The organism is Dokdonella immobilis (assembly GCF_900115085.1).
Taxonomy (GTDB): Bacteria; Pseudomonadota; Gammaproteobacteria; order Xanthomonadales; family Rhodanobacteraceae; genus Dokdonella; species Dokdonella immobilis.
Genome location: NZ_FOVF01000033.1, coordinates 1 through 51,738, shown reverse-complemented (window position 1 = coordinate 51,738; position 51,738 = coordinate 1). Strand labels below are relative to the sequence as shown.

Genomic DNA, 51,738 nt, shown 5'->3' with positions numbered 1-51,738 from the left:
TCGCCGTTGAAGGAAAGTCTGCGCCGTATCCGCGCGCGCTCATTGATACAGATCAAGTCCGACTATGGCTTCGTGGCTGCCCGGAGTTGTCTGGTGTTGGTGCGCGGGCGTCTGGCGCCCGGCGATTCACGAATGGCCGTAACGTGGATCGCTATTGATAGCCGCGCGCCTGCAGCGAGAACAGATGAGCGTAGTGTCCTTCACGCTCGAGCAACTCGGCATGGTTGCCGTGCTCGATGATGCGGCCGTCCTGGATGACGATGATCTGGTCGGCCATGCGCACGGTCGAGAAGCGGTGCGAGATCAGGATGACGATGCGGTTGGTCGAGAGCGCGCGGAAGTGTTCGAATACGGTGGCCTCGGCTTCGGCGTCCATGGCCGCGGTCGGCTCGTCGAGAACGAGGATGTCGGCCTTCGAGCGCATGAAGGCGCGGGCCAGGGCGATCTTCTGCCACTGCCCACCCGAGAGTTCGCGACCGTCGTTGAACCACTTGCCGAGCTGGGTCTCGTAGCCGGCCGGCAGGTTCTCGATGAATTCGGCGGCCATGCCCTTTTCGCTGGCCTCGCGCCAGCGCGCTTCGTCGTCGAAATGGTGGACGTCGCCGGCGCCGACGTTTTCGCCGACGCGCAATTGGTAACGGGCGAAGTCCTGGAAGATCACGCCGATGCGTTCGCGCAGGGCGGTTTCATCCCATTCGGCGAGGTCGATGCCATCGAGCACAACGCGCCCACTGTCCGGCGAGTACAGCCGTGTCAGCAGCTTGATCAGGGTGGTCTTGCCCGAGCCGTTCTGGCCGACCAGGGCCAGCGATTCGCCAGGCCGGATGTGCAGGTTGATGTCGTGCAGGGCCGGCGACTCCGCGCTCGGGTAGGTGAAGGTGACATGCTCGAAACGGATGCCGTCGCTCGGGTCGGTGCCCTTGACCGCAGTGCCGGTCGATACGCGGGTCGGCGTTTCGAGATACTCGTAAAGCGTGGACAGGTACAGGTTGTCCTCGTACATCCCGCCGACCGAGGACAGGATCGCCGAAACCGCGGACTGGCCCTGGCGGAACAGCATGAAGTACATGGTCATCTGGCCGAGCGTGATGCGGCCCATGACCGTGGTGAAGGCGATCCAGGCATAGGCGCCGTACAGGGTCAGGGTGCCGATCAGGCCGAGGCCGAGCCCCCAGCTGTCGCGACGCAGGGTCAGCGAGCGATCGGCCTTGTAGAGCTTGTGGAAGATCGCCTTGTAGCGATCGAGCAGGAGCGGGCCGAGGCCGAACAGCTTGACCTCCTTGGCGCCATCCTCGCGGGCGAGCACGGTCTCCAGGTAGATCTGCATGCGCGTTTCCGGCGAACGCCAGCGGAACAGGGTGAAGGCCTCTCCGGAAAACTTAGTCTCGGCGATGAAGGCCGGCAGGCCGGCCAGCAGCAGTACGGCCATGGCCCAGGGCGAGAAGCTGATCAGCAGGCCGCCGTAGCTGGCCAGCGCGATCAGGTTCTGGGCCAGGCCGAAGGTGCGGTTGACCAGCGACAGTGGCCGGCTCGAGGCCTCGCGCCGGGCCCGGGTCAGCTTGTCGTAGAACTCCGAATCCTCGAACTGGGTCAGGTCGAGGGTCAGCGCCTTGTCGAGGATCATCTCGTTGACGCGCTGGCCGAGCTGGGCGCGCAGCAGCGACTGGCAGAACGAGATGCCACGCTGGGCCGCGGCCATGGCGGTGACGAGCCCGCCTTCGAGGGCGACGAGCCAGAACATGCGCGCGATGTCGGCCTCGTTGCCGGCGCGAACGGCGGTCGTGGCCGCGACCACCGCGTCGACGATCTGCGCGCCGACCCAGGCAATCGCGGCCGGCAGCAGACCGGCGACAAGGGTGAGCAGGGCCAGGGCGATGGTCAGCGGGCGGCTCGTGCTCCAGACCAGGTCGACCGCGCGACGGCTGTAACGAAAGGTACCGCGGAAGCCGCGGGCGATGTCGCCGTTACCGGTTCCGGCTTGGGATTTATGCGCCATCATGCCCGCAGTGGGTTCGCTTCAACGCCTCGGAAGCCGCCGAGATGGGGACGAATTGCGCGGTCGAAAGGTGCAGCGTTCGATCGGGAGGCCGTTCCGGACCAGCGCTGCCATCGCTTCCATGGCGTTCCTCCGCATGCGCTCAGGGGCCATCGCAGTCGTCGAGCAGCGGATCCGATGCGAGCGCGCCATGGAACGTCTCCACGCGAGACCCGTCCGGAGTCATCCGCGTCCGCGCGTCCGCGTGCTGACCTTGCCCGGCGTCGCGTGGCGCTCGATGAAGTCGATGATCAGTCCGGCGACGTTGATCCCGGTGGCTTTTTCGACGCCTTCCAGGCCCGGCGAGGAATTGACCTCCATGACCACCGGTCCGTGATTCGAACGCAGCATGTCGACGCCGCACACGTTCAACCCCATGGCCTTGGCCGCGCGCACTGCGGTCGAACGCTCCTCGGCCGTGATCTTGATCGGTTTCGCACTGCCGCCGCGATGCAGGTTCGAGCGGAATTCGCCCTCGGCGCCGGTTCGCCGCATGGCCGCGACCACCTTGCCGCCGACGACGAAGGCGCGGATGTCTTCGCCGCCGGCCTCCTTGATGAACTCCTGGACGAGGATGTTGACGTGCGCCCCCCGAAACGCCTCGACCACGGACTTGGCCGAGCGCTGCGTATCGGCCAGCACGACGCCGATGCCCTGGGTGCCCTCGAGCAACTTGATCACGACCGGCGGGCCACCGACCACCTTGAGCACTTCCTCGGTCTGCTTCGGATCGTGGGCGAACGCCGTGACCGGCAGACCGATGCCGTCACGTGCCAGCAGTTGCATCGAACGCAGCTTGTCGCGCGAACGGCCGATGCCGACCGACTCATTGAGCGGATAGACGCCCATCATCTCGAACTGGCGAAGTACCGCGAGTCCGTAGAACGTGATCGATGCGCCGATACGCGGGATGACCGCGTCGTAGCCGGTCAGTTTCTGCGTGTTGTAGTAGACCTCGGGCCGATGCGAGGTGATGTTCATGAAGCAGCGCAAGGTGTTGACGATGTCGAGGCTGTGTCCTTTCGCGGTGGCGGCCTCGACCAGGCGCTTGTGCGAATACAGATTGGGATTGCGCGCGAGCATCAGGATCTTCATGTCGACTCCGTGGACATCATTGCTTGCGCGGTCGCTGCTTCGTGGACTTTTTCGCCGCCTGTACCGTTTGCGTTTCACCTGCATCGCCCGCAAGCCGCGTCCGCGCCGGATCGACGACGAATCGCCCCTTCAGCGCCGAACGCCCGATCAGCATCGGCAATTCCATGTCGGAGCGATCGGTCAGGGTCACTTCGGTCGACCAGCGCTGGCCTGCCATGCACAGCTCCAGAACGACCATGGGGCGGATCTGGCTGGTCCCGATCGAACTCTTGACCGAGCGGTGCTCGGCCAGCGGCAGGCGGAAGCGATGCCGCTTCGACTGGTCGATGTCGGGCAGGTCGAATTCGACCCAGATCGCCGAACGGTGCCTGATGTAGAGGATGTCGACGGCATGCAGTGCCGAGGTGCGCGCGCCGGTATCGAGCTTGGCGATGAGGCGGATGCCGCCGAGACCGGACAGTACGACCGACTCCTTCCAGCCGAGCACCTGTTTCCTGCCGACCGTGCGTAGTGGCTTGACCTGCTCGGCAGCCGACGACGCGCCGCGGCGCGACGGCTTCTCCGCGTTCGGCCTGGTCCTCGCTGGAATTCGCAGCATGGTCGCCACTATACCGGGCTGTCGTGATCCGTTGCTGGCGGAGGGCGGGTCCAGGCGAAGCTGACAGCCTATTCCGCCCGGGCGTCGGCGCCGTGTTCGGAGAGCTGCGCACCGAACCAGCGATGCAGGGCCGTGAGCAGATGCAGATCCCGAGTCTCGAAGGTGATGGATGCACCGAGCGGGAGCGCTTCGTAGGCGACCTTGATCGACGCTGCGCCGGCCTGGATTTCCTTCAGGCCCGGCATGCCGGCGCCATGCAGGGTTGCCGGGTCGGCGTAGCTGCCAGCCTGGAACTGCATTGCTTCGTGGCGCAGGTGCTGACGGATCAGGGCAATCTGTTCGCTGGCCTGGTCGTCCCTGGCCACGACCCGCATGACCCCACCGGTCTCGGTCATGCGGAACACATGCAGCGTCTTCGACATGTCGAACGGCATGACCTCGTGCGCCATCGAATGCACATGCTGCTGGGGGGTCTGCGCGGCCACGCCCAGGCAAGCCCCCAGCAGCAGTGCTGCGACGAAGGCCCGCGATGCCTGTCGAAACGGCAAGGGTCGGCGCATGGGAGTCACTCCTGATTTGGTTCCGGACTCCGACAGTGACGAACCCGGCAAGGTTCACCCGGATCGCGTGCAGGGCTTGTACCTCCACCTGCCAACGCACCGCCAGCAGCGCCACCGGGTTCGACGTTCCCGACAAGGCTACTTCCAACTGGCGCGCAGCGGGTGTGCTTCGGTGTTGAAGGTCACCGCGTCGAAATCGAGCGCGGCCGGATTGAACAGCAGGTAGAAGTATTTGAAGGTCTCGGCGAGCACGAAGCTCTCCATGCGGTCCTTCTTCTCCTTCGTGATCACGCTCGTGAGGGCCGCATAGCCGACGTCATTGCGGCAATGGGCGACGAAGTCGCGGAACAGGCTGCGGCCCATGGCCAGATACTCGGGATCGCGGGTGAAATGGCTCAGGGTATAGGTCGATTCGACGATCTCGGGTCGCAGCGCGTAGCCCGGGTAGGGAATCGCGCCGCTGCGATAATCGTAGACCTCGGGCTCGATACCGTGGATGCGCCACATGCGGAACGAGGAGGCCTGCAGGCGGGCCGCGCGCCCGGTATCGCCCGACAAGGCCAGCAAGGCCGGGAAGAACGCATCGAGCGCGCCATAGGTCGTTTGCGTGCGCTTGCCAGTGTGCATGTCGGCGGCGCCGTACCAGAGTGCCCCGTCGACCTCGTCGGCCAGATGCGCGTTGACCGCGGCAATGCCCGATTTCCACATGGCCAGGCAGTCGGCATCACCGAACAGGCGCCAGCACTTCCACAGGTACTCATAGTACGAATCGATGCCGCCCGAGATGTGCGATGTCGTATCGAGCCACTGGCCTGTTTCGACGTCGATCTCCGCGCCGACCAGACCGAGCTTCGAGCGCCGCTTGAAGGTTTCGACCAGGGCGCGCTTGGCTCTGGCGTAGAAGACCGGGTTGCCGGTCAGTTTCGACAGGGTGCCGAACTCGAGCAACAGGGTGCCGGTCTCGGCGGGATTGGTCTTCGGGTTGCGCGTCTTGCCGGTGCGCAGGTTGATCTCGACCCAGGGCAGCCCGGTCGGCGAGTCGAAGACCGGCAGCAAGCGCTTGCCGAGATCCTCGGCCTTGGCCAGCAGGCGATCGTCGCCGGTCAGCTGGTAGCCGGATAGCAGTCCACCGAGCAGGCGGATCGTGATTTCGAAGTTCTTGACGTAGATATCCTGGTCGAACTCGAGCTTCGTTGCGATCAGCTCGCGCGCGGCATCGGCCTCATCGGTCAAGCCCATCAGCACGAGCGTGTCGAGGGCGTCGACCGGCGTCATCAGCAACGGCTTCGCGTACCAGTCGTGCGCCCTGTGCGCCCTGTGGCTCAGCGGCGCGAGATCGTCGTGGCCCCAGGCGTACTTGCGGTAGTCCTTCCATGCATGCAGGAACTCGGCTTTGACCTCGCTGGCCAGTTGCGCCGATGCGGCGGAATCCACGGGCTTCGAGGCCGAAGCCAGGGGCGGTTCGCTGGACCACGCGCAGGTTGCGGCGAGCAGCAACGAGAGCATTACGAAAGCTTTGTTCATCAGGAGATCCCTGGAGACGAATTTGATTTGGTTTTCGGCAGCATTCCGGCATGCCGATCGACACCCGAGCGCGCAGCCTTCCATTGAATCCCCGTGGGAAGCGGCTTCAGCCGCGATGCCTTTCTCCTTGCCGCATCGCTATGGAAGAAGCATCGCGGCTGAAGCCGCTTCCTACATGGGGCTGGTCTGCGCGGATCTTCGCCGCAGCAAGGCCAGCACTTCGTGGCAAGCGCCCATGGTGTGGTAGTCGGTCTTGCCGGCCGGGCTCTTCTCGCGCGAATACTTGCGGTTCTCGCGATCGAGGATGCGGTACCAGGCGCCGTACTCGTGATCGACGAAGTGTCGCCATGCGTAGGCCCAGAGCTTGTCGTAGTCGTCGACGTGGCGAAGATCGCCGGTACGCTCGCCGAGCAGCGCCGCCGCCGCCAGCGATTCGGCCTGGACCCAGAAATACTTGTCACTGTCGCAGATCGATCCGTCCGGTGCGAAGCCATAGCAGAGCCCGCCGTAGACATCGTCCCAGGCCCGCTCGATCGCGGTCTCGAACAGCCGGGTCGCGGTCGGCAACAACCAGTCCTGCGGCGCATGGCGATCGAGGATCAGCAGCAGCTTGGCCCACTCGGTCTGGTGGCCGGGCTGGAATCCCCAGGGTCGGAACAGATGCTTCGGGTCGTCGCGGTGGTAGTCCCAGTCGATGCGCCACGCCGCATCGTAGTGCTCCCAGACCAGGCCGCCGGCCTGGGCGGCCTGGCGCCGTGTCATCGCATCGGCGACCGCGAGGGCGCGATCGAGGTAGCGACGCTCGGCCGTGGCCTCGAACGCCGCCAGCAAGGCCTCGGTCAGATGCATGTTGGCGTTCTGGCCGCGATACCCGGAGAAGACCCAGTTCGTGTCGGCCTCGTCGCGATAGAGCCCGTATCCAGCATCCCAGTATCGTGCTTCGAGCAATTGCCAGGTCTCCTCGATCCACGGCGCCGCGTCGTCGATGCCGGCTTTCAGCGCAGTCGCATAGGCCAGCAGGACGAAGGCCATGCCATAGGCGTGGCGAGTGGCATCGAGCACCTTGCGGTCGCGGATCGTCCAGGCATAGGCGCCGCTGACCGGATCGCGGTGCGCGTCGCGCAGGTAGGCCAGGCCGTGGCGCGCGGCCTCGAGATAGTCGCCGCGACCGAACTCGCGCGCCGCCATGGCGTAGTTGTAGACAAAGCGCGCGCTGCTGACCAGGTGACGGCTGCTGTGGTCGTAGATCGAACCGTCGTCCATGAAGTAGTGGAAAAAACCGCCGCTCGGATCGATACAGCGCGGATGATAGAAGTCCATGGTCTGCGCGATGTGCGCACGCAGGAAGTCGGCCGACCAGAAATCCGGCAGCGTGCTCATTCGGCGAGGACCTCCGCTGGGACAGGGCTCTGCGAATGCAGCAGGGTCTCGACCTCGACACGAGTGGGCATTGCAGCGAAAGCGCCGCGTCGGGTAACCGCCAGGGCGCCACAGGCCGCGGCAAAGCGCAGGACTTCCCCGAATCGATCCGAATCGGCAACCAGGGCTGGCAGGGATTCGCGGCCGATGCCGCGCTTTGCCAACGCAAACAGCAGGCCACCGGTAAAGGCGTCTCCGGCCGCCGTACTGTCGACGGCGCGAACGCGGAATGACTCAAGACTGCCGTGCGCGCGCGGTGTAAGCCAGCGCAACGGCCGCGCGCCATCGGTGACGATCAGCAGCGCGGCCTGGCTTTTCCAGAGTGTTTCGAGCATTGCGGCTTCGCCATCCACCGATGCAGCCAGGAAGCCGAGTTCCTCGCGGCTCAGCTTGACCACGTCAGCCACGGCCAATGCGCTCCAGATGCGCGGCGCCGGATTGGCCTCGCGTGGCCACAGCGCCGGCCGCAGGTTGACGTCGAATGCAACCATGACGCCAGCCTGCCGGGCACGCCGCATGCAAGCCAGGGTGGCCTGGGCGATGCCCTCCTCCGTCAGCGAATTCGAACAGGCGTGGAAGACCGCCGCCTCCTCGAACACGGTCGGCGAGAGCTTGCATTCGCGAAACAGGAGGTCGGCGGCCGGTTGCCGATAGAAGCTGAAGCTGCGCTCACCGTGCGCGTCGAGCGTGACGAAGGCGAGCGCGGTCGGCGCGGCACTGGTGCGCTGGACATGACCCACTTCGACACCAGCCTTGCCCAGGCTCTCGAACAGGAAGTCGCCGAACGCATCGGTGCCGAGCATGCCGACGAAGCCGGATCGGCCGCCGAGGGTGGCCACGGCCACGGCGACATTGGCCGGCGCACCGCCGGCGTGCTGCTGGTAGGTCCTTGGCTCGGCAGGATCGGAGCCGGACAGCGGTTGAAAGTCGATCAGCGCTTCACCGAAACAGACGACGGATTTCATGTCAGTGCCCCGCCACGCGCGACGCGCCTGCCGGTCCGACATCACCGGGCACCCTCGACATGTCGAGGATGCGCGCGCCGGCGAATCCGTAGTAGACGATGAAGAAATAGCAGACCAGCGGCAGCACGAAGGCATGCTGGATACCGATCCGGTCGGCCAGCGCGCCCTGCAGGACCGGCACGATCGCACCGCCGACGATGGCCATGATCAGCAGGCTTGAGGCCTTGTCGGTCATCGCCCCCATCCTGGCGATGCCGAGGGTGAAGATGTTCGGGAACATGATCGAATTGAACAGGCCGATGGCGACCACGCTCCAGAGCGCGATCCGGCCCTCGCTGAGGATCGTGGTGGCGACCAGCAGCACCGAGAACATGGCAAAGATGCCGAGCAGACGGCCTGGTTCGATCCTGCGCAACAGCATGAAGCCGACGAAGCGCCCGACCATCGCGCCACCCCAGTAGAGCGAGACGTAACGCGCGGCCTCGGCCTCGCTGATGTTGCCGATATCGGGCAATGACAGATAGTTGATCAGGAAGCTGCCGATCGAAACTTCGGCACCGACGTAGAGAAAGATGGCGACGACGCCGAGTCGCACGTGGCGGAATCCGAGCACGTCGGCGAAACGATGGCGTTGCGCATCGGCACGCTCGGTGGCCTCGCTCAGCGTGGGCAGGCGGAACAGCCAGACGACCACCGCCAGAACGAACAAGGTCGCCGCGAGCGCGAGGTAGGGTCCGGTAACGAGTGCCGCCTGGCCGCTGCGATAGGCCAGCAGCTCGGGCGGTGACAGCGCCGCCAGTTCGCCCGCACCGAGTACCGCGCCGGAGAGGATCAAGGCGCCGCCGAGCGCCGGTGCGATCGTCGTTCCGAGCGAATTGAGGGCCTGGGCCAGATTGAGCCGGCTCGAGGCCAGGCGCGGGTCACCGAGCAGGCAGACATACGGATTGGCCGCGACCTGGAGCAGGGTGATGCCGCTGGCCAGCACGAAAAACGCCGACAGGAACAGCGGATAGGAGACCCAGCGCGCAGCCGGGATGAAAAGCAGCGCGCCGATGCCGGTGGCGACGAGGCCGAGGATGATGCCGCCGCGATAGCCCACCTGGGCAATGACCTTGCCGGCCGGCAGCGACATGATGAAGTACGCGCCAAAGAAGATGAACTGGACGAGCATGACCTCGGTGTAGTTCAGCGTGAACACCGACTTGAGGTGCGGAATCAGCACGTCGTTGAGCACGGTGATGAAGCCCCACATGAAGAACAACGTGGTGGCGACGACCAGCGCGGTACGCGGACTGGCGGTGCGTTCATTCATGGCGGCGATTTCCGCTGGCGTCAGGAGGTGGACAACTGCTTTCGCGCGCGATCAGTTGCACCGGGATGGTCTGCCGCGCAATCGCGATCGAGGGATCACGCATGCGTGCGAGGATGCGCTCGGCAGCCTGGCGGCCGCGCGCGCGCGGCGCGGTCGCCACCGTGGTCAAGGGCGGCACGCTCATGGCCGCCTCCGGGATGTCGTCGAAGCCGACCACGGCGAAATCCACACCGGCCTGGCGGCCGCGCGCCACGAGGCCCAGTTGCAGGCCGAGCGCCACCGCATCGTTGTAGCAGACGGCCGCAGTCGGCACGGGCTCGGTTGCGAGCAAGGCACCGACCTGTCGTGCCGCTTCGAGCCGGGTCGGTGCGGTTTCGATGCGCCAGCGCGGCGCCGCCTCGAGACCGGCCACGGCGAGCGCCTGCAGGTAACCGTCACGTCGCTCGCGGCAGGAACTCGAATCGCGGTGCCCGCCGTAGAAGGCGATGCGTCGATGACCGAGTCCGATCAGATGCTCGGTGGCCAGCCGTGCACCGGTGCGGTTGTCCATGACGAGGTAATCCCACGCGCCATCAAGCTCGCGGTTGAACACGAGCACGGGAACGTGAGGGCCGACCGCACGGGCCACCGATGCCCCATCGCTGCCCTCGGCCGGCGAGAGGATGATCCCGGCCGGGGCATGTTCGACCAGGGACGCGAGCACGGCCTGCTGGCGCTGCACCGACTCGCCGGTACTTCCGAGCAGCGTGACGAAGCCGATCGCCGCGAGCGCTTCGTCGACACCAGCAGCGAATTCGGCGAAGTACGGGTTCGAGAGATCGTTGACGACCAGGGCGACGCTGGAAGACGACTGCGCGCGCAGATTGGCCGCCGCGCGGTTGTAGATGTAGCCGACGCGGCGGATTTCGGCCTCGACGCGCGCGCGTGTTTCCGCATGCACGAGCGGGCTGCCGCGCAGCACCAGCGACACGGTTGCACGCGACACGCCGCAGCCGCGCGCCACGTCGTTGAGGGTCAGTCTTGCCCGGGGCTTGTCCGCCGTCATGCTGGTGTTTGGATCGATCCAATTTTTCCGAGTGTGCACCTGGCTGCCCGTTGCTGGCACGGTGCGGCGCAGCACGACCATCCGGATTTCGTATGTTAGATTCCGAATTTGGATCGTTCCAAGTCGCTTCGGTCACGCTTGTGTCGGGGCGCCAATGGCGAAACGCGGGAGCGATTGTCGAGGGCCATAGACACGGACCGGCGCCTCGCGTGGTAACGCAGGCGCAGGGTTCGATGGGGGATATGGACGCAGCAGCGTCGCGCCGATCCGGGCGGTCGTAGCTGCGGGGCGCGCCGGGAAACCCTCCCCTTCCCATGGCGTCGCCACCTTCGGCAATCGCTCCATGCAGGGATCCGGGCGCATTTGCTGGCGCAGGCCCCTGCGATGCAGGCACGCCGCACAATCGTTCCGTTCGCTTGACCTTTGCCTCTCGAGGAAGCCCATGCGCCCCGCCCTGCACACCGTTCCACTGGCACCCGCGCTGGCTCGGGCAACCTTTCTCGGCCTCGTCGCAGTGTGCTGCGCGGGTGTCCATGCGGCCCCGCACGAGGCAGCCGAACGCGCATTCGCCGCGGTCGACCCATTCATCGGCACGGGCGGCAATGGCCACACCTTTCCGGGCGCGGTGGTGCCGTTCGGCATGGTCCAGCTCAGCCCCGACACGCAGCTGAAGACACGCAAGGAAGGCTACGGCTGGGCCGCCGGCTACCGCCACGACGATTCGACGATCTTCGGTTTCTCGCACACGCACTTCTCCGGCACCGGCCACTCCGACCTCGGCGACGTGCTGGTCATGCCGATCGCCGGCGCCGTGCACCTCGAGCCCGGTTCGATCGACCAGCCCGGCAGCGGCTACTTTTCGCGCTTCAGCCACAACGACGAGAAGGCCGAACCGGGCTACTACGCGGTCACGCTTTCCGACTACGGGATCCGCGCCGAGCTGACGGCCGGGGAGCGCGTCGGCGTGCACCGCTACACATTCCCGCGGGGGAAACCCGCACACGTGCTGGTCGATCTGCGCCCGAGCATGTACGACTACCCGGGCAAGGTGTCATGGTCGCGCCTGCGCCTGCGCGAGGACGGCACCGTCACCGGTGTCCGTGAAACGCGGGGCTGGGCGCCGGGGCGGCAACTGTATTTCGCCATGCGCTTCTCGAAAGGCCCGAGCGGCCATGCGTGGCACAATAGCGAGCAGGACATCCCCTACAAGGGCTTCGCGCCACCGGCCGAGAACGACCCCACCGCCCGCGCCCAGATCGAAGGGCGCGCCCTGGTCGGGGTCCTCGACTTCCCGGCCGAAACGCGCGAACTGATCGTCACGGTCGCGCTCTCGCCGGTCAGCGAAGAAGGCGCCATCGCCAATCTCGAAGCGGAGATGCCCGGTTTCGATTTCGATGCCGTGCGTAGCGCGGCGCATGCCGCGTGGCGCGATGCACTGGGCGTGTTCGAGGTCGACGCGACCGAACCGATGCGCCGCGGCTTTTACACGGCGGTCTATCACGCGCTGATGGCGCCGAGCCTGTTCATGGACAGCGACGGGCGCTATCGCGGACCCGACAACGCCGTGCACCAGGCCGAAGGCTACCGGCACGTCTCGACGTTTTCGCTCTGGGACACCTATCGCGCGCTGCATCCGCTGCTGACGATCATCCAGCCCGAGGCGCGGACCAACGATGTCGTCAACTCGCTGCTCGCCTCACGCCGCGAAAGTCCCTACGGCATCCTGCCGGTCTGGGCGTTCCACGGCCTCGAGACCTGGTGCATGATCGGCTACCACGCCGTGCCGGTGATCGCGGACGCGTACATGAAGGGCATCCGCGGCTACGACGCGAATGCCGCGCTCGATGCGATGGTCGCCAGCGCGAGTTATGCGCCCTACGACGGCATCGGCGACTATATGAAGCTCGGCTACGTGCCGATCGACAAGGAGGGCGAAGCGGCCTCGAAGACGGTCGAGTACGCGTTCGATGACTGGACCATCGCGCGCATGGCCGCCGACATGGGCAAGCCCGACGTCACGCGTCGCTTCGAGCAGCGCGCCGCGAACTGGAAGAACGCCTACGATCCGAAGACCGGTTTCCTGCGTGCGAAACGCTCGGACGGCACGTTCCGCGAACCGTTTGATCCGAGTGCGAGCGGCTATGGCACCGACTACACCGAAGGCAATGCCTGGCAGTACTCGTGGTACGTACCGCAGGACATCGCCGGCCTGATCGCCGCGCACGGCGGCGATGCGAAGTTCGTCGCCCGCCTCGACGCCGTGTTCGATGCATCGGTCGACCCGAAATTGTTCGAACACATGGAAGACATCACCGGCCTGATCGGCTGGTATGCACATGGCAACGAGCCGAGTCACCACGTCGCCTATCTCTACGATTACGCCGGCCAGCCGTGGCGCACGCAGGAACGCCTCAAGCAGATCATGGATTCGCAATACGCCGCGCGCGTCGACGGCCTCGCCGGCAACGACGACCTCGGCCAGATGTCGGCCTGGTACGTGTTCACCGCGCTCGGCTTCTATCCGGTCGCTCCGGGCAGCAACGATTACGTGATCGGCCGCCCGTTCCTCGACCGCGTCGCGATGAACCTGCCGAATGGCAAGCGCTTCACGATCACGGCTGATCATCTCGACGACGCCAATCGCTACATCGGCAGTGTCACCCTCAACGGCAAGCCGCTCGATCGGAGCTTCATCCGCCATGCCGAAATCATGGCCGGCGGCAAGCTGCACTTCACGATGCAGGCGCAGCCGAATACGCACTGGGCGATCGAAGCAAAAGCGCGCCCCTACTCCATGAGTTCGCGCTGACCCATCCCTGCGGATCCTCCGCCCCGCCCATGCCGGCCAGGTAACCACCCGACACTTCAGCCGCGGTGAGCGACCGATGGGTGCAGGCGCACACTTTTCCTTCTCCCGCCCCTGGGGGATCGACGCTGCAGGACTGCCATTTTGCGCAGCGGATGCTGCCCGCAGTGCGAGCGCCATGGAGGGTGCGAGTTCTGGTGCCCGGAGCGCGGATGAGGGGCTCTCGAGATCGTTGCCGAGGCAGCGCCGGAGAATCGGGGGCGAGGGTATGTTCCGCTTGAGCCGAGCGATCCCTTCATGTCGTTCCGGTTTGGACTACCTGGCGGGCTTCGCTTCGAGATCGGCGATCAGGGCCTTCATCTCGCCGATCTCGCGCACTTGCGCCTCCATGATGCCGTCGGCGAGCTTGCGCACGCGGGGATCGGTGATCTGTGCGCGCTTGCTGGTCAGGATTGCGATCGAATGATGCGGGATCATCGCCTTCATGTAAGACACGTCGTCGACCGTCTCCTGGCTGCGCACCAGCCACAACGACAGCGAGAAGATCGCGGCGCACCCAAGCACGATGCCCAGGTTGACGGCCGGCTTGCGGTAGATGCCTAGCATGAAGGCGAGCATGACGACCGCCATGGAGGCGCCCATCACGAGCGCCATCCATGCTCGCGTCTCACTGAAGAAGACATGGTCGAACGCATACGTGTTGAGGTACATCAGGACGAACATCACGAGGGTCGAGGTCGCGACCATCGCGCCGAATCGGGAATAGGACATGCTGCGCCTCCTGTCTCACGGCCTAACCGCGTTTGTTGAGGGTTTCGGCCCATCATGCAGAAGCGTGCTGTATTGCGGGTGAGTCGGCCGGGAAACCGACACACCTGTCGGCTGCTTTAACCAGGCCTTCACGAGCCTCCCCAATCACCGAACGTCCTCGGGCTGGCGGATGCCAGCCTGCTGGCGAATCTTTGCAATTGCATCAGCTCTCGTTCACATGCCTGAAGACGATACTTGCAACGGTCGTAGCGCCCTGAACTTCCATGGCGACCGACTCGCGTCAAGCTCGACGATCCTGGAGACCCTGATGAAACGCATGGCATGGCTCGGCCTCGCCCTGTTGCTGCTCGCCGCACCTCTGTACGCGCAAGCCCAGGATGGCTACGTGACGGTCAACCTCAACATGCGCGCCGGGCCGGATAGCGACTATCCGCTGATCACGACGCTACGCGCCGGCACGCTCATCTCCGTGCAGGGCTGCATCGACGACTACGAGTGGTGTGACGTGATCGCCTACGGCGAACGCGGCTGGGTCTACGGCGACTACATCGAATACAGCTGGCACAACCGGCGCGTTCCGGTCTACAGCTATGGCGCCGAGATCGGAATCCCGATCATCAGCTTCGTTTTCGGCGACTACTGGGGACGCCACTACAATCATCGCTCGTTCTATCGCGATCGCGACCGCTGGTCCCGCCACACCTATGACCACCGCGGTCCATCCAGGCATCACGACAGTCGCCGCAATGACTGGCGCGACAATCGCCATGATCGCCGTGACGACCGGCGCGATGATCGCCATGATCGCCGCGACGACCGCCGCGACGACCGCCACGATCGCCGTGACGACCGGCGCGACGACCGCCACGATCGCCGTGACGACCGGCGCGACGACCGCCGTGATCGACGGGACGACCGCCGTGATGATCGCAACGACAACCGCGCCCCCCGCACATCGTATGATCGTGCAAGCTCGGAACCCTCGCGCCAGCGTGCGGCCGAGCCGCGTCGCGTCGAGGTCCGGCAGGATCGTGCCCCGAACCGCTCGCCCCGCTCCGAGCCCAACCGCTATCAGCGTCAGGAGCGTTCGAATCCACCCCAGAACGTCCAGCAACGCGACAAGGGCGGTACAGGGGATGGCGGCGAACGCAACCGGGGCAAGCGCGATAGCAACGACAGGAAGAGCGACGACAAGAATGGCGATCGTCGCAGGCATTGATCAGCCTCGCCTTGCGTGCCGCAATTCCGCCCCGGCCTGGTTGGCCGGGGCGGGTATCCAACGCTGGCGCGATCTGCGCTGGCCTCGCCGTGTAGCGCTGGACTGGCCCGACGTTGACCCCGGTTCCCTGTAAGACAGGAATCAGTGTCCGGTCAAATCCAGTTCGTTGTGAATCAGCACGACGCACTGCGAGGCGAAAAGCATCTTCGGACCCACGGTGATCCTGTCGGCGCCGAGTCGTTCGAGGCTGTTGAAACTCTTTTTCGGCATCGGGATGTGGTCGGTCAGCACGAAGCACGGCCTGGTGCCGAATCGTTTTTCGCGAATCGGGTCGCCCTTTTTGTCCATGACGTACAGCTGATGGTCCGCGGCCAGTTCCTGCACAAGCCTCTCGAAGCTGATCGTGCGCACGATAATGCCGGGCTCGACCGGGCGACTCTCCTCCTTTCCCATTCCGCGCGACACATCGAGGGCGCCGGACAGCTTGGCCAGCAGCGCGCGCTCATGGAAGCCGCCAAGCTCGCCGAGCTCGTTGGCATTGATGCTGATCGTGCGCGAATAGTCAGCCGTACGCTCGAGGACCAGGTGCACGGCAACGTCGGCACGATGCGACTGGGCCACGAACAAGGCGTTCATGAGTGTGTGGGCGAGGATTTCGGAGTGGGCCTCCTTGCCGACGGCAGCCAACAACGCCTGGCCATCGACCGGCGCCGCCCTGGCCCTCACGACAAATGTGCGCATCGACGCTGTCTCCATTGACCGTTGATGTTTGGCCTCGGCCAGAACGATAGCAGTCATCAGACGCTTGGGATCGACCCCGATCCGATCCGCATGACCTGCCGCGCAGATCCGCGCCATCGCGGGGTCGTGGCGCCGGGCTGCGGGAGGAATGGTTTTTGGCTGCCATTTAGGGCATTGTGGGACAAAGATACTGCCGCCCAGGGACGGGTCCGGACCGGCGCCAGACCCCTCCGCCGGGATTCCCGAGGGAACAATGCCCGAACCCAAGACCGCCGCTCCCCATGCGTTGCTCCTGGCCGGACCGCCGGGCAGATCTCAGATCCGATTCGCATTGGCCGCCGTGCTTTTCTCGGTCGCGACCTTCGTCATCGTGGTGCCATTGGCGACCCTGCCGGTGGCACGGGTGCCGGCCTTCATCCCGGCCTATGAATCGGCGCTCGCGATCTGTTTCGTGATTACCGCGGCGCTGCTGTTCGGGCAGTACAATTTCTCGCAAAGGCCGGCACTGCTGGTGCTGGCCAGTGGCTACCTGTTCACCGCCTGCATCGTTGTCGCCCATATCCTCAGCTTTCCCGGCGTGTTCTCGGCGACCGGCCTGCTCGGCGCCGGCCCCCAGACGTCGGTCTGGCTCTACGTGTTCTGGCATGGCGGATTTCCGTTTTTTGTTCTCGGCTATGCCTTGCTGGATCGCGATGCGTCCGAGCCCGGTGCAGGGTCGGACGCCGCTTCGGCGCAGCCGGGCGACAACACCGCGGGGATCGTGTTGGCCGCGACGATCGCGCTGACTGGGGTGTGCGGCATGACGCTTCTCGCCAGCGCCGGACAGGCCTTGTTGCCGACGCTCCTGCTCGAGGATCACCCGACACCGACCCTGGCCGCGCTCGGCTATGCATTCTGGCTGCTCAGCCTGCTCGCCTTGTTCAGCCTGTGGCGACGCCGGCCGCGCACGATGCTCGATCTCTGGCTGATGGTCGTGCTGTGCGGGTGGCTATTCGAGGTGGCGTTGTTTGTGATCTTCAACACCGCCCGTTTCGACCTGGGCTGGTACGCCTCGCGCCTCTATGGTCTGCTTGCAGCCAGCTCACTGCTGATCGTGCTGCTGCTTGAGACCGCCACGCAAAACGCACGCCTGGCCCAGTTGACCCACGAACTCAGCGAGGCCAACCGGGCCCTCGAGCAGTTGTCCCTGCATGACGCCCTGACCACGCTCCCCAACCGGCGCTTCTTCGATGCCTACCTCGCCGCACAGATCGCGATTGCGCGACGTCACGGCCGGGCCCTGGCCCTGGTCATGTGCGATGTCGATGCCTTCAAGCCCTACAACGACGACTACGGTCACCAGGCCGGCGACGAGTGTCTGAAGCGGATTGCGGCGGCCTTGCAGTCCTGCTGCCACCGGCCTGCCGACATGGTCGCACGCTACGGTGGCGAGGAATTCGCCCTGATCCTGCCTGAAACCACATCAGCCGATGCCGCGCGCATCGCCGAAGAAGCGCGACGCGCCGTTGCCGAACTCAAGATGCTGCACGCCAGCGTCCCGGCGGCAGCCCAGATCAGCATCAGCGCCGGCGTGGCGGTGCTTGATGGCGACATGTCTGCGCAGCAACTGATCCGCGCCGCGGACCGCAATCTCTTCGAGGCGAAACGCCTGGGCCGCAATCGGGTGGTTTCCTGAACCGCCGGGACGATCGAAGAACGCCCCGGCTCCCTCTTTCGCAGAGCACAACAAGCGTGAAAAAGCGCACGCAGCTCGCCGCCGCGCACGATGCACTTGACCGACTCAGTGCATCCACTGGCGCGCGGGTCATCCAGCTCGATCAGCATCCGGGATCGGTGGTCGGCGACCAACGATCCCACGGGCTGCCATGCACATGCGCACAGCCTGCCCGTTTCGAGGTACAGGGTCCTTTGCCGTTGGCGCCCCCGCCAGCTAACCTGGTGGTACCAAAAGTCGCATAAGGATCGAGACGTCGTGGCAGCAAGCCCGTGGCAACGTTGGTCCTATGCGGCCTCGATCGACTCGTTCCTCGGTGCGGACGAACAGGCAATTCTCGGGCACCTGGTCGGAGGGTCAGATTTTCCGGTTGAGGAGATGCAGAGAAATGCCTGGCTTGAGCAAATCGGGCTGCTCAAGGAAACGCTTGTCACCTCCGGAAGTCGCGGGGCGGTATATCTTGAGTATTCGATTCCGCGACTCGGCAAGCGTATCGATACGGTCCTGATACTGGATCACGTCCTGTTCGTACTCGAGTTCAAGGTCGGCGAACAAGCCTTCACTTCCGCCGGCCTCAATCAGGTCTGGGACTACGCACTTGACCTGAAAAACTTTCACGAGCCGTCGCACGGGTTGCCCGTTGTGCCCCTGCTGATCGCTACACGTGCACCAACTCCTACGCTGACCAAGGCCTCAACGGATCACAGCGATCGTTTGTTACAGCCATTGCGGGCAAATGCAGCCTCTTTGCGCCATGCGCTGCAATTTGGCCTGGACTACTTCGCTGGCTCTGCAATTGACTGGATGAAATGGCAGACGGGCCGCTATATGCCGACACCTACGATAGTCGAAGCAGCGACCGCACTCTACGCAGGGCATGCGGTTGAAAGCATTTCGCGCAGTGACGCGGGCGCCCAGAATCTCGCACTTACTGCACAGCGTTTGAGTCAAGTCATCGAGGACGCTCGTCAGTACGGTCGCAAGGTTATTTGCCTGGTCACGGGAGTTCCCGGTGCCGGAAAGACGCTTGTCGGGCTCGACATCGCGAACCGACATACCAAAGAGGATGACGCGCTCTACAGCGTTTTCCTATCCGGAAACGGACCACTCGTACGGGTGCTGGTTGAGGCCTTGGCACACGACGAAGTCGCACGTGCCAAGGAGCAAGGGCGATCAAAGCGGATTGGCGAAGCTCGGAGCGCGGTAAAGCAGTTCATCCAGGCGATCCATCATTTTCGGGATGAGGGATTGCACGACGAGAAGCCTCCGGTCGAGCATGTTGCCCTGTTCGATGAGGCTCAGCGGGCGTGGAATCGTGAAAAGACGGCTGATTTCATGCGCAGGAAACGTCGGATACCCGATTTTGCGGCGTCCGAACCTGAATTCTTGATCTCCTGCATGGACCGTCATGACGATTGGGCGGTTGTTGTCTGCCTCGTCGGGAGCGGCCAGGAGATCAATACCGGTGAGGCTGGCATTGGCGCGTGGCTTGATGCCGTCAACAATCGATTCCCCCATTGGCAGGTGCACCTGTCGCCGAAGCTGACCGAGATCGAGTTTCGCGCAACCGAGCAGTTGGCACGGCTTGGTGAAAGCAGCCGCGTGACGAATGACCACGCACTTCACCTGGCGACCTCGGTGCGCTCGTTTCGTTCAGACAGGGTGTCAACATTCATCAATCAGCTGCTTGCCCTGGAGCTGGAACCGGCAAGGCAATCGCTGCGCGAAGTATTGCCACACTTCCCAATCAGACTCACGCGAAGCCTGCCGGCAGCCAAACAGTGGCTGCGCAGCCAGGCGCGGGGGAACGAACGCTACGGCATGATCGTTTCTTCGCAAGCACAACGGCTCAAGCCTTACGCGATCGACGTCCGTGCGACGATCGATCCGGTGCACTGGTTTCTCCACGACAAGACCGACGTGCGCTCATCCTACTATCTCGAAGACGTAGCCACCGAATTTCAAGTGCAGGGTCTCGAACTTGATTGGGCCTGCGTGGTGTGGGACGGCGATTTGCGAGTGCGGACCAACGCGTGGGATTATTTCGGCTTCAAGGGCAAGCGCTGGCAACGAATTCTGAAGGAGGATCGTCAGCGATATCTGCTCAATGCCTACCGCGTGCTCTTGACCCGCGCTCGACAAGGCATGGTCGTAGTCGTACCCGAAGGCGATGCGGATGACCCGACGCGCAACCCACACTATTACGATCCGGCTTTTGAACTGCTGGTCGCTGCGGGTATTCCCCGCCTCTAATCGCCGCCCATCGCTCTCGGAACCAAGGAGTTCTCTGCATGGAAGACCAGAAGCGAGACGATGACTGGAGTGCTGTTCGACGGCAAGTCTCAGGTCGTATTTACAGAACTGGGTCAACCGGCAGTTTTGACGGTCGATTGTGGATTGCAGTGACGATTTTTCTCGCAGTGGCGTTGGTATATCCCTGGTATTCATACCAGGTGAACGCTTTTCTGCTCGCCCGGGATATGGAGGTTGCTGCCCGGGAGTTTGCCCGCGTATCCGAGGAGAGCGTGAGGGAATTGCAGAAGCAGGTCGCGCAATCAGCCGACGCATCCAGACGCGAGCAGCGGCGCAGGCGCATAGGGAGCGTGAAGATAAAGGGCGTGAGCGATGGGCCGCATGGCCCTGTCGTGATAGTCGAGATGGGTGATGCGTCCCTGAATGAGTCCCAGGAGACGATCTGCAGGCAAGCCTCGCTTTGGCTCAAGATGAAACTCACCAACACCACCCTGACAGTCCAGCGATATCGAATGAATCAGCCTGCGCTCGATCTGGGAATTGTGACCTGCAGGTAGGATCAAGCGCTGCGTGCACGGCTACCTAAGATGTTAGCCCGGCATTGGCGGAGCGGGCGAGGAAAATTCACTGCGAATCCGGCCCATCATCCTTTGTACCCGCAAGCTGGTTTCGAGCGGCACCAGAGCCGATGACAATCGTCCTGCGGCGATGTCTTCGGAGACGGACTGGATCTCGAACTCGAAGCCGCCGCCCTTTCGGCCATCGTAGAAATGGTCGATGCGTTCGTCGAGGCGGAACAGCGAGCATTCCCTTGCGCGCCAGAAATCGGGAATGCGGATGTAGCCGTCAGTGCCGACGATCGTGGCGACGTTGGGCAGCTTGCTGCGGAACGAGGTGGTCAGGCTTGCGCTGGCGGCACCGCAGTCCCAGAGCATGCTGAGGTGATCTTCGACGCCGTTTTCGGCGAACTGTGTGACCGTGTGCATGGCTTGCGGGTTGTCAGGAAAGAACTGCAGGGCCAGGGTGATCGGGTAGATACCCATGTCGAGCAGGACACCCCCGCCCAGCGCCGGGTCGTACTCGCGCCCGACCGGCTTGTACGGCATCGGGTAGCCAAAATCGGCACTGAGATGGGTGAGTGTTCCAATGCGGCCCTCGGCGACCCAGGCCTGGGCCATGCGGATGGCAGGCAGGAACAGGGTCCACATGGCCTCGGCCAGGAAGCATTGCTGCTGCGCGGCTTCATCGATCAGTTGCTGGCATTGCACAGCCGAGACGGTGATCGGTTTCTCGCAGAACACGGCCTTGCCGGCGCGCAGCGCGGCGCTCGCCTGCTCGAGATGCAGGGTGTGCGGGGTCGCGATGTAGAGTGCATCGACGTCCGCGGCTTCATAGAGCGGCTCGTAGCCCGCATAGGCCGCCGGAATCGACCAGCGCGCCGCAAACTCGCGCGCTCGGGGGCGCTCACGTGCGGCGACGGCAACCAGTTCGGCGTTGCGCGTGTGCGTGACATCGGCCGCGAACTGGCGGGCAATGCGGCCTGCGCCGATCACGCCCCAGCGAATCTTGCGTGTGCTCATGCCGCGATTCTCCGCCACTGCCGCTTCGGGGCAGGCCCTGCCGGATTATCGACCGAACCGGCCCGCATTGCCGCATCGGCGCGCGGCTCGCCATGAGCGCGGGCAGATGGCGCGATTTGGCCGGGCGACTGGGGGGTGCCGACATTGCAGCGAACGGGTACGGCGCGCCTGGCCTCGACCTGGCGGAATAGCCCGCCCTGAACCCGGGGCACGGCCCATGCCGCACCCCGGGAGAGTCGATCAGCGTGCCGCGTTGCTGTTCATCGTCGCGTTGCGACTCGAATCAAGGTACTGCGCCGGATCGCGCATGCCGCTGGTATGGCATTGGCCGGTGACATGGCCGCGGTTGACCCCACCCGAGAGCTGCCCGTTGGCCTGCTCGGTGGTGCCATCTTCGGGATCGCTGAGGACGAGGTCGCTGGCGAAGTTGCAGTAGTCGTTGACCCACCAGTGGGTGAGCTTGAACGAGGTCGTGTAGTAGTTGACCTTGGCCCGCGCCCAGCTTGGAATGCCGGCCAGCCAGGCCGAGGCACCGCTGTAGGTCATGTCGCTGTTGGAACCGCAGGCAACGCCGAACCAGCTGCCGATCGTGGCCAGGATGCCGGACAGGTTGGTGCCCTTGTACGGTGTGCCGACCGATTGCATCAGGCGATTGCCGGTGGCGTTGTCGAGGCCGCTCCAGTAGTAGGTGTACAGGTGCAGCGAAGCGGCACCACCCTGGCTGTGCGAAACCGTTCCGAACGAGTTCCAGGTCGCGCCGAAGTCGCGGATCCGCTGCGCGAACTGGTCATGGCTGCGGTTCTGGTTGACATCGAGGAAAGTCGACGCGCTCGAGAACTGCGACGCCGGCCAGACTCCGCCGGAACAGTAGCCGTGGACGAGCAACAGGCGCTGGCCTACGCCGTTCGTTCCGTTGAGGTTGGCCGGCCGCGGTCCCATCGTCATGCGTTCGTCGACGACGATGTCCGTGGGCTTTGCGGTGGTGCGCAAGGCCGGCAGGTCGAGCGCCATGCGCGAGGCCGAGGCCACCGTGATGAAGTGGTCGGGGTCCTCGATGCGCAGGTTGCGCAACTCATACGGCGCTTTTGCCGCTGCCAACGCGATCCAGCGCTCGTCGAAGCCAAGCGCCAGCGTGCCGTTGGCCGGGCTGACCATGCCGCCGAGCCAGGCGACCGGTACCGACTTGCCGCGCGCATCCGTTCCCCAGACTTCGCCGATGGCCCGGTAGTGCTGCCCGGGTGCGCGCGAACTGACCGGCACGCGAATGCTCAGGCGATCGCCGTCGCTGGCGACCGCTGCCGCGCGCAACGCGCTGAGCTCGAGGCTGGCATCGACCACCGGCAGCAGGTGTTCGGCCGTGCGTACGAAGGCCTGACCGCGTGCGGTGATGCCGCGTGCCTCGACCTGCGCCACGTAGTCGCCGGCACCCTGGGTCGGAAAATCGCCCGCGAACAGGCCATCGCCGGCTACGCCGTCATCGTGCCGGCCATCGTCGTACATCGCGTAGGTGGCGATGCTGCGGTCCGGATTCGTGACCCTGATGCTGGCCTCGGTAATCCGACCGGCTGTGTTGCCGACGCTGACGCGCTCGTCATTTGAAGTGGTCAGCAGTGCGGTCAGGCCCAGGCGCTGGCCGGTCAGCTGCCGGGTGTGGGTCTGGTAGGAGGCCAGCTCGGTGGCCTGGTCGCCTTCGACGAGGACGAAGCCGTCGCGGCTGCCGGCCGAACCATGCAGCCTGAGCGTCCAGCTGTTGCCGTCCATCTTGTCGAAGTCGTAACGCATGGCCGGTACGCGCGCCTGCTCGATGCCGAAGTCGGTGTCGATCACGCGTGAAGCATTCGAAGCGGCCGACACCGAGCGTCCCGATGCATCGAGCATGTCGACCTGCCAGTTCGCATCGGCCGGCTCGAAGACGGCGAATCGCAACCTGCCGTTCTCGACCGGCAGCGTGGCTTGCCAGCTGCGTTCGCCCTGGGCATTGTTGCTGAAGTGCACGGGCAGCAGGGCGCTGTGCGAATGTATCGTCGCATCGATGGGTGAAGGCGCGCGCATGCTGGCGATCTCCGATGCTGGACCGGAGAGTTGCTTGGCAAACGCCATCGCGTCAGGGACGTCTTCCGCAGCCAGCAAAGATGCAGAAATGGATAGAGCGAACACGGACAGTGCGAGTTGGGTTCGGTTCACGGCATTCCCTCCCAGGAAGGCTCAGGTTGGTCGGCAGGGTTGGACCCCGGACAGATGAACCCGGTATCGCACTGCGCCCCGACCCTCCCCGGTCGACGCCCAGCTCCCCGCGATGGAGGGCTCGCAGCGAGTCTGTACGCCGGCGTATGGTTGTGCAAGACGCGCTGCAACACGGGGACCCGCTTGATCGCCGCGACCCGCGCTAGCGAGAAACAGCAACAGTGGGCCCAATCGTCGCCCGTTCGAGACACTCCCCGCTTTCTCGAGATTCGTGCGCGCCCCGGTCATCGAGGTATCCGGAACTCGCGGCGAGCAGATCATGAGTTCGAACCCGACGCTGCAGAACTTGCCCCGATCGGTCACGGCAGCAGCGGCGAACGTGGACCGCGAACGCCATCCGTTCTGGTTCGCCTCAGGCCCTGATCACGGATCCTGCGCATCGCCCGATGCGTGACGCCGATCGCCGCGGACTTCCCATCCTGGTCACCATTACACTCGGGAACTTCCCGACCCACAGGCGCCGTCGCGATGTCCCTGCCCAGCCAGTTCATCTTCCTGCCGGTTCTGCTCCAGATCCTGCTGACGATCGGGGTCTATGTCGCCCTGGCCGTGGCCAAGTCGCGCGCGCTGAGAGACGGGCAGGTCGATCTTGCGCGCCGGGCGCTGCATGCCGATGCCTGGCCGGATAGCGTGCAGAAGATCAACAACAACATCCGCAACCAGTTCGAGGTTCCGGTGCTGTTCTATGTTCTCGTCGTGATCCTGCATCAGCTCGACGCGGCCGCTGCGCTGGCCGAGGGGCTGGCCTGGCTGTTCGTCGCCAGCCGCGTGGTCCACGCCACCGTCCACACCCGCTCCAACCATGTGCCGGTGCGCCGGCCGGTGTTCATGTTCGGATGCCTGATCATCCTGGCCATGGGGGTGCTCGCCACCGTGGCCGTATTCGAGTAGCGCACCCGCCCGGCATCGGACCGGGTTGCCGGACCCGGTGCCGGCTGGCCCCGGCCATCGCGGCGCCCCGGGTGCCGCGGTCCCGTCCGCTATACTGCGCAGACCATGGCCCGTCCGATCCTGAGTCCCGCGCTGCTGCTGACCTTGCTGCTGCCGTGCGCCGCGCATGCTTCGATCCTGCTCGATCGCCTGCTCGAACAGGCCCCCGATGCGCCGCCCCAGGCACTGACCTTGGCCCTCGAGGCGCGTGACTGCGCGGCCGAACTCGGTGCCGCGCCGCCCTCGACGCGCCTGGCCGTAGTCGACTATTCGCGCCCGTCGACCGAGCGTCGGCTATGGCTGTTCGACCTGCAGAGCCAGCGCCTGCTGCATGCGGAATATGTTGCGCATGGTCGCGGCAGCGGCGAGAACTTCGCGCATGAATTCTCGAATGTCGAAGGCAGCCATCAATCGAGCCTCGGCCTGTTCCTGACCGAAGGCACCTACATCGGTGGCAACGGCTACTCCCTGCTGCTGGATGGCCTGGAACCCGGCACCAATGATCGCGCTCGCGAGCGCCGCATCGTCATGCACGGTGCCGACTATGTGAACCCACTGCAGGCGCTGCGCCAGGGCCGGCTCGGCCGCAGCTTCGGCTGCCCGGCGCTGCGTCCGCAGGTGGCGCGGGCCGTGATAGACGAGCTCAAGGGTGGCCAGTTGCTGTTCGCCTACTATCCGGATCCGGCCTGGCTCGCACGTTCGCCGTATCTGAGCTGCTCGCGCCGCGTCGCGCAACACGCCACCACGCCGGATGACGCCGCGAAGCGGCCATCGGGGACGTGATCACCCGCCAGCTTGCGCGCCTTGCCCTGCAGTTCCTGTTGCTGACGGTGGCTGCGGCCCACGCCGCACCGACCGAGCCCAGCGTGCGCGACCTGCTCGACCGTCCCGGACTCGTGCAACTGCCCGACGATCCCGACGAATTGTTCGATGCCAATGCGGTGCGACGCTTCTACACGCGGCGCGGATTCCAGCCGGCATGGACCGGCCCGGGCTGCCAGGCCGCGCTGCAGCAGCTGATCGGCGCGATCGAGGACTCCGAGAGCCACGGGCTGAGCGCGCGTGATTACCATATGGATGGCCTGCTCGGCAGTGGCCGCTGCGATGCCACGCGCGAGTTGCTGGCCACCGATGCGTGGCTCGCGCTGGCCGCGCACCTGCATGCCGGGCGGGTGAATCCGCTGACGGTGGAACCGGACTGGACGGCGACCCGACCCACGATCGACGCGGTCGCCCTGCTCGAACAGACCCTGGCCGCGGGTGATGTCGCCGGCGCCCTCGAGCGGCTCGCCCCGCACGACCCCCTGTATGCCGCACTGCGCGAAGCACTGGCCCGCTATCGCAGCTATGCGGCACGCGGCGGTTGGGTCGGGATCGCGCCCGGACCGAGCTTGCGTCGCGGTGACAGCGGCACTCGCGTCGGCCAGTTGCGCGCGCGCCTGCAACTCTCGGGATTGCTCGAGGTGGAACCGGAAACCGGCATCGATACCCGCTTCGATGACACCGTCGAAGACGCGGTGCGCCGCTTCCAGCGCCGCACCAACCTCGAACCGGATGGCGTGGTCGGCGCGCAGACCCTGATCCAGCTCAACCGGCGCGCAAGCCATCGCATCGAGCAGGCGCGCGCCAATCTCGAACGCCTGCGCTGGTTGCCGGAGGACATGGGTCGCCGCCATATCCGCGTCAACATCGCCGATTACCGCCTCGAAGCCTGGGCCGACGGCGTGCTCGAGCGCGTGCACCAGGTCATCGTCGGCAGGCAGTACCGCAGTACACCGAGCTTTTCGGGCCAGATCACCCGCCTCGTGTTCAGCCCCTGGTGGGAAGTGCCGCGCTCGCTGGCGGTCAAGGACAAGCTGCCGCTGTTCCGCCGCGATCCCGGCGCGCTGGACCGGCTCGGTTATGTGGTGATCGACCGCAACGGCGGTGTCGTCGATCCCGCCGGCATCGACTGGAAAACGCTCTCGGCGAACAACTTTCCGTATCGCCTGCGCCAGCGTCCCGGACCGAAGAACGCGCTCGGCGTGGTCAAGTTCCTGTTTCCGAACGCCCACGATGTCTACCTGCACGACACCTCGGAACCGGCCCTGTTCAGCCACGCGCGGCGCAGCTTTTCCTCGGGGTGCATCCGCGTCGAGTCGGCGCTCGAGCTGGCCCGATGGGTTCTGGCGCCGATGCCCGAATGGACTCGCGAGCGCATCGATGCCGCGGCCACGGCGGGCGTGGAACAGGTCGTCGAGCTGCGCGAACCGGTACCCGTGCACCTGCTCTACCTGACCGCCGTATCCGACGGCAATGGCGGCGTCCGCTTCATCGACGACGTCTACGATCGCGACCCCGCCCTGATTACCGCGCTCGACCGTGCCCCGCCGGTGGTGGCGCCCTGACCTCGGGACGAAACGGCAGTGCAGGAAGCATCGCCGCCGGGTCTGCACGCAGCCGGAATGTGGAAGCAAGGGCAGAGCGGCGCCTTTACGCTTGCTAAGCTAGCCGCATGAACGACGACGTGGTCTTTCGTGCCCAGGGTCTCACCAAGGTCTACCACATGGGCGACGTCGACGTGCACGCCCTGCGCGGGGTCGATCTCGACCTGCGGCGCGGAGAACTGGTGGTGCTGCTCGGCCCCTCCGGCAGCGGCAAGTCGACCCTGCTCAATATCCTCGGCGGCCTCGACGTGCCGAGTGCGGGACACGTCTGGTACGACGGCCACGACCTGACCAAGGCAAGCGAGCGTGAACTGACCCGCTTTCGGCGCCAGCATGTCGGTTTCGTCTTCCAGTTCTACAACCTGATACCGAGCCTCACCGCGCGCGAGAACGTGGCCATCGTCACCGAGATCGCCGAGGACCCGATGACTCCCGAGGAAGCGTTGCGCCGGGTCGGGCTCGAGGACCGCATGGACCACTTCCCTTCGCAGCTCTCCGGCGGCCAGCAGCAACGTATCGCGATTGCGCGCGCGATCGCCAAGCGTCCATCGGTGCTGCTCTGCGATGAACCGACCGGCGCACTCGATTCCGCCACCGGCGTGCATGTTCTGGAAGCGATCGAGACGATCAACGCCACCCTCGGCACGACGACCGTGGTGATCACGCACAACGCCGATATCGCACGCATGGCCCACCGCGTGCTGTATCTCGGCGATGGCCGCATCGTCAGCGAAAAGCTCAATGATGCGCGCACTCCGGCCAGCGAACTCACCTGGTGAGCGCACTCGCGCGCAAGGCCTTGCGCGATCTCTGGCACCTGCGCGGCCAGGCGCTCGCGATCGCGCTCGTCATTGCCGCTGGTATCGCCAACCTGGTCATGGCCCAGTCGACTTACGAATCGCTGCAGCAGACCCGCGAACACTTCTACCGCGAATATGCATTCGCCGACGTGTTCGCGTCGGCCAAGCGCGTGCCGCAGACGGTATCAGCGCGTATTGCCGGAATCCTCGGCGTGCAGACCGTGCAGACGCGCCTGATGGCGAGCGGCACCCTGCATCTGGCCGGGTTCGACGACCCCGTGCGCGCGCAGTTGCTCTCCGTGCCGAAAGAAGGCGGGCAACCGGACCTGAATCGGCTCTACCTGCGTGCAGGGCGCCTGCCGCTGGCCGATGGCCACCACGAAGCCGTCATCGGCGAGGCGTTCGCCAACGCACATGGATTAAAGCCGGGTGACGCGGTCGAAGCGACGATCTACGGCCATCGCCAACGGCTCGACATCGTCGGCGTGGCGATTTCGCCCGAGTACATCTACCAGATCCAGCCCGGTGCGACATTTCCGGATTACCGGCGCTTCGCGATCGTCTGGATCAACGAGCGCGTGCTCGAATCCGCACTGGACATGCAAGGCGCGTTCAACAGCGTCACGCTGCGCTTGCGGCCGGGTATCGATCCGGCCGCGGTCATCGATGAACTCGATCGCCTGCTCGCGCGCTATGGCGGGCTTGGCGCCTATGCACGCGAAGACCAGATATCCAATCATTTCCTCAACGAGGAACTGCGCCAGCTGCAGATGATGGCGAAACTGTTCCCGATCATCTTCCTCAGCGTCGCCGCCTTTCTGCTGAGCGTGGTGATGACGCGCCTGATCGACACCCAACGCGACCAGGTCGCCATCCTCAAGGCCTTTGGCTATTCCGCACGCGAAATCGGCCGGCATTTCCTCGCCATCGTCGGCGCGATCGCCGCGACCGGTGCCGTGCTCGGCATCGCCGGCGGCGCCTGGCTCGGCAGCCTGCTTGCCGGGATCTACCAGGAGTTCTACCGTTTTCCGTTTCTCGACTACCACCTCAGCGCGGTCTCGATCACGACCGGCCTCGTTGTCGCCATCGTCGCTGCATTCCTCGGGGCGTGGCGCGCGGTGGTCAAGGCGGTGCGCCTGCCGCCCGCCGAAGCGATGCGCCCACCCGCTCCGGCCCGCTTCCACGCCTCGCTGCTCGAGCGCGCCGGCCTGATTCGCTTGCTCAGCCAGCCCAACCGGATGATCCTGCGCAACATCGAACGCCGGCCGTGGAAGGCCGCACTGAGCGTGATCGGACTGGCCCTGGCCTGCGCGATCATGATGGTGGGACGCTTCCAGGAAAATGCGATCAACCGCATGATCGACGTGCAGCTGCGCGTCGCTGCGCATCAGGACATCAGCGTCGATTTCATCGAGGCGACGGGACGCGCCGCCCTTTCCGAGTTGCGCGCGTTGCCGGACGTCCGCGCCGTCGAGCCGGTGCGCAGCGTCGCGGTCCGCTTGCGTCACGCCAACTACAGCTACCGGACGGGCTTGTCGGGGCTGGCCCGGGATGCTTCGCTGCGACGGCCGGTCGACGCCCTGCTGCAGCCCATCACGGCGCCCGATTCCGGCGTGCTGCTCACCGACTACCTGCAGCAGCGGTTGCATGTCGAAGTCGGCGACCAGCTCGAGATCGACGTGCTGCAGGGACGCCAGGCGCGCATCGAGGTGAAGGTCGCCGGGTTCGTGCACGAATACATCGGTGCGCAGGCCTACATGGATCTCGATGCGATGAACCGCCTGCTCGGCGATGGCGACGTGGTCTCGGGCGCGCTGCTGGCGGTCGATGCGCGGTCCGACCAGGACCTCTTCGCGCGACTCGACAGGCGCCCGCGCATCGCCGGCTTCAGCGAACGCAGGACGGACATCCAGAGCTTCTACGACACGATGGGCGAGAGCCTGCTCGTATTCACCTTCATCTCGATGCTGCTCGGCGGCGTCATCAATTTTGGCGTGGTCTACAATTCGGCACGGATCGCCCTGTCCGAGCGTGGCCGCGAACTCGCGAGCCTCCGCGTTCTCGGCTTCACCCGGGGCGAAATCGGCCATATCCTGCTCGGCGAACTATTCATGCTCGTTGCGGCATCCATTCCTCTCGGTTGCGCAGCCGGCTGGGCCCTGTGCTGGATCATGGTGAGAAACCTGCAATCGGACCTGTTTCGCGTGCCTCTCGTGCTGTTGCCGAGCACGTTCGCCTTCGCCATATTGACCATGGCAGGCTCCACGCTGGTTTCTGCGATGATCGTCCGGCGCCGCATTGCGCGCCTGGATCTCGTCGCCGTGCTGAAGACGCGCGAGTGAATCGGGAGACAACGATGCAACGACACGCTGGAGATCGGACGTGATGGCGATGAGCGGAAAGCGCGTCGCCTGGATCGCTGCCGGTGCGCTCGTCATCTTCATGCTGTTTCTCGCCCTGCGCGATCCACCCGTGCCCGTGGACATCGGCGAAGTGCGTGTCGCCCCGTTCACGCAGAGCTTCGAGGAGCAGGGCAAGACCGAGCTCAATCATCGCTTTGTACTCGCCGCACCGATCGCCGGCACGTTGCAGCGGATCGATCTCCAGCAGGGCGATCCCGTGCATGCGGGCGATGTCGTCGCCGAAGTGGAACCCTCGCGCGCAGCCTTGCTCGATCCGGCCACGCGCGCGCGCCTGACGGCCGAGTCCGAGGCGGCAGCGGCCGATGCGCGCGCCGCGGGGGACCGCGTCGCCGCGGCAGAAGCCGCCAGCGTGCTGGCCCGCTCGGACCTCGAGCGCATGCAGGGCATGCGCGGCAGCGGCGCCATCAGCGAGGCCGCCTTCGATGCCGCCCGCAGTCGTGCCGACCAGGCCCTGGCGATTCTGAAGGCCGCCCAGTCCGACCGCCGCGCCGCCCTGCAGCGGCGCGAATCGCTCGCGGCGGTCCTGCTCCGGCAGGGGCAGACCGGAGGCAAACCGATCTCGCTGCAGGCGCCGATCGACGGCGTGATCCTGCATCGCTACAAGGAAAGCGCGGTGCCCGTGGTGGCGGGCGAAGCCCTGCTCGAATTCGGTGATCCGCGGGATCTCAACATCGAAGTCGACACGCTTTCCCAGGATGCGGTCGCGCTCGAACCGGGAATGGCCGCGCGAATCCTGCGCTGGGGCGGCGACGCCCCGCTCGAGGCGCGGGTCAGCCGTATCGAACCGGGCGGCTTCACGAAGATCTCGGCGCTCGGCGTTGAAGAACAGCGCACGCGCGTGCGGCTCGATTTCGTCTCGCCGTTCGAGCAATGGAGCCGTCTCGGCGATGGCTACCGGGTCGAGGTCGAATTCGTGCTCTGGCATGCCGAAGCCGTGCTCCAGGTACCGAGCAGCGCGCTGTTCCGCGACAACGGCAACTGGTATGCGTACCGGATCGACGACGGACGCGCACGCAAGGTGGCCGTGGAAATCGGCCGTCGTGCGGCAACGGCCACGGAGATCCGCAGCGGGCTCGAAGCGTCGGATCGGGTCGTCGCCCACCCCGACGATCGCATCGTCGATGGCGCAAGAATCGCCACGCCCTGATCGACGCGATGGCCAGACCCAACAACCAGGGAAAGCGGACCTGGCAGAGGTTGGGGAAGCGTCCGTTTGCATCGCCCCGCCACCCCGCGCATGGGACATGACCCGCATCGATCGGTGCGATGAAGGCAGGCGGCGCGCCTTCAGGCCGCGCGGCGCCTGCAAAGCGCGCCGCCGGAGGCTGGAGTATGATCGGCGCAACCCGCTGCAAATCGCTGTTGGCGATGCGGGTCGCGGAGGTTCGTCATGTTCACGTCCCTGGCGCCCCGACTGGTTCTTGCTGCCGGTATCGCGCTGGCCATGCCGGCCCATGCATCCGGGGTCGCGTTGTCCGGTCCGGGTTCGAACGCCACTGCGCACGGTTATCAGTCGACCAACCTGCGGCCCGGAGAAGCCGATGCATTGCGCCGCAAGGTCCTGGTCCAGTGCGGCCTGATCGGCTCGCGCAACCGGTTGCCGTGGTATTTCCATTTCGCCTACGCGCAGGCCCTGCTCGATGCCGGCGATACCCGGCGCGCCGTGGTGGAACTGAGCGAATCGATCAATCTGCGGCCCGAGCCACGCGTGCGCAAGCGCACCTACGGCATGTGGTTCACCGACTACCTGCCGTATTTCCAGTTGGCCGAGGCGCACGCCAAGCTCGACAACTGGCCTTGCGCCGAGCACGCGATGGAGCTGTCGCGATCAACGGGCGAAGCGGCGCTCGGCCGCATCGAGCCGCAAAGGATCTGGGCACTGCAGGAACGCATCGACCGCCATGTCGACGATGCCGGCTCCTGCAATATCCGCGATTATCGGTAGCGCGGCGCGGCCCAGGGCCGGCAGCGGGTCACGCCGGGCGCTGGTCCGCGAGCCTCCCGAGCGACTGCGTCCGTGCTCCCCGGCCAGCGCAGTCAGGGCGTTTCGAAACCGTCCGCAAAAATCCGGTCGGCGCTCACGGTGATCGAGACATTGCCCAGGTTGGAGTCGGTCGCACCGTCCCAGGCTGCGAAGGTGAAGGTGTCGGCACCGCTGTAACCGGCTTGCGGGAAATAGGTGGCCGTTCGGCCGGCCAGTCCGGCGGTGCCATGGGCTGGCTGCGAAACGACGCGCAGCGTGAGCGTGTTGCCGTCGCTGTCACTGGCAACGAGCGCAATGTTCACCGCCTGGCCGGCCGATGCGGCAATCGCGTTCTGAACCATGGCGGGATGGTTGGGATTGGCATTTTCGCTCGATGGGCCATTGTGGCAGTTGTAGCAGCCGATGCGGAATCCGGGCCAGAAGTGCCGGCTTCCGAACTCCGTGTTCAACGTGCGATCCGACTTGCTGTAGGAAAGTACGGATCCGCGATAGTCAGTGCCGTGGCAGGCGCGGCAGGCCTGGGCCGAGCCATCGGCCGCCTCCGCGTGATCGCCTATCCAGCTCTGGCCCACCGGGTGCATGCCATGCGGTCCGCCGCTGACCGTGTTGGGCTGGGTGGCGTGACAGGCCACGCATTCCACCAGCGTGCCGGCATGGCCCTGCAGGGCGATGCTCTGCAGGTTGTCGTTGAGATGGGAACTCGGAAACACGGCATGGGTCGAACCATGGCAGGCCTCGCATTTTAGATTGCCGTGCCCGGCGGAAAAGCGGTATAGCGAAAAGCCTGGCAGGGGCACATCGGCATTCGTCGCAAAGAGCGGATCGACGGCGACGCGTCGCTCGCCGTTGGTATCGAAGACGTCCGTGTAGCGAATCTGACCGTTGTTGTGGTTGGCCGGCCCGGTATGGCAATTCTGGCAGCTCGGTTCGTCGAGCCAGCCTTCGCGCCCGCTCGTGCCGACCTTGCTCATGCTGCCGTGACAACTTTGGCACTGCATCGCAATCGATCCGTCGGCGGCAAGCGCGTTGCCCATGGCCCCACGCAGACACTTCGTGGTCGAGCCCGGGTGGCAGCTGTAGCAGGCCGAGCGATTGGTGCTGTCATCGAGGAGCAGTCCGGTCGACGGATCGGTGACATTGGCGTGCAGCGAGTGGATGGCAGTCGTCAATGGCGGCACGCCTGCAATGCCGACGGTCGGCAGCGCATTGGAGGCGTGGCAGGTCGCACAGAGGATCGGCTTGCCATCCACGCTGACGGTCGGATAGAGCCCTGCCGGGTTGTAGCCGAACTGGACCAGCATGCCGGCATAGTCGGGGTCGCTTCCGCGACGCTCGTCGTGCAGGCGGATCGCGTTGAGCCGATAGTCGCGCTCGGCATTCGGATCATTGACCCAGCCGGCCGCGGGTCGCGCATCCGGCCCGCTGCCGGAGGCGTGACAGGCCTTGCATGTCATCTCGTCGGATACCGGGGCGACGATATCCGTGGTCGCCAGGACGGCTCCGCCAGCGCTGCTCGCGGTGATGCGGAATACCGGATAGGTGTTCGGCGCGTGGCTGTCGTCATAGGGCGTCAGCGGCAGGCCCTCGGCTACCCACCAACCGTTGCCGCTGTCGTAACTCATGGGCTGCGGCGTATTGAGGGCGCCCGGCATCATCACGCCGGTCAGGCCCGTGTCGGCAGGCAGCGGCGCCAGCAGGCCGAACAGCGATTGCGCGTGGACCCAGAAATTGGACTTGCCGATCGAGGTCGTGTTGATCGATCCGGCTGGATCCGCTACGGCCCGATAGGTGACGACGACGCCGGAGCCCGGTGTGACCAGATGCCCCGAGGGATCCATCAACTGGGCGTGTATGGTGTTGTAGGGCGGCAGGATCGAGAGCACCGAATAATCGGAATCCATGCAATGCATGCCGAGGTTGTTCCAGCCGGCGACGGTCCAGCCGCCATTGCCGGCCGCGACCGGGTTCGCGGCGAAAACCAGCGCCAGGACGAGCGGGACGAACGCAATGCGTGGAATCATGGGCGACTCCGGCAGGAGGCGAGTCTGCGCCTGCGGTCTCGCGACCGTAGCAGCGCCCATTGCATTGCAGTTGATCCAGATCAAATACCCTTTGGCGCCTGTCTTCTGTTTCGGGCTGGTTCAGATTGGGGTACCGCCAGGCAGGCGCTGGGCAGGTTGGGCCATCCTGGGGCTGTGTCTGGCCTGTATGCAGGCCCAGTCCTCCTCGCCGCGAAGGCAGGAGCAGGCTACGCTCGCAGCCGATAGCGACGCCCCGATCTTCCAAAGCATGGAGAAACCCGCATGACCCGACCCAGATTGACCTACTTCGACGCGCCGGTAAGCCGAGGCGAGGAATGCCGACTCGCCTTGCATCTCGCCGGCGTCGACTTCGAGGACAACCGCATCCAGTCCAGCGCATGGTCGGCGTTGAAGGAACAGATGCCCTATGGCGCCCTGCCGGTGCTCGAACTACCGGGCCACCCGCCGTTCGCGCAGACCAATGCGATCCTCGTGCTGGTCGGGCGCCGCCACGGCCTGCATCCGGCCGACGACTTCGAAGCCGCGCGCCATGAGGCGATGATGCAGCACGTCGAGGAACTGCGACACAACGTGTCGCCGACCTTGCGCATGGGCGATGCCGAGAAGAAGGCCGCGCGCGAGGCGCTCGTTGCAGGCTTCCTGCCGGCCTGGGGCAAGCTCGCGGAGCGCAATCTCGCATCGGCCGCACCGTTCTTCGGCGGCGCGATGATCCACGTCGTCGACATCAAGCTGCACATGGCCGTGCGCTGGTTCCTCGGCGGCAAGGTCGACCATATTCCGGCAACGATCTTTTCCGCGTTTCCGAAGCTCATGGGTGTACACGACGCGGTGCGCGACCATCCGGGCGTCAAGGCCTGGTACGCAAGATAGCGTCTTGAAGACGAAGCCGGGGACTCATCGGGACTCGGTGCGGACGCACAGGTCCCCCTTCCCCGGTCTTCGACTCCGCTCGCCTCCGATCCTGGCTGTGCCGGTCTGGCAGTGCCTTGGTGACGAAGCATCGACCCCGGCGGTTCGGGTAGGGAAACTCCGCCGAGTCCGCTGTAAGGTTCATTCATGGCCAGGACTGGACGCCCGCCTTTCGACGATGTGCTTACGCCAGCCGAGTGGCGGGTCACCGAGTGTGTGCGCCATGGCCTGACCAATGCGCAGATTGCCAAACGCCTCGATGTCAGCCGGGACGCGATCAAGTATCACGTCGCCAACGTCTTGCAGAAGCTCGGGCTGACTAGCCGCAAGGAGCTGCGCCATTGGGACGGCATCAGGAAAAGCAGCGCCTTGTTCGGGAGGAAACATCCGGTGGATGCAAGCATCAAGATTGAGGCACTGGGCCAGATCGCCCGAACGGTTCGTGACATCCGCGCCGCGGAATCCTGGTATCGCGACGTGCTCGGCCTGCCACACCTCTACACGTTCGGAAAGCTCGCCTTCTTCGACTGCGCCGGGGTCAGGCTATTCCTCTCGGAGGGCGATGCGCCGGCGGCCGAATCGATCCTCTACTTCCGCGTGCAGGATATTCATGCGACCCATGCCGCGCTGACCGTGCGCGGTGTCGAATTCATCAATGCGCCACACCGCGTGCACCAGCATGACGACGGAACCGAGGAATGGATGGCGTTCTTCAACGACAACGAAGGACGGCCGCTTGCCCTGATGTCGCAGGTAGCTCCTAGGTGAAGGAACCCGGAATGCGCTGACCGCGCGGCAAAAACTCCCGACGTGCGCCGCGGCGAGTTACTCTGGGCATTCAGGGTCGTGGCTTTTCGCTTCGCAAGAAGCGACCAGAACGCGTGTTGGCGAATTGGGGTGGTGGACCATGAGGCGATTCTTCAAGTGGCTGGGCGGGTTCCTGCTGGTGCTGCTCGTTCTCAATGTCTGGATGTTCTGGCCGGTGCGCCTGGCCGTTCCGCTGCTTGACGCATCGATAGACCTGCCGGCGGCCCATCCGCCGCCCGACATGGCGATCTATGCGCTTCCAACCGGAGCCATGCATTCGCAGGCCGTGTTCGCCTATCGCGGCGGAACACCGGGCGAGCACCGCGATTTCACGATGACGGCGTATCTGGTGCGCCATCCGCGCGGCGATCTGCTGATCGACAGCGGCTTCGGTACGCAGGTCGATGCGCAATTCGCCAGGCTGCCGATGCTGATGCAGGTCACTTCGACCTACAGCAAGGGGACACCGGCTGCGCGGCAGCTCGCCGCCGCCGGCATCGAGCCCGGCTCGCTGGCCGGCGTCCTGCTGACCCATGCCCACTGGGATCATGTCAGCGGCATGACCGACCTGCCCGGCGTGCCGGCCTGGTTGCCGGAAGCCGAAGCGGCGTTCGTCCACGGCGACCTGCCGATGGCGGCGATCGCCCATTCGATGCCGAATCTGGCGCTTCGCCCATATGCCTTCGCCGATACGCCCTACCTCGGCTATGCGCGCAGTTTCGACGTCTGGGGTGACGGTTCGATCGTGGTCGTGCCGGCGCCGGGACACACGTCGGGTTCGGTGGTGATCTTCGTCACCCTGCCCGGGGCACGCTACGCCTTCGTCGGCGACATCGTCTGGCAGAGCGAAGGCATCGAGCGCCCGGCCGAACGTCCGTGGATTTCCCGCCATCTGGTCGATCTCGATGGCGACCAGGTGCGCGCGCAGATCGAGCATCTGGCCGCGCTTCACCAGCGTTTCCCACAGATCGTCATGGTGCCGGCGCACGATGCACGCCCCACGGCTGCGATGCCGAGGTTGACGCCCTGACCCGGTCGAGCCCGCATGGCGCTACTGCCGTTCCGACCGTCATGCGCCGCGGCTGCGGCGGTCGAATCCTGGTGACGGGCAAGGCTCGTGCAGAGCGCCTCAACAGCCGTTCGCGACCGGCGTGATCGTGCAGATGTCGAGGGTCAGTTGCTGGTCTTCGAAGGCCGTGCGAAACAGGACATCGTTGTTGACTAGCAGCGGCACCGCCGGATAGCCGACGACGGCGATATCGGGATTGACCCGAAACCGGATCGACGTGCTTCCCGGTTGCGGCGTGCTCGCCCGCAACGGCAGCAAGAGTTCGAGATAGAAGCCCGCCGCCATGCCCCAGGCGCCACCCAGCCCGCCCAGCGGCGGCGCGACGCGCAAGCCCTCGAGGCCAGTCGGAAAGACCTGCGGGCAGCCATAGCCCGAATCGGTGCCGAGGTTTATCAGCTGGGCGAACGGACGCTGTGGATTGGCGGGCGTGCGGGCGAAGCAGAACGCCGGGTCGGCGGCTGACGCCGCGGTCTGCACGCCCGGCGGCAGCAGCAGTTCGATGCCGACCGCGCTGCCAGCGCAGGGGTTGCCGGGATGGCTGAGGACAAGGTGGGTATAGAAGACTTCGCCCACGGCCGGGGTCCGGTTCGGCGGCACCAGGCTGAAGCCCGCATAGCCCTGCACCCGGATCTCGGTGATTGGCGGGTCGCTGAGGCAGGCGATGTCGGTGCCGACGTTGCTGATGACCCCGTTGAACCACGGCAGGACATCGAGCGGCACGGCTATTGGCGGCACGCTCGCCGCTTCGGCGCGTACGCCAAGGACGATTCCGGCAAGCACGAACAGTACCGTGCGCAGACCTTGCATTGTGTGGCTCATGGTATTTCGAATCCCGAGTAGAAGATGCAGTCGCCGGACGGCGTCTGGTAGCCGGCCAGGCCATTGCGCACCTGGCCGGCCGCCGTGTCGAAGGCACCGCCGACGATCAGGCGGTTGTGGCAGTCGTGGCTCAGGCTCAGCACGGTGTCGGCCAGGGTGGTGTTCCAGGCGCTGTCGATCGCGCCGTTGCCGGTGGTCGAAATGCGGATCAGGCGGTTGCCGCCGCTCGGCGGGATCGCGTTGGCAAAGCTGCCGCCGACGTAGAGCAACGTACCTTCGAGTGCGAGCGTCGTGACGCTGCCATTGGTATTCGGCTGCCAGCTCGTGTCGAGCAGGCCGGTGCCGATGTCGACCCGATTGAGATAGCTGACGAAGGGCGCGGCTTCGCGGAAGAACGTACCGCCGATGTAGAGCCGGGTCCCCGCGCGCTGCAGCGCCTCGACGCGGTAGGAACTGGCCGAAAGCCCGGCATTGAACGCTCGCACGCTGACCGGTGCGGTCTGCGAGATACGCGCCAGGCCGCGCACGAGGACATTGGCGATCTTGAGGAAGTCACCACCGACCATCAGATCACCGTCGACGAGCGCAAGCACGCGCACCTCGCCGCGCGTCCCGCCCGTGGGCGGATTGACCACGTCGCCATTCTGGGTCTGGGCGATCCAGGCGAAATCCCAGTTGCCCGAGATGGCATCAAGGCGGGCCAGACCGAAGGCGTTGTTGAGCTGGATGTCGCCACCCATGAACAGCGAAGTCGAGGTGGCCGCCAGTGCACGGATCGGCTGGCCCGGACTGCCGACCGCGAATGGCGAGTTCCAGCCGCTGGCGAGGTCGCCATTGCGATCGAGACGGACGACGTTGGGGCTGTTCGTGCCGTTGACCGCGTCGAAGGCGCCGCCGACGTAGATCGAATTGTTGGCCCAGGCCAGCGAATAGATCACGCAGGTCGTGCCGACCGAGGAAAAGGCCGGGGCAAAGCCGGTGTCGAGCGAACCATCGGCGTTCAGACGCAGCAGACGCTGGCGCGGCGTGCCGTCGGCGAGACGGGTGAAGTCGCCGGCGACGAGGATCTTGCCGTCGGGCTGGCGCAGGGTGGCGTGGATCGTCGCGGGCAGGAAGCCGCCACCGGGATTCGGCAGCTGCAACTGCAGGTTCGGGGTGGCATCGGGCGCGACCTGGGCCAATGCCGGCACGGGCGCGGAAACGGCCAGTGCGCAAACGAGCAGCAGCCGGCGAGTGAACGGGACCATCGGCAACCTCCAGACGGGCAGATGTGTCCTGTTACGCAAACCGGCGTGAAATCCCCCAATCTCCGTCGTTGCGCTGCTGGCGTCCGAGTAGACTCGACGGGTGGGTCCAGCGAATTGGGGCGTATGGCAGAAACCGGCGATCACGAGGTCACCCAGCTGATCGCGGCCTGGCGTTCCGGCAACGATGAAGCGCGCGATGCGTTGATGGCGCTGGTCTATGCCAATGTGCGGGCGATTGCCAGGCAGTCGCTGCGGCAGATGCCTGGCGCGACGCTCGGCGCCACCGACCTTGCCCACGAGGCCCTGCTGCGCATGCTCGGCAGCGACGCGCCGTGGGAGAGCCGCAAGCACTTCTATCATGTGGTCGCCCAGGCCACCCGCCAGGTGCTGGTCGACGCCGCCCGGCGGCGGCTGGCGGACAAACGCGGCAGCGGTGCCGAGCATGTCGAGATCGAAGCCGCCCTCGAGGTCGGCGGCGAACACGGCGACAGCACCCTCATGCAGCTCGACACCGCGCTCGACGCGCTCGCAGAGAGCAACGCGCGGCGTGCGCAGATGATCGAGCTCGTCTACTTCGGCGGACTCAATCGCGAGGAAGTGGCAGCGACCCTCGAGGTGTCGGAAGGCACCGTGGATCGCGACCTGCGCCTGGCCCGGGCCTGGCTTCGCACCGCGCTGGAGGCCTGAGCATGCCGCACATCGACCATCTCGCCGGGCACTTCGAGCGCTTGTGCGGATTGTCCGAAGACGAGCAGCGGGCGGAGATCGCCCGTCTCGACCTCGCTGCGGACGATCGTCGCCAGTTGCTCGACCTGCTCGAGGCCGATCGCCGCGACGGCGACCCGATCCGCCAGGTCGTCAGCGCCGGCGCCGCCAGCTTTCAGCGCACCACCGCCAACCGCCTTGGCGCCTGGCGCCTGATCCGCGAGATCGGCGCCGGCGGCATGGGTACGGTCTTCCTCGCCGAACGCGCCGATGGACACTTCGACCAGCAGGTCGCGATCAAGCTGCTGCGCGGCTTTCCAACCAATGACAGCATGCGCCGCCTGCGCCAGGAACGGCAGATCCTGGCCGGACTCGACCATCCGAACATCGCCCGCCTGCTCGACGGCGGCGAGACCGGGGATGGCCAGCCCTGGCTGGCGATGGAATATGTCGAGGGCAGCTCGCTGCTCGACTATGCCAGCGCGCATGCACCGACCCTGGGCGATCGCCTGCGCCTGTTCGACGCGATGCTCGATGCGATCGCGCATGCGCACCAGCACCTGATCATCCACCGCGACCTCAAGCCGGCCAATGTGCTGGTCAGCGACGAGGGCGTGGTCAAGCTGCTCGACTTCGGCATCGCGCGCCTGATCGACGAAGGTGAAGCGGCGCAGGCGGCCACCTCGACCCGCGTGTTCAGCCGTGGCTATGCGAGTCCCGAGCAGCGCGACGGCCGCACGATCACGACCGCAAGCGACATCTACAGCCTCGGCGTCATGCTGCACGAGCTGCTCACCGGTCGACGCGATGCAGCAGACCTATCGCCACCGCGGCTCGCCCCGCTGGCGCTCGATGCCGACCTCGCCGGCATCTTGGCCAAGGCCTGCGCGACGCTACCGGAACGTCGCTACTCCGGTGCCAGCGAGTTTCGCGACGATCTCGATCGCTACCGCAAGGGGCGCCCGGTTCGCGCCGCGCGCATGACTCGGACCTATCGTCTGCGCAAGTTCATCGGTCGACATCGAATCGCTGTCGCCGCGGCCCTGCTCGCGGTGTGCGTGGTCGCAGCCTTCGTCTGGCGACTCGAACGTGAGCGCGAGCGTGCCGTGGTCGCCGAGGCGGCCAGCCAACGTGCCTTGCTCGCCTCCGAACGCGATGCCGCGAGTGCCCGTGCTTCGCTGCAGTTCCTCACCGATGCCTTCTCGGCAGCCTCGCCGGACAGGGCAATGAGTCGCCAGGTCAGCGTGCCCAACCTGCTCGATGCCGCACGCTTGAAGCTGGCCAGCCTGCAGGCGAAGGATCCGGCCGTGGCCAAACAGATGCAACGCCTGCTCGCAGTGCTCTACTCGCAACTCGGCGAGGCCCGCACCGCCCGCGACCTCATGCGCGATGGCCTGGCCGGGATCACCCCCACCGATGGTGCCGAGGCGCTGCGTCTCGCCGAGGACTACGCGGAGTATTCGATGCTGCTCGGCCTGCTCGAAGAGGGCCCCGCCGCCGAAGAAGCCGCACGCACCGCCGCCGCATGGCGCCAGCAATACGCGCCCGGCGATGTCCTGCTGCGCATCAATTCGCTGCAGTCGCTGGCCATGGTCAAGCATCGCTCCGGCGACGACACGGGCGCTATCGAACAATTGCGCGAAGCCCTTCGGCTCGGCACCGAAAAGCGCGTCGAGGATATCGATGCGCGCATCGAAACCGCGCAGTTGCTGGCCAACCTGCTGGCCACCCGGGGTGATTGCGATGAGGCGCTCGAGATTGCCCGAAACGGGCTTGCTCTGGCCGATGCGCGCTTGCCGGACGATGCGCCTTCACGACTGCCGCTGATGCGCGCGCAAGCGTCGGCCCTCAACGCCTGCGGCCGGCAGGCCGAGGCCGAACCGGTGTTGCGCGCGGCAATCGCGATGCAGGAGCGCGTGGTCGCCGCGGGCGGCACGCGCATGATGGGCCTGGCCAATGACCTGGCGCTCACACTGAACGATCTGGGCCGCTACCAGGAAGCGGCGGAAATGCTGAAGCAATCGGACCGGGCCAGGGGCGAGGTCGGCCTCGGCAAGATCGATGACGCGATCTCGTTGGGCAACCGCGCCGGCATCCTCGAGAATGCCGGGGACTATGCCGGCGCCCTGTCTGCGTTCGACCGGGCCAGGGCCGTGCTCGATGAAGACCGGCTCGATGCCGACCACCAGGTGCGCCGGCGTCTCGAACGCGCGTTCGCGCGCACCCTCGGCCTGGTCGGCCAGCATGCTCGGGCCTGGTCGATGCTGACCGACCTGCGCACGCGTTGTGCGCGCATCGAAGGCGAGGATTCCGGCGAATACGCGATGCTGACCTGGCAGCTGGCCCTGCTGGCCGAGCGCATGGATGATCCTGCGGTCGGCCTGCCCCTGCTCGACGAGGCGGCCAGGCGCTGGTCCGCGCTGGTACCCGAATCGCACCCCGTCTTCGCCCACGTGCACCGCGCCCGCGCCCGCTACGCGATGCGCCAGGGAGCGTTCGAACTGGCCGAAACGAACCTGCTCGCAGCGATCGCCAGGTTCGAGCACGACGGCAGCACGCTGCCGGTCGACCTCGCCATTGCCCGCAGCGAACTGGCTGACCTGCGCCTGCGCCAGGGACGCAAGGCCGAGGCCCGGAGCCTGCTGCGCCAATCCCTGGATGTGCTCGGCAAGACCGTGCTGCCGGGCGAAATCTATCGCAGCAGGACCGAGAAGCTGGCCGCCTCGCTCGGCGTGAGCGCCTGAGCCTGGAGCCCGGGTTGCAGGCATCATCCGTCCGAATCGCGCCGATTTCCTCGGGTCGGTGCGCTGTACCCCGGGCCATGGCGCCCGGCCAATGGCTGCAGCATCCGGCTCAATCGGGAGATATGAATCGCAGGCCGACACCGGGTTCGGTCACGATCCAGCGGGGATTCGTGGCATCGTCGCTCAGCTTCTGGCGGAGCTTGGCGACGAGGATGCGCAGATAGTGCGTGTCCTCGACATGCGTCGGTCCCCAGAGCTCGCGCAGAAGCTGCGGCTGGGTCACGACCCGACCGGCATGGGCGGCCAGGAATGCGAGCAGCGCATATTCCTTGCGCGAGAGCGCTAGCGGCTGGCCGCCAAGGCTGACCATCCGGCTTGCGAGGTCGATGCGCAAGTGGCCGTCGTCGAAGATCACCGACATGCCGCCACCGTCGGGAAGCACGCGAAGCAATGCGCGAATTCGAGCGAGCAACTCCTGCACGCCAAACGGCTTCGTCACGTAGTCGTTGGCGCCGGCATCGAGCGCCGCCACCTTTTCGCGTTCGCTGGAGCGCACGGTCAGCACGATGACCGGCACCGTCGACCACAGCCTCAATTCCCCCAACACCTCCAGTCCATCCCGATCGGGCAACCCCATGTCGAGGATGACCAAGTCCGCGCCGCGCGTTGCGAGCATTTCCAGGCCCGCTCCGGCGGTATCGGCAAGCGCGACCTGATAGCCCTGGGCACGCAGGCTGATATCGAGGAAACGCCGGATCTGCAGTTCATCGTCGATGACGAGGATCCTCGCCGGGGCGGCGACGGTTGGACCGGTCGGGGCGACGGGAACACTCATTCGCTCGGCGCTGGCCTGGAGTCCGCCGGGATTTCGATGCGGATCCGCGTCCCGCGCCCGCCCGTACCCGGCAAGGCTTCGACCCGACCGCCGTGCGCACCGATCATGCCGCGGCAGATGGTGAGGCCAAGCCCGGTTCCGCTGCGCCCGCTCTCTCCGCGCCGCGCGCTGTAGAAGGCCTTGAAGACACGTTCGCGTTCGGCCTCGGGAATGCCCGGCCCAAGGTCGCCGATCTCGATGCGCAGGCAAGCGTCCGCGAGCCGCGCATCGACCGTGACCGGTTCGCCCGGCGGCGAGAACTCCGCGGCATTCTCCAGGACGTTGAACAGTGCCTGCTCGACGAGGGCAGGATGCACCCAGACCGGCTCCAGGTCGCGACCGATGGTCGTCTCGAAGTGCGCATCCGGGCGATAGCGACGCAGCCTGGCGATGGCCGATCCGACAAGCTCGTCGACGCCGATCCAATCGCGCCTGAGCGCGAGCGCGCCATGGCCCAGGCGGGTCATGTCGAGCAGGTTCTGGATGTAGCGGTTCAGGCGTTCGCCCTCGGTGCGCACCGTATGCAGCAGCTCATCGCGGTCCGACGCGCTCAACGTGGCCTGGAAACTCTGCAGGCTCTCCGCGGCGCCGATGATCGAGGCCAGCGGCGTACGCAGGTCGTGGGAAACCGACGCGAGCAACGCACTGCGCAGGCGTTCGGTCTCATTGGCTATCCGTTCTGCCTGCAGGTCGGCGACCAGACGTGCGCGCAGAAGCGCCCCGGCGATGTCGTCCGCCATGGATCGGAGCAGGCGCTGTCGACTCGGGTTCGCATTCGTTGCATGCAGCGGAGACTCGAGTGCAATCTCGCCGAGCCTGCCCTTGATCGAACGTAACTCGAGGAGAAACCCCTCGTCCTGGCCGGCGTTCCGGCAGTCGCTGGCGGCTGCGCGATCAGCGGGCGGCTGCGAGCGTTCGCGGGAATCCGCTGCGGCTCCGGATTCACGCGGTTCTTCGTGGTCCAGCGAAACATGGATACGAACACCCAGACTCTCCTCGAAGACGCTGTTCGCCACCTGCACGATCTCGTCTTCGCTCGAAGCCTCCGCGAGGCGCCTGGCGAGCACCTGGCGCACGCTTGCATCACGGTTGATCGAGCCCAGCTCGCGCACCTGCATGGCCAGCCGTGACGCCAGCCGACCGGCCAGCAAGGCAGCCGCCAGGAAAAGGACTACGGTCGTCGTTCCATGGCGCGCGCTGATGTAGAGGGTGTAGCGCGGTTCGATGAAAAAGAAGTTGTAGGCAAGGAAGCAGAGCATCGCCGTGAGCACGGCGGGTCCGCTGCGCGTGCGCGAGGCGACGACCAGCACCGCCAGCATGAACACCAGGGACAGATCGTCGAGGCCGATCAGTCGCTCCGCGACCGCGGCAACCAGCACGGCCAGCAACGAGGCCAGGGCCGCGAGGGCATAGCCGGCGGCGGGACGTGGATTCGCGGGTTCGTCGTGCATGGCCGCGCAATTGTGAGGCAACACACGAGCCGGCGGCATCCGCCGGACCCGGGTACGGCGAGAATTTACGCAGAATTTATGCAACCCGCGCTGGCGACGCCTTCCGCGTTTGCGGCATCGCCGCGGAAGATGGGCAATCCGCTTCCAGGAACTGCCATGAATGCCTCCGCAGATCATTCCCTCGAACCGAACCGGCCCGCGGAAGCTGTCCGGTTTCGCGCGCTCATGCTCGGGGCCATCGGAGTCGTGTTCGGCGACATCGGCACGAGTCCGCTCTATACGATCAAGGAGGCGTTCTCTCCGCACTACGGACTGAGCCCCGATCGCGCGACCGTGCTCGGCATTCTTTCGCTCGTGTTCTGGTCACTGGTGCTGGTCATCACGGTCAAATACGTCCTCGTGGTGCTGCGCGCGGACAACGACGGCGAAGGCGGAATCATGGCTCTCGCCGCGCTCGCGCAGCGCCGCCTCTCGGCGGACTCCAGGATGGCCTATGCGGTCGGCATTCTCGGTGTCGCCGGGGTCGCCCTGTTTCTCGGCGACGGCGTCCTGACTCCGGCCATTTCGGTACTTTCCGCGGTCGAGGGTCTCGAGGTCGCGGCGCCCGACCTGCACGCCTTCGTGCTGCCGGTGACCATCGCGGTACTGCTTGCATTGTTCGGGCTGCAGCGCTTCGGCACGCATGCGGTCGGCAAGGCCTTCGGCCCGGTCATCCTCGCCTGGTTCCTTGCGCTGGCGGTGCTCGGCTGCCACAACATCCTCGCCAATCCGGACGTCCTGCACGCGCTCGAGCCGATCTGGGCCATTCGCTTCTTCGTCACCCACGGCTGGCACGGAATTCTTGTGCTCGGCGCCGTCGTGCTCGCCGTAACGGGTGGAGAGACGCTGTATGCGGACATGGGCCACTTCGGTCGTCGGCCCATCGCGACGGCCTGGAATTGCCTGGTGCTGCCGGCCCTGACCCTGAACTATCTCGGCCAGGGCGCACTCGTGCTCGACAACGCGACGGCTGTCGCCAATCCGTTCTATGTCGGCGTGCCGCGCTGGGCCCTGTACCCGATGATCGCGCTGGCGACGGCCGCGACCGTGATCGCTTCGCAAGCCGTGATCAGCGGCGCCTACTCGGCCGCCCAGCAAGCGATCCAGCTCGGCTATCTGCCACGCATGGCAGTCAGGCATACCTCACGTGCATCGATTGGACAAATCTACGTACCAACCGTCAACTGGATGCTGATGCTGGCCGTCATGGCCACGGTCGTCGGGTTCGGCAGCTCGACGGCGCTGGCCACGGCCTATGGTGTTTCCGTTACCGGCACCATGCTCATCACGAGCTTCCTCTGGATCGTGACCGTGTCCGGCCGGGGCTCCAGACCCGGCCTCGGGTTCTGGTTGCTCGCCTGCGCATTCGTGTTGGTGGACACCGCCTTTCTTTCCGCGAACCTCGCGAAATTCCTGGATGGCGCCTGGTTCCCGATCGCCTTCGGGGCGGTCGTGTTTGCATTGCTGCGCACGTGGCGGCGCGGCAGCCGGGCCCTGCAATCGACGATCCGCAGCCAGAGCATCGACCTCGACGCGCTGATCGCCGGGCTCTCTGCATGCCCGCCGCTGCGCGTGGCCGGCACGGCCATCTTCCTGACCTCGCAGGAGGGCGTCGTTCCCAACGCGCTATTGCACAACCTCAAGCACAACAAGGTGCTGCATGCGCACAATGTGCTGCTCACCGTAGCGAGCTGTCCGGTACCCCACGTGCCCGGGGCGGCGCGCCTGGAGATCGAGGCACTCGGCGCCGGATTCCATCGGGCCATCGTGCGATTCGGGTTCATGGATACGCCCGATGTCCCGCTGGCGCTGGCGCAGTCCGGTGATCGTTGCGATCTGGAATTCGAGCCGATGCAGACGACCTACTTCGCGAGTCGCGAGTCGATCGTCGCCTCTTCCCGTAGCTGCATGCCGGTCTGGCGCGATCGACTGTTCCGGCTCATGCATCGCAATGCAGCGCCTGCCACGGACTTCTTCCGCATTCCCAACACGCGCCTGGTCGAGATGGGATCACCGATCGCGATCTGACCGGCCGCTCGATTGCCGGCCTGTCCTTCCGCCAGCGGTGAATCATCATGGTTGCGCCAGCGTCGTGATGCCCCTCTTCGTCTTGTCCTCGGCGACCATCTTGCGCACGTCGGCGAGCAACTGCTTCGCGTCATAGACGATGCCGTCCTTGATCGTGTATTTCACGCCGCCGACGCGGTGCAGCTTGCCCTCGGCGTCGAGCTGGATGTGGCCGGTGCCGTACAGGGTTTTCAGATTGGCCAGCGGATTTTCGCTCAGCACGGCGAGATCAGCGAGCTTGCCGGGCTCGACCGAACCGATGCGGTCTTCGGCACGCAGCACCTCGGCGCCGTTCAGGGTCGCCGAGCGGATCACCTCGAGCGGATGGAAGCCGGCTTCGCGCAGCAGTTCGAGTTCCTGGATCGTGCCGAAACCGTACAGCTGGTAGATGAAACCGGAGTCCGAGCCCACGGTGACACGGCCGCCGCGGTTCTTGTAGTCGTTGACGAAATCCATCCAGCGCCGGTAGTTGGCGCGCCAGGCCACTTCGTCCTCGGTGCCCCAGTCGAAGAAGAAGCTGCCGTGGTTGTCGCGATTCGGCGTGTAGAAATCCCATAGCGACGGCAGCGTGTACTCATCGTGCCAGTCGGCGCGACGCGCGCGCATGAGATCGCGCGCGGCGAGATAGATCGTGAAGGTCGGATCGATCGTGAAATCGAGCGCGAGCAGTTCGCTGATGACGGCCTCGTACTTCTCGCTGCCCCTGGTCGCGGCTTGCGCCCACAGGCGACCGGCCTGGCCGAAGCGATCGGCCTCGTTGTTGTAGTTATAGGCAGCCGGATAATCCTGCACGGTACGGTCGTCGAACAGCGCCTCGGGCAGGCCGTACCAGTGCTCCATCGAGGTCAGGCCCCAGCGCGCCGTGGTCAGCACGTTGACCCGGGCCACATCGAGCTGGGCGTGATGGCAGGCGCTCTGCATGTCCTGCTTCTTCAGCTCGTCGAAGGCTGCCTCGAGAATGTCGGGCCGGTAGCCGAAGCACTTCATGCCGACCGCACCCTTCGCCTTCATCTCGCGCACCCACTGGCGCGCCTGCTCCGGTGTCGTCATCGGCGTATCGCGGCCCTGGCCGAAGAAGACGTACGGAAAGATGCGCGGCGCGGTGATCTCGTTCCTTGCGCTGCGATGCTCTTCGCTGACGCACCAGTCGATGCCGTTGCCGCAGCCCGGATCGCGGATCGAGGTGATGCCATGGCCCATCCACAGCTTGTAGACGTACTCGGCCGGCACGCCCTGCTCGGCTCCGCCAATGTGGCCGTGCAGGTCGATCAGGCCGGGCATCACGTAGTGGCCGGCGAGGTCCATTTCCCGACCGCCGGTCTTGAGTTTGGGTCGATCCTCCGGCTTGACCGGCGAACCGGGCGCGCCGACCGATCGGACGTCGACGATGCGATTGCCCTCGATGACGACATCGGCCGGGCCGAAGGCCGGACTGCCGGTGCCATTGATGACGGTCACGCCGCGCAGGATCAGTTGCGTGTAGGGCCCGTCGCCTTCGCTGCGCGGCGGCGCCGGTGCGACACCGGGCTTGTCTGCCACGTTGGCCGCCGGCGCGGCCGCGCTGGAAACGATCGCCAGCAGTGTGAGAACCCTCAACATGACGCGCATGACATTCCCCTGCATCGGTAAACACCCGGGGCCGATCATGCCTCACTCGCGCCGACGGCACATCCCGTCAACGTCAGCTACGCCAGGGACAGGGTCCTCACCTGCAGGTAGCCGCGGCGTTGCCAGTCGAGCAATTGCGGCATGTCGATCGGGCGACGACCGGCCAGCTCGACCCGACCATGTTCAGTCAACTCGACGTGTTCGATGCGCCGCCGCCCGGCATTCTTGGCCAGGTAGAGCGCCGCATCGGCCCAGCGGATCGCATCGCTCAGCGGCGCAGGCCAGTCGTGCGCCAGCGGATGACGGACGTAGCCGCCGGAGACGCTGACCGGCATCGCGTAGTCATGCCAGTGCACCGGCTCGCCCTCGACCTCGGTGAGCAGCCGCATCACGTGGTCATCCAGTGCGGCAGGCTTGCGCTGGTTGAGGATGATGAGAAACTCTTCGCCGCCCCAGCGATAGAGCTCATCGTGGTCGTGGAGCACGCGGCGCACGCGTTCGACGACCGACTTCAGCACCGTGTCGCCCGCCTCGTGTCCGTACTTGTCGTTGATCGCCTTGAAGTGATCGAGGTCGAGCAGGATCAGGGCCGTGACCGAATCGGCCGGCTTGCCTGCCTGCGACGCGGGCGGCTTGCGGCGCTGGAACTGGTAGCGACTGGACGCACCGGTCAGCGCGTCGAAGCGCACGGCATCGGACAACGTGTCCCTTTCGCTGCGGGCGCGGCGGATGGCCACGACCAGGATCGAGCACAGCGTGATCGCAAACAGTGCCGCGACCAGGGCGAGTGCCTTGCCGAGCTGCTCGGCGCGCAGGCGTTCCTCCTGGATGCGGTTTTCGGTCGACAGCTTGTCGATGCGGTGCTCGAGTTCCTGGGCGGTGCGGCGCGCTTCGAGCTCGGCAATGGCGCGACCGCGTTCGTTGCGGAACAGCTGCGACCAGAGATTCTGGCGGCGCTCCATCAGTTCGACGGCGCGACCGTACAGCCGCTTCTCGCGCAGGGTCTTGATCTGCCGTTCGAGGCCGTCGAGCACCTCGACCATCTGTCCCTTGGCCTCGAACTGCCTGTTCGCTTGCTGCATCAGGGCCATGCCCTGATCGACGCGGCCCAGCTGCATCAGCGCATTGCCGCGCAGCATGGCCGCCTTGGCCTCGTAGTAGGTGTCCTGCTTCTCGCGCGCCAGCGCATCGATCTGGTCGATCCTGGCCAAGGCCTTTTCCGGCATTGCCGTGGCCAGCAGAAGTTCGGCGCGCAGGCTGCCGTTTCTCAGCGCGGTGAAGACCGACGGATCGTAGGCAGCCAGTTGTTCGGCCTCCTTCAATGCTTCGTCGGCGCCGGCCAGGTCGCCCTTCTTGAGCAGGGCGAGCGCGCGCGTGCCCAGTAGCGAGACCCGGTTCGGCATCGGAACCTCGACCGGCCCAGCGAACGCACGCTGGATCGTTTCGAGCGCCGAGTCCGGCAGGTCCATGGCATTGTAGAGATCGGCAATCGTGCTGAGGCGGTAAAGCCGGGCGCGTTCGCGACCGAACGGAAGCTTTTCGGTCCAGTCGAGCGCGGCGAGCTGATGGCGCAGGGCCGAATCGAAATTGCCGGCATCGAAGTACATGTTGCCGTAGCTCACCTCGAGCGCTTCCATCACCTCGGCCGATGCGCTTGAACCGATCCGCGCGCTGACCTCGTTGAGCTGGTCGATGAACTTGCCGATATTGTCGTCGGCATGGCTCATGAAGATGCGCCGGATGTCCATCAGGCTGACCGTGTCGGTGTCGCCATGGGCCTCGGCGAGATCGCGCAACTCCTTCATGGACGCCAGACGCGCGTCGAAATCCATGCTGTCCTCGCGCACCACCAGTGTGGCGCGCAGGAGCGCCCGAAGAAGTGGATACGGCGCATTGCCGGGAATCGCAGCCTCGATTTCCCTGAGCTGGCGATCGGCGTCGGCCGAGGTATCGCCCGATGCCCGCAACGCCTCCAGCTGCGCCATGAGCTCTACGGAAGGCGGGGCCTGCGCGCCGGCGGGATCGCCCGCAAGCAGCAGCGCCTGTGCGGCGAGGATGACCGTCACGACGAGGCGCGCAGCGAGTACGACACGACCGCCACGGCGTGCGGCCGTCAGGAATGAAAGCGGGTGCCCTTCCACGTACTCTGGGGATTCCTGACCTGCGGTAGGCGAAATTATCACGGAATCCGTGTGCGGCATCGTGAACGGGCCGGGCCGGTCCCGGCAGATCGGGACGCGGGTCCGGCCGGGCCCGATCAGTGGCGATCGCTCTGCGGCAAGCCGTCCTTGATCTCGTAGTAATCGCCCTTGTCGGCAACGAAGATGTGCTTCGCCAGCCGCGTGCCGGTCGGGGCGTCCAGCGCGCCCATGGCCACGGCGATGAAGTCATGGTCGCTGCGATCCGGATCCCAGAACAGGCCAGGGAGGCTCTGAACAAGTGGCGCAATCGTCATGGCGTGCAGAAGGCCCGCCACAGGTACTGCGCGGCGAAGTGAAGGCTGGTTGCCTTGACGAGACGCGCGGTGCCTGTGGCGGGCCTTCTTGACGCCACCCGTTCTATTTGAATCTATCGCTTAGGCGACGCCTGCCTGCGCGCAGCTCTTTGTTGCGCCGCCTTGAAAGACGGCCAGTCTGTCTGCGTCGGCGCGCCGCGATCTGCACGCAGGCAGGCGTCGTGACGGTTGTGCCACTTGTTCAGAGCCTCCCTAGATCCGCAAACCTTGCAGAAACCACGGCGGACCTTCTCCGACGAGCGATACCAGCCGAGGTTTTCCTCGCCGTGGATGGTCAGCGCCGCGCGCGCAACGTTGGCAGAAACGAAATAGTGGCCGGAATGCCTGCGGCACTGCGAACAGTGGCAGGCATCCGGCGCGTGCAGGAGTTCACCGGCGATCTCGAAACTTACGCCTGC

40 protein-coding genes are annotated in these 51,738 nt (G+C 65.7%); 18 read left to right on the top strand and 22 right to left on the bottom strand.

What is annotated here, in order from left to right:
* Positions 1-151 precede the first annotated feature (151 nt).
* From BM125_RS17025 to BM125_RS16985, 9 genes are all read right to left on the bottom strand, one after another.
* The gene (locus tag BM125_RS17025; RefSeq protein ID WP_245778968.1) at positions 152-1,999 is read right to left on the bottom strand and encodes an ABC transporter ATP-binding protein; all 1,848 of its coding nucleotides are present in this window, start codon (positions 1,997-1,999) and stop codon (positions 152-154) included.
* Between the two features lie 219 nt (positions 2,000-2,218).
* Entirely contained in the window at positions 2,219-3,130 is a 912-nt protein-coding gene (gene rimK, locus BM125_RS17020) for a 30S ribosomal protein S6--L-glutamate ligase (protein ID WP_092410189.1), read from the bottom strand.
* 16 nt (positions 3,131-3,146) lie between these two features.
* Entirely contained in the window at positions 3,147-3,728 is a 582-nt protein-coding gene (locus BM125_RS17015; RefSeq protein WP_092410187.1) for an ATP-dependent zinc protease family protein, read from the bottom strand.
* A 68-nt stretch (positions 3,729-3,796) separates the two neighbouring features.
* Positions 3,797-4,288 carry a hypothetical protein gene (locus tag BM125_RS17010; protein WP_092410185.1) on the bottom strand — a complete coding sequence of 164 codons (492 nt, stop codon included), beginning with the start codon at positions 4,286-4,288 and terminating at the stop codon, positions 3,797-3,799.
* 138 nt (positions 4,289-4,426) lie between these two features.
* Positions 4,427-5,812, bottom strand: coding sequence for a glycoside hydrolase family 47 protein (locus tag BM125_RS17005; RefSeq protein WP_092410203.1), 1,386 nt, complete (start codon positions 5,810-5,812; stop codon positions 4,427-4,429).
* A gap of 171 nt (positions 5,813-5,983) precedes the next feature.
* Positions 5,984-7,192 carry an AGE family epimerase/isomerase gene (locus BM125_RS17000; RefSeq protein ID WP_092410183.1) on the bottom strand — a complete coding sequence of 403 codons (1,209 nt, stop codon included), beginning with the start codon at positions 7,190-7,192 and terminating at the stop codon, positions 5,984-5,986.
* A complete protein-coding gene (locus tag BM125_RS16995) occupies positions 7,189-8,196 on the bottom strand; it encodes a carbohydrate kinase family protein (RefSeq protein ID WP_092410201.1) in 1,008 nt (335 codons plus the stop codon). Before BM125_RS16995 ends, BM125_RS17000 begins: the two co-directional genes overlap by 4 nt.
* A 1-nt stretch (position 8,197) precedes the next feature.
* Complete coding sequence (locus tag BM125_RS16990; RefSeq protein WP_092410181.1) at positions 8,198-9,508, bottom strand: sugar MFS transporter; 1,311 nt, start codon at positions 9,506-9,508, stop codon at positions 8,198-8,200.
* Positions 9,501-10,553 (bottom strand): LacI family DNA-binding transcriptional regulator, encoded by a 1,053-nt coding sequence (locus tag BM125_RS16985; protein ID WP_092410199.1) that lies wholly within the window; start codon positions 10,551-10,553, stop codon positions 9,501-9,503. The genes BM125_RS16990 and BM125_RS16985 overlap by 8 nt, the downstream gene beginning before the upstream one ends.
* 442 nt (positions 10,554-10,995) lie before the next feature.
* On the opposite strand from BM125_RS16985, the gene BM125_RS16980 reads away from it, so the two are divergent.
* The gene (locus BM125_RS16980) at positions 10,996-13,362 is read left to right on the top strand and encodes a GH92 family glycosyl hydrolase (RefSeq protein ID WP_092410179.1); all 2,367 of its coding nucleotides are present in this window, start codon (positions 10,996-10,998) and stop codon (positions 13,360-13,362) included.
* Positions 13,363-13,674: 312 nt separating this feature from the next.
* On the opposite strand, the gene BM125_RS16975 is transcribed toward BM125_RS16980, so the two are convergent.
* Positions 13,675-14,130 carry a DUF305 domain-containing protein gene (locus BM125_RS16975; RefSeq protein WP_092410177.1) on the bottom strand — a complete coding sequence of 152 codons (456 nt, stop codon included), beginning with the start codon at positions 14,128-14,130 and terminating at the stop codon, positions 13,675-13,677.
* A gap of 307 nt (positions 14,131-14,437) precedes the next feature.
* Between BM125_RS16975 and BM125_RS16970 the strand changes: the two genes are divergently transcribed.
* Entirely contained in the window at positions 14,438-15,349 is a 912-nt protein-coding gene (locus BM125_RS16970) for an SH3 domain-containing protein (protein WP_092410197.1), read from the top strand.
* Between the two features lie 141 nt (positions 15,350-15,490).
* On the opposite strand, the gene trmY is transcribed toward BM125_RS16970, so the two are convergent.
* A complete protein-coding gene (gene trmY / locus BM125_RS16965; RefSeq protein ID WP_245778967.1) occupies positions 15,491-16,357 on the bottom strand; it encodes a tRNA (pseudouridine(54)-N(1))-methyltransferase TrmY in 867 nt (288 codons plus the stop codon).
* On the opposite strand from trmY, the gene BM125_RS16960 reads away from it, so the two are divergent.
* The 3 genes from BM125_RS16960 to BM125_RS16950 all read left to right on the top strand — a co-directional run bounded on the left by BM125_RS16960 (position 16,344) and on the right by BM125_RS16950 (position 20,614).
* Positions 16,344-17,765: a sensor domain-containing diguanylate cyclase gene (locus BM125_RS16960; protein WP_175498157.1), complete on the top strand. Its 1,422-nt coding sequence runs from the start codon at positions 16,344-16,346 to the stop codon at positions 17,763-17,765. The two genes, trmY and BM125_RS16960, sit on opposite strands and share 14 nt — an antisense overlap.
* A 297-nt stretch (positions 17,766-18,062) precedes the next feature.
* On the top strand, positions 18,063-20,057 hold the full coding sequence (locus BM125_RS16955) for a DUF2075 domain-containing protein (protein WP_217647904.1): 1,995 nt from the start codon (positions 18,063-18,065) through the stop codon (positions 20,055-20,057).
* Between the two features lie 38 nt (positions 20,058-20,095).
* Positions 20,096-20,614 carry a hypothetical protein gene (locus BM125_RS16950; protein WP_139225085.1) on the top strand — a complete coding sequence of 173 codons (519 nt, stop codon included), beginning with the start codon at positions 20,096-20,098 and terminating at the stop codon, positions 20,612-20,614.
* 33 nt (positions 20,615-20,647) lie between these two features.
* Here BM125_RS16950 and BM125_RS16945 read toward each other — a convergent pair whose 3' ends face one another.
* Entirely contained in the window at positions 20,648-21,637 is a 990-nt protein-coding gene (locus BM125_RS16945) for a Gfo/Idh/MocA family protein (protein ID WP_092410169.1), read from the bottom strand.
* 240 nt (positions 21,638-21,877) lie between these two features.
* Positions 21,878-23,737, bottom strand: coding sequence for a choice-of-anchor X domain-containing protein (locus BM125_RS16940; RefSeq protein WP_245778970.1), 1,860 nt, complete (start codon positions 23,735-23,737; stop codon positions 21,878-21,880).
* Positions 23,738-24,349: 612 nt separating this feature from the next.
* Here BM125_RS16940 and BM125_RS16930 point away from each other — a divergent pair.
* From BM125_RS16930 to BM125_RS16900, 7 genes are all read left to right on the top strand, one after another.
* Positions 24,350-24,772, top strand: coding sequence for an MAPEG family protein (locus BM125_RS16930; protein WP_092410163.1), 423 nt, complete (start codon positions 24,350-24,352; stop codon positions 24,770-24,772).
* Positions 24,773-24,877: 105 nt separating this feature from the next.
* Complete coding sequence (locus BM125_RS16925) at positions 24,878-25,594, top strand: murein L,D-transpeptidase catalytic domain family protein (protein WP_092410161.1); 717 nt, start codon at positions 24,878-24,880, stop codon at positions 25,592-25,594.
* Complete coding sequence (locus BM125_RS16920; RefSeq protein WP_092410159.1) at positions 25,591-27,198, top strand: L,D-transpeptidase family protein; 1,608 nt, start codon at positions 25,591-25,593, stop codon at positions 27,196-27,198. Before BM125_RS16925 ends, BM125_RS16920 begins: the two co-directional genes overlap by 4 nt.
* 107 nt (positions 27,199-27,305) lie before the next feature.
* Positions 27,306-28,016, top strand: a complete 711-nt coding sequence (locus BM125_RS16915) for an ABC transporter ATP-binding protein (protein ID WP_092410157.1) — start codon at positions 27,306-27,308, stop codon at positions 28,014-28,016.
* Positions 28,013-30,379, top strand: a complete 2,367-nt coding sequence (locus tag BM125_RS16910) for an ABC transporter permease (protein WP_092410155.1) — start codon at positions 28,013-28,015, stop codon at positions 30,377-30,379. The genes BM125_RS16915 and BM125_RS16910 overlap by 4 nt, the downstream gene beginning before the upstream one ends.
* Before the next feature lie 43 nt (positions 30,380-30,422).
* Complete coding sequence (locus BM125_RS16905; RefSeq protein ID WP_092410153.1) at positions 30,423-31,607, top strand: efflux RND transporter periplasmic adaptor subunit; 1,185 nt, start codon at positions 30,423-30,425, stop codon at positions 31,605-31,607.
* Between the two features lie 243 nt (positions 31,608-31,850).
* Entirely contained in the window at positions 31,851-32,405 is a 555-nt protein-coding gene (locus BM125_RS16900) for a hypothetical protein (protein ID WP_092410151.1), read from the top strand.
* Positions 32,406-32,497: 92 nt separating this feature from the next.
* Here the strand turns inward: BM125_RS16900 and BM125_RS16895 are convergent, their stop codons facing one another.
* Positions 32,498-34,465, bottom strand: coding sequence for an Ig-like domain-containing protein (locus tag BM125_RS16895; RefSeq protein WP_175498156.1), 1,968 nt, complete (start codon positions 34,463-34,465; stop codon positions 32,498-32,500).
* A gap of 282 nt (positions 34,466-34,747) precedes the next feature.
* On the opposite strand from BM125_RS16895, the gene BM125_RS16885 reads away from it, so the two are divergent.
* The 3 genes from BM125_RS16885 to BM125_RS16875 all read left to right on the top strand — a co-directional run bounded on the left by BM125_RS16885 (position 34,748) and on the right by BM125_RS16875 (position 37,232).
* On the top strand, positions 34,748-35,356 hold the full coding sequence (locus BM125_RS16885) for a glutathione S-transferase family protein (RefSeq protein ID WP_092410147.1): 609 nt from the start codon (positions 34,748-34,750) through the stop codon (positions 35,354-35,356).
* A gap of 186 nt (positions 35,357-35,542) precedes the next feature.
* Positions 35,543-36,163, top strand: coding sequence for a LuxR C-terminal-related transcriptional regulator (locus tag BM125_RS16880; protein ID WP_092410145.1), 621 nt, complete (start codon positions 35,543-35,545; stop codon positions 36,161-36,163).
* 139 nt (positions 36,164-36,302) lie between these two features.
* Positions 36,303-37,232: an MBL fold metallo-hydrolase gene (locus tag BM125_RS16875; protein WP_092410143.1), complete on the top strand. Its 930-nt coding sequence runs from the start codon at positions 36,303-36,305 to the stop codon at positions 37,230-37,232.
* A gap of 99 nt (positions 37,233-37,331) precedes the next feature.
* Here BM125_RS16875 and BM125_RS16870 read toward each other — a convergent pair whose 3' ends face one another.
* Together BM125_RS16870 and BM125_RS16865 are read right to left on the bottom strand one after the other, a co-directional pair.
* On the bottom strand, positions 37,332-38,090 hold the full coding sequence (locus BM125_RS16870; protein ID WP_139225084.1) for a hypothetical protein: 759 nt from the start codon (positions 38,088-38,090) through the stop codon (positions 37,332-37,334).
* Positions 38,087-39,337, bottom strand: coding sequence for a delta-60 repeat domain-containing protein (locus tag BM125_RS16865; RefSeq protein ID WP_092410139.1), 1,251 nt, complete (start codon positions 39,335-39,337; stop codon positions 38,087-38,089). The genes BM125_RS16870 and BM125_RS16865 overlap by 4 nt, the downstream gene beginning before the upstream one ends.
* Before the next feature lie 123 nt (positions 39,338-39,460).
* On the opposite strand from BM125_RS16865, the gene BM125_RS16860 reads away from it, so the two are divergent.
* Together BM125_RS16860 and BM125_RS16855 are read left to right on the top strand one after the other, a co-directional pair.
* Positions 39,461-40,024 carry an ECF-type sigma factor gene (locus BM125_RS16860; protein WP_175498155.1) on the top strand — a complete coding sequence of 188 codons (564 nt, stop codon included), beginning with the start codon at positions 39,461-39,463 and terminating at the stop codon, positions 40,022-40,024.
* Positions 40,025-40,026: 2 nt separating this feature from the next.
* Positions 40,027-42,786: a serine/threonine-protein kinase gene (locus BM125_RS16855; RefSeq protein WP_092410135.1), complete on the top strand. Its 2,760-nt coding sequence runs from the start codon at positions 40,027-40,029 to the stop codon at positions 42,784-42,786.
* A gap of 109 nt (positions 42,787-42,895) precedes the next feature.
* On the opposite strand, the gene BM125_RS16850 is transcribed toward BM125_RS16855, so the two are convergent.
* Together BM125_RS16850 and BM125_RS19970 are read right to left on the bottom strand one after the other, a co-directional pair.
* Positions 42,896-43,621 (bottom strand): response regulator, encoded by a 726-nt coding sequence (locus tag BM125_RS16850; protein WP_092410133.1) that lies wholly within the window; start codon positions 43,619-43,621, stop codon positions 42,896-42,898.
* Entirely contained in the window at positions 43,618-45,111 is a 1,494-nt protein-coding gene (locus BM125_RS19970) for a sensor histidine kinase (protein ID WP_175498154.1), read from the bottom strand. Before BM125_RS19970 ends, BM125_RS16850 begins: the two co-directional genes overlap by 4 nt.
* 225 nt (positions 45,112-45,336) lie before the next feature.
* On the opposite strand from BM125_RS19970, the gene BM125_RS16835 reads away from it, so the two are divergent.
* Positions 45,337-47,178 carry a potassium transporter Kup gene (locus BM125_RS16835; RefSeq protein WP_245778969.1) on the top strand — a complete coding sequence of 614 codons (1,842 nt, stop codon included), beginning with the start codon at positions 45,337-45,339 and terminating at the stop codon, positions 47,176-47,178.
* A 45-nt stretch (positions 47,179-47,223) separates the two neighbouring features.
* Here the strand turns inward: BM125_RS16835 and BM125_RS16830 are convergent, their stop codons facing one another.
* The 4 genes from BM125_RS16830 to BM125_RS16815 form a co-directional block, all read right to left on the bottom strand.
* Positions 47,224-48,825 (bottom strand): amidohydrolase family protein, encoded by a 1,602-nt coding sequence (locus BM125_RS16830; protein ID WP_092410129.1) that lies wholly within the window; start codon positions 48,823-48,825, stop codon positions 47,224-47,226.
* 77 nt (positions 48,826-48,902) lie between these two features.
* Complete coding sequence (locus tag BM125_RS16825; RefSeq protein ID WP_175498153.1) at positions 48,903-50,966, bottom strand: diguanylate cyclase domain-containing protein; 2,064 nt, start codon at positions 50,964-50,966, stop codon at positions 48,903-48,905.
* 116 nt (positions 50,967-51,082) lie between these two features.
* A complete protein-coding gene (locus BM125_RS16820) occupies positions 51,083-51,280 on the bottom strand; it encodes a GFA family protein (RefSeq protein WP_217647903.1) in 198 nt (65 codons plus the stop codon).
* A 113-nt stretch (positions 51,281-51,393) separates the two neighbouring features.
* Positions 51,394-51,738: GFA family protein (locus BM125_RS16815; protein ID WP_217647902.1), on the bottom strand; the 345-nt coding region annotated here is incomplete at its 5' end.

Excerpts from the sequence above, each read along its gene's own strand:
- BM125_RS17025 (WP_245778968.1), bottom strand. The coding sequence starts at position 1,999 with ATGATGGCGCATAAATCCCAAGCCGGAACCGGTAACGGCGACATCGCC.
- rimK (WP_092410189.1), bottom strand. The coding sequence starts at position 3,130 with ATGAAGATCCTGATGCTCGCGCGCAATCCCAATCTGTATTCGCACAAG.
- BM125_RS17015 (WP_092410187.1), bottom strand. The coding sequence starts at position 3,728 with ATGCTGCGAATTCCAGCGAGGACCAGGCCGAACGCGGAGAAGCCGTCG.
- BM125_RS17010 (WP_092410185.1), bottom strand. The coding sequence starts at position 4,288 with ATGCGCCGACCCTTGCCGTTTCGACAGGCATCGCGGGCCTTCGTCGCA.
- BM125_RS17005 (WP_092410203.1), bottom strand. The coding sequence starts at position 5,812 with ATGAACAAAGCTTTCGTAATGCTCTCGTTGCTGCTCGCCGCAACCTGC.
- BM125_RS17000 (WP_092410183.1), bottom strand. The coding sequence starts at position 7,192 with ATGAGCACGCTGCCGGATTTCTGGTCGGCCGACTTCCTGCGTGCGCAC.
- BM125_RS16995 (WP_092410201.1), bottom strand. The coding sequence starts at position 8,196 with ATGAAATCCGTCGTCTGTTTCGGTGAAGCGCTGATCGACTTTCAACCG.
- BM125_RS16990 (WP_092410181.1), bottom strand. The coding sequence starts at position 9,508 with ATGAATGAACGCACCGCCAGTCCGCGTACCGCGCTGGTCGTCGCCACC.
- BM125_RS16985 (WP_092410199.1), bottom strand. The coding sequence starts at position 10,553 with ATGACGGCGGACAAGCCCCGGGCAAGACTGACCCTCAACGACGTGGCG.
- BM125_RS16980 (WP_092410179.1), top strand. The coding sequence starts at position 10,996 with ATGCGCCCCGCCCTGCACACCGTTCCACTGGCACCCGCGCTGGCTCGG.
- BM125_RS16975 (WP_092410177.1), bottom strand. The coding sequence starts at position 14,130 with ATGTCCTATTCCCGATTCGGCGCGATGGTCGCGACCTCGACCCTCGTG.
- BM125_RS16970 (WP_092410197.1), top strand. The coding sequence starts at position 14,438 with ATGAAACGCATGGCATGGCTCGGCCTCGCCCTGTTGCTGCTCGCCGCA.
- BM125_RS16960 (WP_175498157.1), top strand. The coding sequence starts at position 16,344 with ATGCCCGAACCCAAGACCGCCGCTCCCCATGCGTTGCTCCTGGCCGGA.
- BM125_RS16950 (WP_139225085.1), top strand. The coding sequence starts at position 20,096 with ATGGAAGACCAGAAGCGAGACGATGACTGGAGTGCTGTTCGACGGCAA.
- BM125_RS16945 (WP_092410169.1), bottom strand. The coding sequence starts at position 21,637 with ATGAGCACACGCAAGATTCGCTGGGGCGTGATCGGCGCAGGCCGCATT.
- BM125_RS16940 (WP_245778970.1), bottom strand. The coding sequence starts at position 23,737 with ATGGCGTTTGCCAAGCAACTCTCCGGTCCAGCATCGGAGATCGCCAGC.
- BM125_RS16930 (WP_092410163.1), top strand. The coding sequence starts at position 24,350 with ATGTCCCTGCCCAGCCAGTTCATCTTCCTGCCGGTTCTGCTCCAGATC.
- BM125_RS16925 (WP_092410161.1), top strand. The coding sequence starts at position 24,878 with ATGGCCCGTCCGATCCTGAGTCCCGCGCTGCTGCTGACCTTGCTGCTG.
- BM125_RS16915 (WP_092410157.1), top strand. The coding sequence starts at position 27,306 with ATGAACGACGACGTGGTCTTTCGTGCCCAGGGTCTCACCAAGGTCTAC.
- BM125_RS16905 (WP_092410153.1), top strand. The coding sequence starts at position 30,423 with ATGGCGATGAGCGGAAAGCGCGTCGCCTGGATCGCTGCCGGTGCGCTC.
- BM125_RS16900 (WP_092410151.1), top strand. The coding sequence starts at position 31,851 with ATGTTCACGTCCCTGGCGCCCCGACTGGTTCTTGCTGCCGGTATCGCG.
- BM125_RS16895 (WP_175498156.1), bottom strand. The coding sequence starts at position 34,465 with ATGATTCCACGCATTGCGTTCGTCCCGCTCGTCCTGGCGCTGGTTTTC.
- BM125_RS16885 (WP_092410147.1), top strand. The coding sequence starts at position 34,748 with ATGACCCGACCCAGATTGACCTACTTCGACGCGCCGGTAAGCCGAGGC.
- BM125_RS16880 (WP_092410145.1), top strand. The coding sequence starts at position 35,543 with ATGGCCAGGACTGGACGCCCGCCTTTCGACGATGTGCTTACGCCAGCC.
- BM125_RS16875 (WP_092410143.1), top strand. The coding sequence starts at position 36,303 with ATGAGGCGATTCTTCAAGTGGCTGGGCGGGTTCCTGCTGGTGCTGCTC.
- BM125_RS16870 (WP_139225084.1), bottom strand. The coding sequence starts at position 38,090 with ATGAGCCACACAATGCAAGGTCTGCGCACGGTACTGTTCGTGCTTGCC.
- BM125_RS16865 (WP_092410139.1), bottom strand. The coding sequence starts at position 39,337 with ATGGTCCCGTTCACTCGCCGGCTGCTGCTCGTTTGCGCACTGGCCGTT.
- BM125_RS16860 (WP_175498155.1), top strand. The coding sequence starts at position 39,461 with ATGGCAGAAACCGGCGATCACGAGGTCACCCAGCTGATCGCGGCCTGG.
- BM125_RS16855 (WP_092410135.1), top strand. The coding sequence starts at position 40,027 with ATGCCGCACATCGACCATCTCGCCGGGCACTTCGAGCGCTTGTGCGGA.
- BM125_RS16850 (WP_092410133.1), bottom strand. The coding sequence starts at position 43,621 with ATGAGTGTTCCCGTCGCCCCGACCGGTCCAACCGTCGCCGCCCCGGCG.
- BM125_RS19970 (WP_175498154.1), bottom strand. The coding sequence starts at position 45,111 with ATGCACGACGAACCCGCGAATCCACGTCCCGCCGCCGGCTATGCCCTC.
- BM125_RS16835 (WP_245778969.1), top strand. The coding sequence starts at position 45,337 with ATGCTCGGGGCCATCGGAGTCGTGTTCGGCGACATCGGCACGAGTCCG.
- BM125_RS16830 (WP_092410129.1), bottom strand. The coding sequence starts at position 48,825 with ATGCGCGTCATGTTGAGGGTTCTCACACTGCTGGCGATCGTTTCCAGC.
- BM125_RS16820 (WP_217647903.1), bottom strand. The coding sequence starts at position 51,280 with ATGACGATTGCGCCACTTGTTCAGAGCCTCCCTGGCCTGTTCTGGGAT.